Genomic DNA, 53570 nt, shown 5'->3' on the forward strand with positions numbered 1-53570 from the left:
AGGCAGTAGGCGACATCGAAGCCATCCGGCTTGTTGTCGGGTGTTCTGAAGCCGGCGGGCGGTGAATCGAGCATGACGCCGCAGCGCAGCTTCTTCGACTGGATCACCGAATCCAGCGTGGATGCATGGGCCGGGATCAACGCCGCCGCGAGGGCAATCCCGGCGGCAAGACGTACGACTGCATTGAACTTCGACATATCCGTTCCTCTGAGGTTGAACGGGCCGCGATTCCGGCGCGGCCCTGTTGAGTTGATCGATTCCTGCGATCGGGGCTGCTTCCCAGCGCCCCCTTTCTGCATCCATCGGAACAATGGAAAACCCCTACATCTCCATCGTCCAGTCTTGCGCCATGCCCTTCAGAACACCTTCGCCGATTCGCCGGACACACTGCCGAAGCACCGTGATTACGCTGGCGACACGACAAAATTAAGTAGATTGTCTACAATTGTCAACTAGACAAAAAACCTGGCCCGGCATCGTTTCACCCATCCGCAACCGCAAAGGAGACGCCATGCAGTCCGACGAATTCGAAGTTCATGATCCGCGCTTTCGCCGTCTGATCCAGCCGAACGCGCCGCTGCAAAAGCTGACCGGCGATTGCCTGTGGGCGGAAGGTCCTGTGTATTTTCCGGCGGCCGACCTGCTGATCTGGAGCGACATTCCGAACAACCGTATGTTGCGCTGGGCTTCAGGCATGGGCATCGGTGTGTTTCGCGCGCCGTCGAACTACAGCAATGGCAATACGATCGACCGCGAAGGCCGGCTCGTGACCTGCGAGCACGGCGAGAGGCGCGTGACGCGCACCGAGCACGATGGCCGTGTGGTCGTGCTGGCATCGCATTTCGAAGACAAGCGCCTGAATTCGCCGAACGATGTGGTGGTCGATTCGCGCGGCGCAGTCTGGTTCACCGATCCCGACTACGGCATCCTGAGCGACTACGAAGGCTATCGCGGAGACAGTGAGATCGGCCGCTGCAACGTGTACTGTATTTCACCCGACAATACGCGCGTTCGCCTCGTGTGCGATGACTTCGTGAAGCCAAACGGACTCGCGTTTTCACTGGACGAATCGCTCCTCTATATCGCGGATTCGGGTGCGACTCATGACGATGATGCTCCGCGCCATATCCGTGTATTTGATGTCGCGCAGGACGGATCGCTGAGCGGTGGACGTGTGCTCATCCAGATGCAAAGCGGCGTGCCGGATGGATTCCGCATCGATGAACAAGGAAACATCTGGACGAGCGCGGAAGACGGTGTGCATTGCTACGCGCCAGATGGCGTCTTGTTGGGGAAGATCCTGATTCCTGAAGTCGTGTCGAACCTGACCTTTGGCGGTATCAACCGGAACAGGATTTTCGTGACGGCTACCTCCTCGGTTTATGCGTTGTATCTGGGCATTCGCGGCCCAGACCGTTGAAAATCGATCCGGCCATGACGATGCGTGGCTCTGAGATTCGGCCGTCGCGCTGCCGGCAGGACGCAGATCGCTTGCCGAGCGGCAGCTTGCCCGTACGCGATTTTCCGGCACACTAGCGGCATCTTCGCTCAGCCTCACATGCCATGCCCCATTCGTTTAAGCCTACCGTCGAACAGCACGCGGTCGTAGATGCGGTTCTTGGCGGGGGCGACCTGAAGATCAAGGCGTATGCAGGCGCGGGAAAGACTTCGACGCTGCGGCTGATTGCCGACCATCTCGCCGGCAAGCGCGGCAGCTATCTCGCCTTCAACAAGGAAATCGCCGGGCACGCGCGCCGCGGCTTTCCGCCCAACGTCAGCGCGCGCACAGTGCATTCGCTCGCGTATGCATCCGTTGCTCCCGCCCTGACCGCGCGCCTGAGCGTCCCGGCCGAGCCACCGCACGAACTGGCTGCCCGCTATGGGCTCGGACCGGTTCAGGTGCCGACCATCACCGGCAAAACCGTCGAAGTCACGCCGTTTGAAATGGGTCGGATGGTAGCCGACGGCCTGGGCCGTTTCTGCCGCTCGGCGCAGTTGTGTCCCGAGGCTTACCACATCCCCGTTGACGAGAAGGTAGATGAAAAGGCGGCCGACTACCTGCGCGAATCGTTGCTTCCCTGCGTAGTGCGCCTGTGGAATGAAAGCACTGACCCACGCGGGCGCAGTGCGATTGCGCCGGACGTCTATCTAAAAGTCTGGGCGCAGACGGAGCCGCATATCAATGCGGACTTCATCCTGTTCGACGAGGCGCAGGACAGCGATGGCGTCATGCTCTCGGTGCTTCGCCTCCAGCGCCACGCGCAGATCATCTACGTCGGCGACCCCTACCAGCAAATCTATGAATGGCGCGGCGCAGTCAATGCAATGGCCCAGATCGACGCGCCCGAGCGTGCGCTAACCGAATCCTTCCGCTTCGGACCTACGTTCGCCGCGCTCGCCAGTCGTGTTCTCGCCCTGCTTGGCGAGCGCACGCCGATTCGCGGCCAGGAGGCCATTGGTTCGATCATGGTGGAGGATCCGAATATTTCACCGCCCGTCGATGCCATTTTGTGTCGCAAGAATGTGACGGCGATCTGGCAACTGGCCTCAGGTATCGAAGCGGGTCACAAGCCGGCGATCCGTATGAGCCCTACGGAGATCGTGGCGTTTGCAGACGGCGCCGATCAGTTGCTGGCCGGCAAGCGAGCTTTCCGGCCAACGGCATTTTCGTTGTTCGAAACCTGGAAGGATGCTCAGTCGTTTGCCCAGAGCGCGGTCGGGCGCGACTTACTACCGATCGTGCGAATCGTCGACGAGTGCGGCACCGCCTATCTTCGGGAGCTGGCGCGACGGGTTACGCCCGAGGCAGACGCCGACTACGTGATCTCGACCGTGCACCGCGCGAAGGGGCTGCAATGGAAACGGGTGAAGGTAGCCAACGATTTTCGCTTCAAGACTGTTGATGGGCGCCTGACGCTGGACGAGGACGAGATGCGCCTGCTTTACGTGGCTGTGACGCGCGCACAGCATGTGCTGGACATCTCCGAACTACGTGAGGAGCTTTTACGGCTGTTTAACTCGCGTCGGTGATCACGCAGGCTTTCTCCTTATAAGTGCGGCGCTCAACGGGGATGTTTCGTGCGGCCGGGGAGGGGCCACCGTCATACCCGGTGGCTTCCCGTGGAGAACCGACATCTGCTGGCGGTAGCTTCAGGAACCGGCAAACAGACCGCGGTATCGGAAGATATGACTGTTCCTAACCGACCCTGAACTGCCCTTCAGGGTTCTCAAAAGCAGTCGATCGCAATCTGTAACGGCGGGCGCGGCAGCGTCAATCAACCGACGGATTCGTCCGCTATATGACGTGCTCAAAGGGCGTTGGATTTGCAGATCGGGGCGTTCCTGCTTGGATCTCAGCGAGCGCGTTGTTCAACGCGTATATCTCGGCAGGCTTCCCGTCTAACCCTCCACTTCGGGGGATCTTTGTTGCGTGCCGGCTCATCCAGCGCAGCAGCGAAGCCCAAAACCGCCTTGTTGGTTCTGCATTGGAGCCGTTTGAGTACCGTGCTCCACTCCATTCGATGGAGGAAATAGCGATGGCATCTGGCTGTGCTTGCGAGCGTTCATGCACGTTCAACCAGATAATCCCGGGATGCCCCGGACCGAAAAACGGCTGATTCGGATCAGCACCTTGTCGCTGCTCTGTCCACCCCGTCCAAGGATCGTCGATCACGCCAAGAAAGTCGCCGTATGTGGCGGGCATTAGCGGCAGCGGTCCGCTTGGCACGTACCAAAGACAGTTTCGTCCGGTTTGCAAATGCACTGGGCAGTATGCGCGCCATTTCCCCGCGCTCACCGATTGAATCATCGCGACATCGCTCGATTGATTCAGAAAGCTCTCAAGGCGTGACATATCTTCAATGCACGCATAGAAGGGAAGCCAAGGCATCAAACGCTCCGACTTGACAGGTGATCGCCACCGCCTCGCGCTTGCGAGACGCCCCGATTGTCGACGATCTGAGAATGCATGTCGAATGGCATAAACCGGACAGCCGTTCCCGACCAACGCAAGCGGACGCTCGGGCGGCGACGCGGGCTTGTCCGGCATCGAGAGCGTCAGCCGCGTCGAGCCGCTTCGATCGCCGCTATGTCGATCTTTCCCATCCCCATCATGGCTTCGAAAGCGCGCTTGGCTGCCGCTCGATCAGGATCAGCGATCGCGGCCGACAGGGCGCGTGGAGTGATCTGCCACGACAGTCCCCACTTGTCCTTGCACCAGCCGCATGCGCTTTCCTGGCCGCCGTTTCCGACAATCGCGTTCCATAAGCGGTCCGTTTCGGCCTGGTCATCGGTCGCAACCTGAAACGAGAATGACTCGTTGTGCTTGAACGCCGCACCTCCGTTCAGACCGAGACAAGGGATACCCATCACCGTGAACTCGACCGTCAGGACATTGCCCTGCTTGCCCGCAGGATAGTCGCCAGGCGCGTGATGGACGGCTCCCACCGCGCTGTCTGGGAACGTCTCGGCGTAGAACTTCGCGGCGTCCAACGCGGTGCCGTCGTACCAGAGACAAATCGTGTTCTTGCTGACCATCTCGATTCTCCTGAATTTGGACAGATGCGCGCATTCAAGCCGCGCAGGCACTCGGACTGCGGCAACTTGCGTACCGGGGGGCGACGCGCATGAGCGATGGTCCACCACGGCGCTTATTGAGTGGAATCGTATGCGCTAACAATATCAGGCTCATGGCCTATGCGCACTTTCGCGGTGGCAACGACAGAAACCGACCCACAACGGCCGCTCACAGTTCTCGAATGCGGACAGTCACTCGCCGCCGGCCAAGCCAACGCCCCAATATCGCTATCAAGAACGCTATTACAGCAAACAACCCAGATTGCTTGATCCCACGTGAGACGTTTTTTTCTACGTTTTGCTGCGTAAGTTTGTAAAACTCATTGCCGTTCGAACGTAAGCGCACCACTCGTGTGCCGCAGAAGTCAATGTGCAGAGGAGCGCCAGCCGGCAGACCGCCCAGCAGCCTCCTTAAGGCGGGACCTGAGGCGGGATCGCGCGAGCCTTTCCCATCCGCCCATAAAAGGAGGCGTTTCCCACCATTGTCCAAGTATGCGGCACGGCTTCCCAGCACTACCTCTTCGATGTCTAACACTCCGTCATGGCTCACAACGTCGCACGGCAATCCGATCGGTTTTTCGTACCAAAGAGAAAATGCGAGCATCAGTGCAGCTACGCCGGAAAGTATCCCGAACAGATATAGAAAAACACCCAATGCGTTCAAAATACGTCCAAGTGGTTTCCACGGTCTATTCATGGTGCAATTCGCGCTCTTTTAGGTCGGGCGATCGATTGTCGATGAATTGGGCGACGGTGTCGAACGTCTCAAACTGGCCGGCCGCTGCCTCTTGTGGTCGGCATGTCTCGATTGCGGATTCAACCGTTCAATGCAACGGATTGATGAAATCGCTAGGTCGGTGTATCGATCGTCAGCCACTCGGCGGCCGAAGATTTCGTCCGCGTCAATTGCAAGGCCACCGAGCCAGCCCGAAGTCGGCTAAGAAAAGCATTTTAATCCGCGGCTTGAGACCAAGTCCAAAGCGGAATACGTCGAAATCATGAATCCGCTGAACCTGCCGCATTCAAAATTGATGGCTCCCGCGATCCCGGCGAACCTCGCGTGTGGCGAACCGGACCCGTTTCCGAAAGCGCAGATCCGATCGCTCGTCTTTTAGGGCTCAAGATATTCCAAAGACTGCCGTAACCACGGATGAGCGCGTAAAGCGCCGTCTCCTCAAGTACGGTGCCCCAGGGCACCTGGTTCGATCAAGGAATCCGTGATGCTCTTCTCCCGCTTGTCCATCAATGGCCGCATCGGCCTGGCGATGGCCTTTCTTGGCGTTTTGCTGGTCGGCATCGGCGCGTTCGGACTTGCCGGCATGACCACGAGCAATGACGCGAACCGCCGGACCTATTCGGAACAAATGCCGAAGTCGATCGCAGTCGGCGAGATGACGATCTTCGTCGGCCGGCAGCGCACCTCGCTGGACCGGGCCGCGATCAATCCGGGCTCGGAGGACGCGCGCAACATGTACGACAAGGAGAAAGAGGTCCGGGCTGCTGCCGATCAGGCCTGGAAGCGATATCTGGCGTTACCGCGCGATGCCGGTGAAGACCGTCTGGCCGCCGAGGTCACCCGTCAATATGATGCGACCGAGCAAGAGCTGGACAAGTTTCGCGAGGCCACCGTGCAGGGCAACCGCGACGAGATACTGAAGTCTCTATTCAGCGTCGGGAAGATCTACACCACCATGCAGGGTGCCGCGCAATCCCTCACAGCGTACCAGTTCAACCAGGCAAAAAGCGACTATGAGACGACCGAGCGTACCTACCTGCTATTGCGCACGGGTTCTCTCATTGCAATCGTGATTGGCGTGCTGGCTGCTCTTGTCAGTTGGGTCATGTTGCGGCGTGCGATTCTTGTGCCCCTGAACGAGGCGGTCGGCCATTTCGAGCGGATTGCCGGCGGCGATCTGAGCCACGCAATCGAGGTCCGCTCGCTCGACGAGATGGGGCGCATGCTCAACGGTCTGGTGAAGATGCAGGAGAGTCTGACGCGAACCGTGATCTCTCTGCGCGACGGCAGCGTAGCGATTGCCACTTCGACGCGTGAAATTGCTGCGGGCAACGCGGATTTGTCGGCGCGGACCGAGGCGCAGGCCGCGTCGCTCGAAGAAACCGCATCGAGCACCGAGCAATTGTCGAGCACGGTGAGCCAGAACGCCGATAACGCTGAACGCGCCAGCGAGTTGTCGTCGGTGGCGTCGGAAATCGCCCGTAAGGGACATCAGGTCGTCGGGAGCGCCGTGACCACGATGACCGAGATCAGTCAGAGTTCGTCGGCCATTTCTGAAATTACGTCGATGATCGAAGGCATCGCCTTCCAGACCAATATCCTCGCGCTCAATGCGGCGGTCGAGGCGGCACGCGCCGGCGAGCAGGGACGCGGCTTCGCAGTCGTGGCGGGCGAGGTGCGCACGCTGGCGCAGCGCTCTTCCGTGGCGGCCAAGGAGATCAAGGACCTGATCGTCAACTCGACGTCGCGCATCGATGCCGGCGCGACGCTGGTGAACGAAGCCGGCAATACCATGAACGAAATCATCGGGGCTGTGGGCCGCGTGAGCGCCATCATCGGCGAAATCACCTCGGCGTCGAAGGAGCAAAGTCACGGCCTGAGCCAGGTCAGCGCCGCGGTCAACAGCATGGACCATGCGACCCAGCAGAACGCCGCCCTCGTCGAGCAGGCTGCGGCAGCCGCGCGCTCGCTGCAGGACCAGGCACAGGCGCTGGCGGAAACGGCCGGCTCGTTCAAGCTGCGCGCTTGACATGGCATCGCGCTGAAGCGCTGGGTCGATGCGGCTGTGACGTTGTCATGGCCGCATCGCTCGCGCCATGTTGTGCCGATCGCACGATTTCATTCCCTCAATCCAGGAGAAAGCCTTCATGTCCGATGACCAGGTGCCGCGTCGTCGCTTTTTACGGCAGGTGCTGGCGATTGTGCCCGCCGCGACTGTCGCATCCGGCGCCTCGCTCACCCAGACGGCGTGCAGCAACCCGTCCACGCCCGCGTCTGCGAGTGCCGAAACCGCGTACAAGCCCACCTATTTCACGGAGTCCGAATGGCGCTTCATTGGCGCTGCGGTCGATCGGCTTATTCCAGAGGATGCGCACGGTCCCGGCGCGATCCTGGCCGGTGTGCCTGAATTCATCGACCGCCAGATGGAAACGCCGTTCGGTCACGGCAAGCTCTGGTACATGCAGGGCCCGTTCCATCCCGACCAGCCGCCCGAAATGGGCTACCAGTTGAGCCTGACGCCGCGCGATATTTACCGGCATGGCATCAAGGCCTGCGACGACTGGTGCATGAAGCAATACGGCGGCAAGACCTTCGCTGAACTGGACCGGCCTACCCAGGAAAAGGTACTCGGCGACCTCGAACACGCGAAGATCGAATTCGATACCGTCCCGGCCCGCACGTTCTTCGCCTACCTGCTTTCCAACACCAAGGAAGGCTTTTTCGCCGACCCGATTCATGGCGGTAACAAGGGCATGGTGGGTTGGAAGATGGTCGGCTTCCCGGGCGCGCGCGCTGATTTCATGGACTGGATCGATCAGCCTGGCGTCAAGTACCCGTATGGACCAGTTTCGATTGACGGTAAACGGGGTTGATGAATGGCAATCAAAAAGAACAAGGTCGACTGCGTCGTCGTAGGGTTCGGCTGGACTGGGGCTATCCTCGCGCAAGAGTTGACCGAGGCGGGCCTGAACGTCGTCGCGCTCGAACGCGGCGCCATGCGCGATACACCGACTGACGCCGAATATCCAAAGGTCGCCGACGAACTCACGTACTCGGTGCGCGGCAAGCTGTTCCAGGAGCTCGCGCGCGAGACGGTCACGATCCGTCACGGCGTCGACGACCTGGCCGTGCCGTACCGTCAGCACGCTTCATTTCTGCTGGGCAATGGGGTGGGCGGCGCCGGTTTTCACTGGAACGGCATGCATTACCGTGTTCTGCCCGAGGAACTGCAGTTGCGGACGCGCTATGAAGAGCGCTATGGCAAGAAGTTCATTCCTGAAGGCATGAACGTCCAGGACTTCGGCGTCACCTATGACGAACTCGAACCGCACTTCGACTTCGCCGAAAAGGTGTTCGGCACCTCGGGCAAAGCCGGCAACCTGAACGGCACGATCCAGCCGGGCGGCAACCCGCACGAGGGCCGGCGCACGAGCGAGTTCCCAACCCCGGCGCTGCAGAATTCATACGGCGCCCAGCTATTCGGCAAGGCGGCGCAAGAAGTCGGCTTTCATCCGTATCCGGCGCCGGCGGCCAATGCCTCTGCGCCTTACACGAACCCTTATGGCGTGCGACTCGGCCCGTGCAATTTCTGTGGCTTCTGCGAAGACTACGGCTGCTACATGTACTCAAAGGCTTCGCCGCAGAGCACTATTTTGCCGGTGCTGCTCAAGAAGCCGAACTTCGAACTGCGCCCCCATTCGTATGTCACGAAGGTACTGCTCGACTCCGACAGGAAGAAGGCGACCGGCGTCACGTATATCGATGCGCAAGGGCGCGAAGTCGAACAGCCGGCCGATCTGGTGATCGTCGCGGCGTTCCAGATGCACAACGTCCGCCTGCTGCTGCTCTCGGGCATCGGCAAGCCCTATGACCCGAAGACCGGGGAGGGCGTAGTCGGCAGGAATTACGCGTATCAGATGAACGGTGGGGTCAACGTCCTGTTGCCCAAGGGGACGCAGCTCAATCCGTTCATCGGTTCGGGCGCGGGCGGGATCGGCATGGACGACCTCAACGGCGACCAGTTCGACCACGGTCCGCTCGGCTTCGTGGGCGGCGCGAGCATTCGCCACATCCGCACCGGCGGCCGGCCGATCAAGACCACGCCGACCGTTCCGGGCACGCCCACCTGGGGCAGCAAGTGGAAAGAGGGCGTGACCGACGCCTATCAGCGTTATATGACCATTGGCATGGCGGGTTCCGTGATGCCGTATCGGGACGCCTATCTGGACCTCGATCCGACCTACCGGGATGCCTACGGCCTGCCGCTGTTGCGCATGACCTTCGACTGGCACGACAACGAATACGACATGCTCGGTTACATGGGACACCGAATGGAAGAAGTCGCGAAGGCGATGAACCCCGAGAAGTATTTCGTGGCAGTGCGAAAGAAAGGCATGCATTACGACACGCGCCTCTATCAATCCACTCACACGACAGGCGGTGCGGTCATGGGCTCGTCGCCGCAAAACAGTGTGGTCAACAAGTATCTGCAAAGCTGGGACGTCTCGAACGTCTTCGTCATGGGCGCATCCGCCTTTCCGCAAAATATGGGATACAACCCGACCGGACTAGTCGCCGCGCTTGCGTACCACTCGGCCAAAGCGATCCGCGAGCAGTACCTGAAAAACGCGGGTCCGCTGGTGCAGGCCTAAAGGGACGACCATGAAAGCGCAGAAAAATCTTCTCGCAGTGCTGGTGGCGGCGGTTGTCGGCGGTGCGGCATGGACGGCTTATGCATTCGCAGACAATCCCGTTTTCATCTCAACGACCGGTGCAGCTGTGACCACTGCCGTCGCCGGCGTTCCTGCGGACCAACGGCCACTGGTGGAGCGAGGCCGGTACCTGGCAGGCGCCGGCGACTGTATCGCCTGCCACACGGCGAAAGGCGGCAAGCCCTTTGCGGGCGGTCTGGGGATCGCGTCTCCAATCGGCCAGATCTATTCGACGAACATCACGCCGGACAAAGATACGGGCATCGGCAACTACACGCTCGAGGACTTCGACAAGGCGGTGCGCCACGGCGTCGCACAGAACGGGGCGATGCTGTATCCGGCGATGCCGTACGTCTCCTACGCCAAAGTTACGCCGGCGGACGTGAAAGCGCTTTACGCGTACTTCATGTACGGCGTGCAACCGGTCGCACAGCAAAACCGGACGCCAGACATTCCGTGGCCTCTCTCGATGCGCTGGCCGCTGCGGCTCTGGCGCGCGGCGTTCGCGCCGGACGTCGTTACGAACGAAACGCCAGACTCAAACGATCCGCTCCTGCGCGGGAAATATCTGGTGGAAGGTCTCGCCCACTGTAGTGCCTGTCACACGCCACGCGGCATCACGCTGCAGGAGAAGTCGCTGACGGACGACGGTAAATGGTTTCTTTCCGGCGGGGTGGTCGACGGATACCTCGCCAAGAGCCTGCGCGGCGACGTGAACGACGGTCTGGGAAGCTGGAGCGAGGCGGATATCGTCGCGTTCCTGAAGAGCGGGCGCACCAGTCATTCGGCTGCGTTCGGCGGCATGGCCGAGGTGGTCGAGGACAGCACGCAGCATATGAGCGACGCCGACCTCGACGCGATGGCCCGCTACCTGAAGACGCTGGCGCCTGCGGCCGGCGGCGAGAAGGCGCTGGTCAACGAAGACACGGCCGCGAAGGCGCTGCGTGCCGGTTCCGACAGGAGTAACGGCGCACTGACCTTCGTCGACAATTGTGCGGCCTGCCATCGCACAACGGGCAATGGTTATGGCGGAACGTTCCCGAAGCTGGCATTGAGTACGACGATCAATACGGCAGACCCCACGTCGCTGATTCACCTCGTCCTGGTTGGCGGCGAGATGCCATCGACCGAGGCCGCACCGACGCACTACGGCATGCCGGGCTTCGGCGAGCGTCTGACCGATCGGGACGTGGCTGACGTGCTGACCTTCGTGCGTTCAAGCTGGGGTAACCATGCTCCAGCGGTAAGCGCCGAACAGGTCGCGAAGGTTCGCAAGACGGTGGGTGTCGTAGCGGTGCCGAAACGGGCGGAGAACGAGTAGGCCGGGGGGGGAAACAACGGGAATCACATACGGAACCTATACTGATCAATACATGAGCCTGTCGCAAGAGGTGCCGTAGGCCGGAGAATATTGTCAACCAGCAAGGCAACAGAGGTTCGCAATTGAACAACGAACAAACAGATAGTTTGGAAAGGTATCTGCACACTCATATTCCCCTGTCGGCGACAATGCAGGTGTCTGTCTGTTCTGCATCTACCGAATCCGTTGTGCTCTCTGCACCTTTAGAGCCGAACATCAATCATAAAAGTACCGTGTTCGGCGGAAGCGCCTCGGCCGTTGCGATCCTCGCCGCATGGTCGCTTCTCCACCTGCGGCTGGTAAGTGAGGGGTATCGCTGCGAGGTAGTGATTCAATCCAACCACATGGATTACGATCAACCCATCACTGGGGCGTTTACGGCCACATCGTCGCTTACAGATCCTTCGGTTTGGCCTGCATTCCTGAAAATGCTCATCCGCAAAAAACGTGCGCGCATCGAAGTTCAATCTACCCTGACCTATAGCGACGCCGTTGTCGGCCGGCTTAAAGGTAGCTTTGTCGCCTTCCTGCGAGAAATGCCGTGACCCACGGAGAGGCTGCGCCAGGCGATTGCTGGACCCCGTTTTCCCAAGTCGCCAATTGCGCGTGGGAAAGAATGATGTGCGCAAAATGTTGAATCAGATTACTTGATGTCGGTGATGACTTTTACCCCGCTCTCGCCGCCCTCATGAAGCGCTCGACCTTCCCCTTCTCGACGGGATTCCACCACACGCCGCCAGTCTTCAGCGAACTCGCGACGATCACCGCATTGGCCACCGCCAGGATCTGCGCAACATTGTCTTCGGTACAGCCGCTGCCCACCAGCAGCGGCAGCTGGGTCGCCGCACGCATCTGCCGCAGATAGTCGACGCTCGCCGCATCGCCGGTGCGCTGACCCGTCGCAATGATTGCGTCCGCGTCGAAAAACTCGACGTCGCGCACCAGTTCCTCGAGCGAACGGTCTGCGACGATCGCATGCGCACCGTGCTTCACGTGCGCATCCGCGAATACACGAATGCCGTTCGCACGAAGCTGCGCGCGATAGCGCAACGCTCGCGCCGCCTCGCCTTCGATCACACCTTCGTTGGCCACGTACGCGTTGGCCCACTGATTGACCCGTACGAACGCGGCGTTGCTCGCCGCAGCGATGGCGAGCGCGGGAATCGAAGCGTTCGCGAGCACGTTGATGCCGATCGGCAGCCCCGTCTCGCGCGCGATCCGGTCCGCGGTCACCGCCATGAACGCGGAGGTTTCGTGACCGATGTGGTCCGGCTTCGCGAACGGCACGTCGCCGTGATTCTCGACGATCAGGCCGTCGACGCCGCCCGCCGCATAAGCTCGCGCATCGGCGAGCGCCGCCGCATAGAGCGCTTCGCTCGTGCTGCCGTCATAGCGCGGCGCGCCGGGAAACGCTGGGCAGTGAATCACGCCGATCACGACGCCGCCTGCACGCCCGAAGATCTGTTCGAGACTGTCGGTGCGGCCGCGCCCCACCACTGTTTGAGTATTCATCGCACCACCTGCCCACGGGTTGGAACGGCGATCAGCTCGCGCAACCGCTCGCGATCGGGAAAGCTTGCCTGCGTGCCGCGCCGGCCGACGACGAAGGCGGCCACCGCCATCGCGCCCGGCAGCGCATCGCCGATCGACAGGCCGCGCGCGAACCCGGCGACGAGCGTGCCGCAGAGCGCGTCGCCAGCGCCGGCCGTATCGATCGCGTCGACCGACGACGCGCGCCAATGCGCGCACACGCCTTTGCCGTCGCACCAGACGACGCCATCGGCGCCTAGCGTCACGAGCACCTCGCCGGCGCCCGCGCGTTGCAACGACAGCGCGGCCTCGCACGGATCGTGCTGTCGCGTCAGCGTCGCAGCCTCGATCCGGTTTACGACCAGCACATCGACATCGTGCAGCAGCGGGCCGCAATCGAACTGTGTCGGCCCCGGGTTCAGCAGGGTCCGGCAGCCGCGTTGCCGCGCGTGATGCAGCAGCGCGGCGGTGACGGCTTCGCCGAGATTGCCCTGCAACACGACCCAGTCGCCCGCGCGCGCGATCGCGTCGAGCAGCGCCGGCTCGGGTACGTACTGATTCGCCGCGTCGTTGCGCGTCACGATCATGTTTTCGCCGTGCGCGTCGACCGTCACGACCGACAGGTCGGTCGTGCAATCGAGCCGGGCGACATGCGTGGTGTCGATGCATTCGAGCGCGAGCATCGCGACGATCCGCTCGCCATCCAGATCGCGGCCGAGCGCGGCGAGCAGCGTCACATCCGCGCCGGCACGCGCCGCGATCACAGCCTGATTGGCGCCCTTGCCGCCGAAATCCAGCGCGCTTTCGACCGCGAGCGACGTCTCGCCAGGTTGCGGCAGCGCGTTCACGCGCAGGATCAGATCGACCGCGGCATTGCCCACAACGCAGACGCGGGCGTCGCTCAGGAGCGGTCTGTCGTCGTTCACGGGTGCGCCACCCAGTCGGAAAGGATCGAGCGGTACAGGTCCACCGCCGCGCGCAGCCGGTCGATGCGGCAAGACTCGTCGGTCTGGTGCGCGAGTTCGGGCTCGCCGGGACCCAGATGTCGCGTGAGCGCGACCGCGTTCAGTGTCGTCATAGGCCGTCCCTGAACGCCGTGTGCAGTTCGCCTTGGTGCTCGTACCCGCCGCCCGCGGCCGTCCCGTCTTTCGACGTGAGCCAGTCGAGACAGTTGCGCCACAGCCGCGCATAACCTTCCCACGCCGAGAACTCGGGCGGCAGCCAGTGCACGGACATGTCGCTCGTCCACGCCAGCGTGCGGCCCGCGCCATACTGCCCCGCCGCGAGCAGCGGATGGTCCGTGTCCGGCACGGTCGCGATCAGCGTCGCATCGGACTTCAGCTCGACCTCGTTGTAGCCGAGCAGATGCGGCCAGTCCGTGCCGAGCCCCTCGACCACCGGATGCTGGGCGACGACCTTCGGCGTGAAGCCTTCCGGCACTTCGACGCGGTCGTCCCACGGCAGGCAGTGCACCGGCAGCACCGCTTCGACGGGCGTGTTGCGGAACCGCGCGCTGCCGTTGATGCCCTGGAAGCTCAGATAGCCGCCGATCATCATCAGCCCGCCGCCCGCGTGCACGTAGTCGCGCAACAGCTTCAGACGGTTCGGCGTGCGCCGGCTTTGCGCCCACGTGTCGGGATGCAACAGCAGCGTGTTCGCACCGATGTCCGACAGGATGATCGCGTCGTACGCCTGCAGACCTTCGAGCGTCGACGGGAATTGTGTCTGTGCGTCGTGGCTCGGCATGTGTGTGACCGCGTAATCGGAATCGCCGAACAGCGCGAGGAATTGCTGCGAGCCGGTGTGATAGGTCACCGACGCGAACAGGTCGAAGCCTTTCACGTGCGTGGCCGTGCTGGTCCAGGACTCGCCGGCGAGCAGGACGTTTTTCTTCATGCGAATTTCTCCGTGGTTGCATGGCGGCGCGCAAACACCCGCATCGGGTTCTTCACCAGCATCGTTTCGATCTGCCCGTCGGTCACGCCGTGGCGGCGCAGCCGCGGCACGAAGTGCTCGAGGATGTAGCCATAGCCGTAGCCGCCGTAGCAGGTCAGCATCATCTTGAGGAACACGTCCTGCGACATCAGCACGCGATCGACGAAACCCGCGTCGATCAGCGCGCGGATCGCCCGCGCGTTCTCTTCGTCGGAAGGCGACTGCGCGTCCTCGTCGGCGTAGTAGTAGTCCATGCCGATCATGTCGTACTCGAGCCACGCGCCGCGGCGCGCGAGTGCGTGTTGATACTCGACGTCCGCGTGGCTCGGGTTCATGTGGCACAGCACGGTGTGCGCAAGGTCCGCACCCTCTGCTTCGACGATATCGAGCACCCGGTGTCCGTGCCGTACCCAGCCCGGCAGATGCACGGACAACGGCACGCTGGTGGCGGCGCTTGCCCGCGCCGCTGCGCGCAGCGACTTCTCCTCCGCCGCGGTGAAGGCCGCCGACACGCCGATCTCGCCGATCAGGCCGGCCATCACGTCAGGTTTCCGCGGGGCGCCGCCGAGGTCGTAGATCAACTGCGCGGCGAGCTCGTCGATCGAACGTTCGCGCACATAGGCGGGATGCGACGGCTCGAGGTAAAACCCCGTCGACATCACGATGTTGAGGCCCGTACGCCGCGCGATGCGCTGCAGCGCGAGCGGATCGCGGCCGATACCGAGGTTGGTCGGGTCGACCACCGTACGGCCGCCGAGGTCGCGGAACCTGATCAGCTCGTCGGCGGCGAGCTCCGCATCGAACAGTTGACAGTTGTCGCGGTTCATCAGCGGATTCATCCGCAGCGCGCCGAGAATGCCGATGTGCACCTTCTGCTCGCCGATGTGCCGCTGACTGCAGCAGGCGGGCGCGACCCACTTGCCGGCCGCGTCGATCAGGATGTGCTCGTGCATCAGCGTGATGCCCATCTGTTCGACCGGAAGCGGCCCGAGCACCGTCATCACGCAGCCGCTGTCGACACCGATCCGCAGCTCGTCCGCGACCCCAAACCCAGGTTTGGCTTCAGTCATCGCTCACCCCTTGCGCCGGCGCTGCGGCGAGAAGATGCGCGTATTCATCCAGATCGCGAACAGCATGATCGCCCCCTGGATGATCTGCGTGTAGAACGGCGACACGTGCACGAGGATCAGGCCGTTGCCGAGCACGGCGATGGTCAGCGCACCGAGCAGTGTGCCGAGAATCGTGCCGCGGCCGCCGAACAGGTTGGTGCTGCCAAGCACCACCGCCGCGATCACCGCGAGCTCGAAACCGACACCCTGGTTCGACGAGCCGCTGCCGAGCCGCGCCGTCGTGATCAGCCCCGCAAGCCCGGCGGCCGCTCCGCTCAGGATGTAGACCTTGATGATCACGCGGCGCACGTCGACGCCGGCGCGGCGCACGCCTTCCGCATTGGTGCCGATGCCGACGATGTAGCGGCCCAGGCGCGTGTACCGCAACACCACCCAGCCCGCGAATAGCACCGCGATCGCGATCACGGCCGGCAGCGGCAGCCCGAGCAGCCACTCGCGGCCGAGATCGACGAACCAGCCGTTGCTGTCGACCGGCACCGAGTAGCCCTGGGTGATAAGGAGCGCCGCACCGCGTACGATCGACAGCGTGCCGAGCGTCACGATGAAGGCGGGCATGCCGGCGATCGCGATGAAATAGCCGTTGACGAGGCCGATCAGCGCGCCGAGTACGAGCCCGCCGATCAGCACCAGCGTGTCCGGCACGCCGGCATGCAGCGCGATCGCGGCGAGCGCGCCGACGAATGCGAGCGTCGAGCCGACCGACAGATCGATGCCGGCCGTCGTGATCACGAGCGTCATCGAGGTCGCCACGATCAGGAGCGGCGCGCTCTGCCGCAGCACGTTCAGCAGGTTGCCCGCGGTGAGGAAGGTGTCGGTCGCGAGCGCGAACGCGATCATGCAGATCAGGAAGAAGCCCGCGATGCTGGCGACACCCGCATGCCGGCCGAGCCGGTGCGGCAGCCGCGCGCGGCGGGGCGCAGGAGAATCGGACACGGTGGTACCCATCATCAGTTCCCTGCGAGTGGGCGCGCGGAACGCGCGGTGAACTTGTGACCGACGATCAGCTCGACGATTTCCTCGAGACTGGTCTCGCCGATCGGACGGTCTGCCACGGCGCGCCCCTCGTACATGACCGTGATGCGGTCGCAGACCAGAAAGAGGTCCTGCAACCGGTGGCTGATCAGGATCACGCTGACGCCGCGCGCGCTGACCGTGCGCACCAGTTCGAGCACCGCCTCGACTTCGGCGACCGCAAGCGCGGCGGTTGGTTCGTCCATGATCAGCACCTTCGGATCGAACGACACCGCGCGCGAGATTGCGATCGCCTGGCGCTGGCCGCCGGACAGGTTCTCGACGTCGAGCCGCGTATCGGGGATGCGGATCCCGAGGCCGTCGAGCATCGCGCGCGCGTCGCGATGCATCTTCGCGTGATCGAGCATCGGCATGCCGCATACGCGCCGGGTCGGTTCGCGGCCGAGAAACAGGTTGCCGGCGACGTCGACGGTATCGCACAACGAGAGGTCCTGATAGACCATCTCGATGTGGTGCGCGCGCGCATCGCCCGGGTCGCCGAACTGCACCGGTACGCCGTCGATCTCGATCGAGCCGCTGTCGGGCACGACCGCGCCCGACAGCACCTTCGACAGCGTCGACTTGCCCGCGCCGTTGTCGCCGACGAGGCCAAGTACCTCGCCGGGCGCAACCTCGAGATTGACGCCGCGCAGCGACTGGATCGCGCCATACTGCTTGGCGATGTCGCGCATGCGAACACGCAGCGGCGCCGCCATGCCGGAACTGTTCATCTGCACTCCTGCTGCGAACGGTGCGCCCTTCGCGAGGCGCACGCTTACTTGAAGACGCTGCGGTACTGGTCGACGTTGGCCTTCGTGACGATCGTCACCGGCACCGAGATGTTCTTCTGGACCGGCTGCTTCGCGATCAGCTTGAGCGCCGCGCCGACCGCCGCCTTGCCCTCGCCCTCGGGGTCCTGCTGGACGACCGCCGTGACGAAGCCCTGATCGATGCCCTTGATCGCCTGCGCACTCAGGTCCCAGCCGACGATCTTCACGCGGTCGGTGACACCCTGCGCGGAGACGGCCGCGACCAGGCCGATCAGCGCCGGCTCGCCGGTCGCGTAGACCACCTGCACGTTCGGGTTGCCGGAGATCAGGTTCTCCGCCGCGGTCTGCGCCTGATCCTGCACGTTCTGGCCGTCGACGGTTGCGACGATCTGCGCGCCGGGCGCCGCGGCGATGCCTGCCTTGAAGCCGTCGAGACGAACGTTCTGAATGTACGAGTTGAGTGCGCCGACCACCCCGACCTGGGCCTTGCCGCCGAGCGACTTCTTCACGTAGTTCGCCGTGTAGGTGCCGATGTCGGTGCCGACCTTGCGGTTGTCGACGCCGACCTGCACGTCGTTGTCGCCGCCCACGATCGCATCGATCGCGACAACCGGGATACCGGCCTTCTTCGCTTCGGTGATCGCGGGCTTGATGCCGTTCACGTCGATCGCGACGACGAGGATCGCGTCCACCTTCTGCTGGATGTACGTCTCGATCGCGTTGTTTTGCGCATTCGGGTCGTTGTTCGAGTTGAAAATGGCAAGGTCCGCGCCGGCGGCCTTCGCCGCCTTCTGCGCGCCGTCGTCCATCTGCGTGAAGAACAGCGCTTCCTGATTGATCTGCACGAGGGCGATCTTCTTCGGTCCGGCGGCAAGTGCGCCGACAGCAAACAGCGACACGGCGGACGCGACGGCGACCGTCGACAGTATCCGGCTCAACATCCTGGCAGCGCTCATCAACTTCCCCTTGATGACAGGTCGAAGGCACAGGGCGGCCCTACGCAATGGGCGCGGACCCTGCTTCGGCGGGTAGGACTGCGGGAAGGCGCATCGAACTCGCGCCTGCTTGTAAACCGGTTTACACGAACACTACTGCCGAGAGCAAACTGTTGTCAACGACGTCAAAAATAATGAATGGAAAGGTGTTTCCCGGAGCGACGCGGACCGTCAGCCGGATTCGCGGGCACGCGGCGGCGCGACCGACGCGCGCTCGATCAGCTGCACCGGCAGCCGCTGCACAGTGGACGGCGTGTCGCCCGCCAGGCGCGCGAGCAGCATTTCGACGCCCTTGCGGCCGAGGTCGCGTGTCGACTGGCGCAGCGTCGAGATCGGCGGCATCAGCAGGCTGGCGAACTCCATATCGTCGAAGCCGACGATCGACATGGCAGCCGGGACCTCGATGCCCCGGTCGCGCAGCACTTCGAGCATGCCGACCGCGAGGTAGTCGCTCGATGCGAAGATCGCAGTGGGAGGCTCCGGCAACCCGAGCAGTTCGCAGAGCGCGATCGCGCCGAACTCGCGTTCGTAGGAGCCGAAGCGCACCAGCGCTTCGTCAAACGCGATGCCCGCCTGCGCGAGCGCCCGCCGGTAGCCCTCGCAACGCTCCTGCACGGTGAAGAGGCCGTGAGGACCACTTACGTGGCCGATGCGCCGGTGCCCCGCTTCGATCAGATGGCGGGTGGCGAGGTAGCCGCCCTGCACGTTGTCGACGAACACCTTTGGCGCGTCCACGCCCGGCACGTCCTCGTCGATCAGCACGATGTTGCGGCGCCCGCCGATCAGCCGGCTGAGCGAACCGTCGTCGGGACGGTTGGAGACGAGAATCAGGCCATCGAGATGCTGGGTGTCGAGCCAGCCGATATACAGCGACTCGCGCTCGAGCTGGTTGCGCGTGATGCAGAGTGACAGGCCGTATCCGTGCTCCGATGCGGCGAGCTCGACTTCGTCGGCGATTTCAGCGAAAAACGGATTCGCGACGTCGGGCATCACGAGCCCGATCGTTTCGCTGCTGCCGAGGCTCAGGCGGCGCGCGAGGCTGTTCTGCCGGTAGTTGAGTGCGACGATCGCGGCATTGATGCGTTCGGCCGTTTCGGGCGGCAGCGCGAGGCTACCGTTCAGGTAGCGGGAAACGGTGGCTTTCGAAACCTTCGCGTGTTCGGCGACCTCGCGAATCGTAGACACTTTGGGCACTGCCGGATCCTTGGGAACAAAGCGCCAGTGTAGCGCGGGCATCGCGCCAGCAGTCCGGCGGCGGCCCGGGCTTCAGGGTCCAACCGTTCCACGCTTTGCCGACCGGCCGCCGCCACTGTCCAATGTGGCGGCTTATCCAATCCATACCGGCGTTGACCGGATAGCGCTCGGCGAATCCAGCACCTGCAAAAAAATGGCCACGGTAGTCCAGTTCCTTAAGGCGTCGATGAAGATTGGCGCCGCCGTTGGCCGGCCAATAGCCACAACGCGGAGACAAGAAAATAGATCGCGCCCACACCTGCGTAGCCGGCCACTTTGACAATCGCGGGAGGCACTGATTCATGGGCCTGCGCGATGAAAAACGCCCCCGCCAGTGCCGACTGGCCTCCGCTCAAAATCATTGCCCATTGCGCACCAAAGCGCTTCCTGCGGCGGACAGCAGTGGCGAGCTGAAGTAATCCGGACAAAACGGCCCAGACTCCGAATACATCGAGCACCAGGCTCGTGTCGACGCTCAACACAACAATCACCGCAATCGCTATCGCCGCGCTCGCGAAGACATTGAAAGCCTGAGTAAAATTTTCGCGCATTCCACCGCTACGCGACATGTCGACGTAATTGGCCAGCGCATCCCAGACGGGATACACAATGAGCAGTGCGGCTCCGATCGCCGTGACATGCTGCCCGATGGCGAACGCAAGCGCGACCCAGACGACAGAAAACGCGGCACGCGTAAAGTAAAGGTGTTTGAGCCACCGCTCATCCTGCAGGCGAGTGGTATCCGAAAGATGAGTGGCCATTGAAGCTCCCTTAAAATTTTGCCAATCGCGTCGCCTGATGCGACGCGCCAAGCGCTTGCTGCGATGACCTGCCGGCAGAACCGCACGAGCGTCATCGGGACGAAAAGTCTGTATGGATAGAGATCATGGCATTCGGCCTGCGTTGCCGGCATCGGTCAAATGACCGATGCGTTCCAAAAGGTTGGCGTATAGTTGGCGTTCTGTTCGACCTGCACTGATCAATCCATCCCGATGACCGACGACAACGCCACCCTTTCGGCGGTGCGCGTGTTCGATGCTGTGAAAGCACTCGCCTTTATCGGCGATCTAAGCATGGGACAGCCCACTGGCCATTCGCTACGCACTGCATGGCTTGCGACACGCCTCGCCGAGGCATCCCGGATGGACCCGGCTACGAACGATGCGGTTCGCGAGACTGCGCTGCTGCGCTGGTCGGGTTGTACGGCGAACGCGGCGGGTTTCGCCGACGTTTTCGGTGACGACATCGCCATCCGTATTGCGATGCTTGAAGACCGCCAGGGCTGGACCGAGCCGCTCAAGGCACTGGGTGGAGTGAGCGCGGTGCTTTCTCCGCTCGCACAAATTCACTGTGAAGTCTCCGGCGAGGTAGCGCGCATATTGGGCCTTGCGCACTCCACAGAAACGGCGTTGCGGCGCATCTTCGAGACGTGGGATGGGCATGGCCTCCCCGCTAGTCACGCCCGCGAAGCTGTGCCGGTAGTGGTGTACATCGTCGCGCTCGCCGGCGACATGGAAACGTTTAGCCGGACCTATGGCATCGAGCGAACGCTTGATCTGATCGCGCAGCGCGCCGACGCACGGTATCCGGCACAACTCGTCGAGACCGCAGCGCGCAATGCAGCGCGCTGGCTCACGGAACTGGAACATGCGTCGGCCGCCGATCTTGACGCCATGCTGATGACATCCCGCATGCAACAGGACACCGCCGTGGAGTTGATCGCCGACGTCATCGATCTCAAGCTGCCGTGGATGACAGGCTTCTCGCGCGCAGTCGCTGCGACGGCGGCGGAATGTTGCTCCCGGCTCACGTCGGACAAATCGGTATGCGCGCGCGTCTATCGCGCGGGGTTGATTCACGGTATTGGCCGTGCATCCGTGCCCAACCAGATCTGGAATATGAACGAACGTCTGTCCGAAAGCGCATGGGAAAAGGTCAGGCTGGTGCCGTACTGGACGTCTCGCGCCGGCAAGCAGGCCGGCGCACTCGGAGAAGCGGCCGAACTTGCGTCGTATGCGTACGAAAGGTCGGACGGTTCGGGCTATTTCCGTGGGGCGAGCGATCAATCGCTGACGCTGGAAGCGAACGTGCTGGCGGCAGCGGTGACGTTTGTCGCATTGCGCTCGATCCGTCCGTGGCGCGCGGCGCTCTCCGCCGAGGAAGCCGCACGACAGTTGCGTGATGAGGCCACACGCGGCCGGTTGAACGTCGCTGTGGTCAATGCGCTGCTGTCTGACGATGCGCTCGTCGTCAGACAGCCGGTCAGCAGCACGTCGCAGAGCGTGCGATTGACGGCGCGCGAAATCGACGTGCTACGTGTGATTTCGCGAGGGGCCAGCAACAAGGAAGCCGCACGTGAATTGACGCTCAGCCCAAGCACGGTGCGCACCCATGTCGAAAACGTGTTTCGCAAGCTCGAATGCTCGTCGCGCGCAGCGGCAACCCTTAAGGCATCGACGCTGGGCCTGCTTTAACGACCACCCTCGCGCGCCAGAGTCGCGCTGCGACGCCGGAAATCATTACATCGGCGGCGCTACGCCGTCCTTTTCGACCACGACAAATTGCGCGTTAGGGGCTCCGTCGTTGGCCGGGGCAGCGACGACAAACACTTTCTTGCCTGCAATCAGGTCGGCGCGCGTGGCAGGTGCAAGAGTGACGACCGGTACGTTGGTCGGCACAGTGACGGTGTTGCTGCCACCCTTGTACGAAAGTTTTAGATCGCGTCCGCTGGCGCCCTCGACGACCGTGTCCACATTGGCATTCGTCATCGAGCTGTTGGCGCCGAGATCGTATGCATAGTGCCCTTCGCCCGTTCCGCGCGCGACATCGGGGAACACCAGCACTTCCGTGGCGGTCAGCTTGCCGTCGGGACCGGGCATAGCCGCGGCGCCGACATAGGAGCCCTGTTTGATATCGGAGAGCTGGATCGCCTTCACCGCGCTGACCTTTGACGCGTCGCTCAAGGTGATCATCACGGTGTCGCCGCTGCGGCGATGGACGGTCAAGGTATTGCCCGAGAACGACACGATGTCGCCGCGAATGCGCTCAGGCTTTGTCGCTGGAGATTGTGCGAACGCTGCACCAGCAAGCGAAAGTGCAACGAGGGAAGCAGCAAGCTTGATACGGATGGACATATATGCTCCGTTGATATGACGGGATAAAGGCTGTTGGTGGGCTGGCGGGTCAGGATCCGCCGAACCAGTTGTAGCCCTGGTTTTCCCAATAGCCGCCGGGAAATTCGTTTGTCACCGTGATGGCGACGATATGCTTCGGGTTCTTGTAGCCAAGCTTGGTCGGCATGCGCAGCTTCATCGGGAAACCATACTTCGCCGGCAAAGTCTGGCCATCGAAGGTCAGCGTTAGAAGCGTCTGCGGATGCAGAGCCGTCGGCATATCGATGCTCGTCCAGTAGTTGTCGGCGCAATGCAGTGCGACGTACTTCGCCGTGGTATCCGCACCGGCCATCGACAGAAAGTCGGAGAAACGCACTCCGCCCCATTTGCCGATCGCGCTCCAGCCTTCGATGCAAATATGCCGTGTAACCTGACTGCGCTTTGGCAATGCGTTGAGTTCAGCCAGAGTCCAGGTGCGCTTGCCTTTGACGAGCCCTGTGAGTTCTAGCCGATATGTCTGTGCATCGATATCCGGCACTTGATCGATGTCGTAAAAGGCGTTGAACGGGAAAGGCCGCGTGATCATCGATTCCGGATACGTCGGCGCCAGAGTGCGTGGATCAAACAGCAACGCCTGCGCGCCGTCGTTGAACGAGGACATTGTGCGCAACAGGTTGTTCACCGACTTGTCGTTTGTCAGATCGCAGCCGGACAACAGCGCCAGGCCGCCGAGAGTCAGGATGCGCTTGCCGAACAGGCGCCTTGAAGCTGAACCCAGTTCTTTTTGTGCGTCCTTGATGATGGACGCTGCGTCGAGCATCCGCTTATCTTGACTCGAAGTCATCGTCATCGGCCCCGGATCATGGTGAGTAACGATCGCGGCACCAGCGCAACCATGACGATGTGTATCGCGAGAAAACCTACCAGTACGCTCATCGCGGCGAAGTGGACGATGCGCGCATTGTCGAAGCCGCCCAGTAGCGTCCGTAGAACCGGAAACTGCACCGGCTTCCAGATCGTCAGACCGGACACGATCACCAGCGCAATGTCTGCAACGACGACGAGATACGCAAGTTTCTGCACGGCGTTGTACTGACCGAGATTGCTGTGGTTGAGTTTGCCGCGCAGCGCTGCGACGAGATCGGTTGCAACCGCGCGAATCGTGAGGGGAAACATGGTCCGGCGCAGCCGTCCAGTAATGATCCCCAGGACCAGATACGCGACGAAGTTGGCAACGAGTATCCACATGACGGCGAAGTGCCAAAGCAGCGCACCACCTAGCCAGCCACCAAGAGTGATCGATGCGGGAAACCGGACGATCTTGAATATGGGCGATGCCTCGTAGACCTGCCAGCCACTCATGCACATGAGAATGACAGCTGCGGCATTAATCCAGTGAAACGTGCGGACCCATACGGGATGAACGGTTGCGCTGTTCAAAACGATCTCTTTGTGGACGACGTGGAAAACGCACTGCGGCCATCGGCCATCGGCGAGCGCGGCCTGATGCACATTGCCGGTCCAGCCAGATTCCCCGCTGTAGTGCCGGAGCACCATCCAGTCGGGGTTCGCGATTGGTATGAACGCAAGGATCGCAGGGAAGGCGCCGCCAGGGTATCGGTCAAATGACCGATGGGCAGGTCGCCGGAATGCGTGCGAGGGACGCTCAGAAGGTTTTCTGCCGTTGTCACTCGCGAGCGCGGTAAGCTCGCGCTGCGTCGCCAGGCTCGGTGGTCGCTTCGGAGTCCGTGGTCGTTTCGGAAAACAGTTTGGCCGGTCGGCAATCACGCCGGTACAGACATTGCGCCTTCGTTTCCGATTCCGTCCTGGGACTCTTCATCTTTCCACTTCAACACGTCGATCACATGGCGCCCGTGTGCCGAAGTCGGGCGCGTGCTATGGCCAGGCACGTGTGCGGTGGAGTTAGGCTCTCAAAATGGCCAACGTGTGCGCGACGCGGTCGCCTCAGGTCGGCCCATTCGAGCTCCTCGGTTTGCTTCAAAGCGGCCGCTCAGCCGCCGAAAACTCCTGCCTCGTCTAGCATCTCGATTAGCCCTTCCGGATAGATAGTCTCGCTGGTGGTGGACAATTCCTCCCGGCTCCACCATTGGTGATCCGCCATCACTTCCATCTCTTCCGCAGTCCAGCCGTCACGTGAAATGGATTCCGTGTCCGTGTTAACGACGAAATACTGTTCGACCGCGAGTACGCGCTCGCCATCTGGCAACTGCAAGGGCACTTCGCGCCGTCCGACCGGCATGGATACCTGCGCCTCTCGAATGCCTGTTTCTTCACGGAGCTCTCGTATTGCAGCGTCCGCGAACGTCTCGCCATGCTCGACACCGCCACCCGGCGTTGCCCAGTAGACTTTGCCCGCTAGCACACCAGTTTTGTGCACGAACCGGAACAGCAGCACTCGCCGCTTTGGAGTGGTGATCAGCAGCCTGGCCGAAGGACGTTCGCGCATCGGATTCAATTGGAAGTAGATGTCAATGGAAGTAGAGTATGCATCGGGAAGCGATCCTTCACCGACATTCGTCGCGTCAGCTCGACAGCGGCGGCTTTCGATGTGAAGCAGACGTCCATACTTTCTGCGGACAGAAACGCAACCCGTTGCGCTCCGCTTCTCCATCCTCTACTCCGTAGACTTTTATCAAGGGGTGGTCCGCAGAGACGCGGTCCCAAGCCGCCGACCTATTAGGAATTTGCAATTGCAACGAGTTCGCCGAGCTTCGTACTTAACTCCCTGATATGTTGCGTTGGGGAGGCAATAAGCAGTTGCGTGAGCATAACGCCGTGCTTGACCTTGTCGTACTCGACTCGGGTTTCCGTGGCGTCCGAAAAGAGGTCATGCAGAACTTCTGCACCGTGCACGAGTTTCAGCCAATCGTTGCCCGGATACGGCACAGGATCAGACGGGTTGAAGTATTTCTTGTCTATGGCGTGCTGTTGTAGCCACGCGACAACTGTTTCACCTGAAAGAGGAGCCGTGCGTGTCGGGTCTTCTTGGTTGATAACTGTTGCAATGTTATTCGCGTCAAGCAGGTAGTTTTCGTACATGCGAAGCGGCAACCATACAACCCGTCCATTGCTTCTCCTATTAATGTCGTCAACCGCCTTCTGGGTGCGCTGCTCGCGGTCCAGGATGAAAGCTACAGAAGGAGGGAGCAGCGACTCGGTTCCCGACAGTCGCTCGTATATATCAAAGACACGGGTCGTATGTTTGCTGCTGAGTTCGTCGGTACTTATGAGGCCGAGTATTTGGACGCCCTGTAAAGGTACTTTTGCTACGCGCTGCAGTAGCTCAGGGAAGCAGACCTCTTCGGTTTTTCCCTCGACCCAAAGGATCGAGTCAGCACCGTACACGTCGTTGAGACGCACGCCAACATCGGCGAGGGCCATGCGAAGATCGTTCTGCGAGTTGTAGTCAATCGTGACGACACTACTGGCACTATTCTCAGACTCCCTGCGAACCAAGAACAGCCGATCCATCTCTGTCATGCTTATCAGCGAAGACGAATGAGTGGTAATGACATACTGATGCTGAGCGTAAGTCCCCAGTATTTCAAGTAGCTTGCGGATAGCGCCGGGATGAAGAAAGCTCTGCGGCTCGTCTATAAGTATCAGAGAAGGTTCTGAGTTGATGACCACATACAGGATGGCGAGCACCTGACCGATGCCCGTCCCGCTCTCCTGTAAAGGAACGGCGAGGTCGGAGCGCTCGGAGTCGGGAGGAATGGTCCATACGTTCACTTCGATTCGATCGTTTTCGACCGGAACCGCTGTGATGTCAGTGATGTGGGGAAAAATCGTCCTCACATGTGACATAAAGCGCTCATATCGGTGCCGGTTGGACGAACTGAAGACGTTCAGTACGGCAGCGAGGTTACTGGCGTTCGGCTGAAGCACTGGCGTATGGCCGACCTTGCAAGCCCCGAGGTTAAGCCTCTCTGCCCGAAAGGCATACGATTGGTCGCGAAGGGCATTTGCGAAGGCTGCCTCAGGCCCTTGGGCCGCTCCACCGAGTTCGCCGGAGAAATGCAGGGCCACGCCGTGCGGACACGCGACGTTGGTAATACTGGCATATCTGCCTGCAGATACCGGTGGCAAAGGCCGGAAGCCTGACAGTTGCCCTTCGGCTTTGCCGTTCTTCCAAGTTACGACGAGCGTATTGGTGTGAGTTAAGGCTGTCTGCGCGACTTGGAGCGCCTGTTTGCCCCCATTAGCGGGGCAACCTATATTGAATTGCGGCAGTTTGGCGAATAGCTTCTCAACTTCGTCCTTATTTAGCTCATAGGTCGCAGTCACTTCCGATTGCAGCGGCGGGACCGCCGTGGGGATAGGCACCGTGGTTAGGCTGCGATGGGGGAGGTGACCTTGTCGAAGGCCAATCGCTTCGATCAGGGCACTCTTGCCCGCATCATTGCGACCCGTAAAAATGTTAAAGCGCGGTGCGAGGGCAATGTCCCCCGTATCCACAAAGCATTTATAGTTCTTTACCCGTACCTTCTGCATTAGCATTGTCAGTCCACTCCTTTTATTGATTTTCTGCAGCAGTGTACTCTGCGTGATTACTTCCTCTGTAGCTCGCGCACGACGCGTAAGCGGCGCAGCCCATGGCGAGAATCGTGAGTCCAATTACGCCGACGACTCGGACGGCCGAACGACCGCTCCCCGGAGCGAGAGAGACGCTTGAAAGTCTTCTTTGGTGCCGATACGAGCGGCCGAAGGTGGCCGAACCCGGAAGTTCGGCCAGCGCCCGTCAGTCACCTGCCCTACCTCGACGCGAACTCCCCTTGTCGACTGCGGATTCAACCGGTCGAAGCGACACAATAAAAGCCGCGTGGGCGTCAGCATCTCCGTGCGGTTTTTACCAGTTGTCAGTCGGCATTCTCACGAATGATCCTGTCGATTATCTCGGGGTCGTCCACCTCGCCTTCGGAACCCCTAAATACGCAGACCTCCGTGTGTCCGTCGCGGAACACGTCAATCTCAACGCGCATTCCGATAACCACGATGGAAACCAGCACGGTATCGGGTCGATTGCGACTCAGGGAGTAGTGAATCTTCGCTGCATCGAGCCGGTCCAGCAGATCGAATAGTGGTGTTGCTGTCGTCATCACTGTTCAGGCTCTACCTCGAGAAAGTCAAACTCCACGAGCAATTCAGCGCCGAGCGTGGCCTGAACTGACGCGATGTTTTTCAGCGGCTTTCCCTTCCCCCACGAGTACGACTTGTCCAGCGCGGCCAGCACCTGCCTGTACTCATCCGAGTTGAAGTCGGTTAGTACCTTGATCGAGGAAATGATGTTCTGGATCAGGAAGTCGTTGCACCAACATCGCGTCGCGCCTTTAAATAACAGCCGAGCCCGGTCTTTCTTGTTATCGAACATCAAGTGAAGCTCGACGACCTGCTTGTCCATGTCTGCGGCCAGACTGAGGAGATACCAGTCGTGAAACGATTCGTATCTTTCGATAGTTGTCATTGCGCTCATCCGTCAAGGGTGCCACGAGTCTGACTTGAGTTCTGTCGCCATGCATGATCCTTCCGCAGTGGTTCCGGGCAGCCAGTTGCCCCCGGCTGTGTTGGTAACCGAAGCGTTAAAGGCTCATCCTATCGTCCGAAAGACACGCCCGACACAGGTACGACAATTTTTGACATAGCCAGGTTTGCCAAACGCACTGTGGTTGCGTGGAGCCTGGAAGAGGCCGCCGTTCTACGTGCCCGGCTCCCAGTTAGTGATGACCAGTTCGCGGCTGGTCTGAGCTGCATCAGGGCCGCTGGAGGGCCGATCCTCCCCGGACTCGGAAGTTTGCCGGTCGCCGCCGCTCGCCAGCTTCGCAGCAAAGTTGAATTTCCCTGGCCGACACGGAAGCGGCGGCCACGTTGCTCGAAAGGAGAACCTCACCGTGTGGTGAGACCAGGAAACCTGCCCAACTCCCACGCCGGCGATCGAGGAGACGACGGTACATGGCCGCGTTCATACGCATGGACGAGAGATAAGGACTACGCATAACTTGTTTCGACAGTGGTGAGGCATCGGTTGTCGGCAATCTTCCATCTGCTGTCGACCGGTTGAATCCGCAACCAAACCCCGAAATTCCTTTACCGCTGCCTGGCGCCGGTGTCGGAGTAACATCGAATTTCCTTAGCCGACCCAGTGCAGCCACTCGAATTGTCCAGTAGCGGCCATTCAAGAAAAGCGCTGTCGAACTTCGTTTACGGCGATGTTTTCTTCGCCAAGACGAGGTAATGCATCCGACCGTTCATATCTTCGGCATATGTCAGAAGGAAATCGCCAGGCGGGACCGTCATGTCCGGAAACGATTTGATGACGCCGCCATCTTTGACTGTCCGGTCCAAATCCGTTACGGAGCCAAGGCTGTAGAAATTGACCCCATAAGCCGGTGTGTCGCACATTACGGATGCATACGATCGAGCTTGCACAACATAGCCGCGACACTTCTTGCTGCCGTGCAAGACGGCAGCCTGAGAAGCCGCGTTCATCATTGACACGTTCGGACCGTAGGTACCAATTGTTTTCTGAACCACTACGCTCGTGAAGTGGCCGCTGTTCAGCCGGCTGTCGACCACTTCGTAGGTGCCGGCCAATGCGTCTGTTGCGGCTCGCAGATCGGATTGCTGTTGTTCGGCGGGACGGGAATCGTGGAAACTCACGCAACCGAACAAAGGAAAGGCTGCGCAAACCGCAGCGATGTAACGAAGGCACATGATGTTCATTGGGGTGGCTGGCAGTGGCGCGGTCATCCTGAATGTTCCCTTACGCCTCGGCGTTGTTATTGAAGGTGTTGCGAGCAGGAGCATACATAAAGAGATAAAACCTCGCGAGAAAGACGGTCAGCGGCTTCAACAGCATCGGCCGCGGCCATCCGTGCCCCTTGAACAATCAATCCCTCGGAGTACGCCCAGATGGTGCCAAATATCAAGGCAGACCAGTTGAAGCCGCTTTTAACTCTCCGCTCAGGCATTGTCGGGTGGATCATCAGGGACGATGTCATGGTGCATGGAGGACGAGAACGGTGATATATCGTTTATCGTCCTGAAATTGACGTTCTTTAATCGCCCGGTAGCGAGTGGTCCAATACCGGAATATTTATTGGTCGACGATCTTTGCCGGCACGTCCAACGCCCGCTTGCGGCCGAACTCGCTCAGTGCTTCCAGGCAGCGAGAACAGCGCAGAGTCATGAGCTGCGCCGTCGGCCCGCAGCGATCGGGAGCGGCATCCGGCAGAAATCGATCCAGCTCGGCATCAAGGCTTGCGTCGAGCTGGACGAGTTCCTTCGATCCGATGGTCAGCAAGCGACGCAGTATCAGGTTTTTGGCGATCGATCTTCCGTGCCGCGTTCAAGGCGCCGCTGCTACCGGCCGATAACACACTTACGCGTTATTGGACGATCACGATGAGCCACGAAGACAAAGATTTGGCCGGCAGTTCACTTCAGGCCGCATTCCTGCGCCACGAGGACAGCCTTGCACCGCCCGGGCGCCTGCTCGGCGAGGACAACCCCGCCGTTTATCGCACGCTGCTCGAATCCACCCGGGCTATCCCCTGGAAGATCGACTGGGCGACGATGCAGTTCGCCTATATCGGCCCGCAGATCGAAGCGCTGCTCGGCTACGCGCCGTCCACCTGGAAAACGGTCGAGGACTGGGCCGCGCGCATGCATCCGGACGACCGTGAGTCCGTGGTGAATTTTTGCGTCGCGCAGTCGCAGGCGGGCACCGATCATGAAGCGGACTATCGCGCACTTACCGCCGACGGCGGCTACGTATGGATTCGCGACGTTGTCCACGTCGTACGCAAAGAGAACGGCGACGTTGACGCGCTGATCGGTTTCATGTTCGACATCAGCGAACGCAAGCGCACGGAGGAACGGCTTGCGGAGCTCCAGCGCGAACTGGAACGCCTGTCGCTGTCCGACAGCTTGACGGGCGTCGGCAACCGTCGCATGTTCGACACGGTGATCGCGCGCGAATGGGCGAGCGCGGCGGCATCGGGCAAGCCGCTTTCGCTCGTGATGATCGACATCGATTTCTTCAAGTCATACAACGATTATTACGGTCACCTGCAGGGCGACGAATGTCTGAAGCGCATTGCGCGCGTGCTCGGCGAGGCCGCCGGGCCGAACGCGTTCCTGGGCCGGTTTGGCGGCGAGGAATTCATGCTCGTGCTCGCGGAAACCGACGCCGATGACGCCGTGCGCGTCGCGGAGCGTTGTCGCACGCTGATCGCGGATGAAGCCATCGCGCATCTGCGCTCGCCGCACGGTCAGCGAGTCACGGCGAGCTTCGGAGTGGGCACCGTTGTGCCGAACGAAGGCATCGATGTCATGGCGTTCATCAATCTGACGGATGCGCAGCTCTATCAGGCCAAGGACCAGGGACGCAACCGCATTTCGGCGGTGGACCGGGCAGGTATCGGCGGCGAAGGATTCAAGCTGCAGTCGCGCTGATCCTTTCTTTGATAGTGCGACGAACGACCGTTTCTGGCCGAGCAACGCAGACGCCCTGCGCGGAGCTCGTCACGGGCAAGTGAGCGAGGCAAAGGCCATAAAGTGACCCAGCACGGCCTGTGGATATATCGAACGACAGTGTGCCCTCACGCACATAAGTCACAGAAATAGAAAGCTAATGAGGCGCGCGCTCGCCTAGCATCAAGAACGCGCCTCGCAGCCTCGTGGCGATCAGCCAGATACTTCGGAATCCCCTGGCAAGGCCCTCGAATGGAACACACATTGTGAAAACGATCACCAGTCTGGCTTTAGCAGCCATCGCCGTGGGCTTTTTCCTACCTTGTGCCGCACAGGAGTCGGGAGCCGTCAAGCCTCAAATACTGCTTCAGCAAATGGTAGATGGCATGCCGAGAGGCGAAAAGCAGGAACTACGCGTCCTGACAGCGACTTTCAAACCCGGCGATAAAACCGTCTTTCATACACACAGGTTTCCGGTGACGGTCTATGTGCTGGAGGGTGCCTTCACTCTGGAGATGGAAGGCATGGCGCCAGTCACCGTGAGGCAAGGTCAGGCGATGGTAGAGCCACCGCATGTGAAGATGACCGGTTATAACCGCAGCAATAGCGATTCGCTCCGCGTTGTTGTATTTTATGCCAGTGACCCAGACACACCATTTCTCGATCCATTGCATTGATCTGCTCGGCGAACACTATGACATGTGCGGCCCACGGTCATTTAGCGGCGAATTTATCCTCTAGCCGATGACGCGCGGGTATTGGGCGACACGCGACGGTCTGCTGTCTGGGTGCGGACCAGACGTTCGAGTGTCCATGTGAAAGCACGGTCGAGCGACCGTAGCTGGCCGTTCTGCGACAGTTCGGTAGCCCCTTGCATCCCGCCGCCGTCGCTGCGGCGCACAATGACAAATCAACCGCGGAATACGACTACCCAAATCGTTCAAGCTTTGCCATTGCCGCGATGCGTTTCGCCGAGTGACCGGAGCCGACTCAACTGCCGCCCACCTAACGTTTTCAGGACGAGCCGCCCGCCACGGACGCTATGATGACCAGCATCTTTGCGCCCATGCTTTCACGCCGCCTTCGCCACGCCTGTCTACGCCCATGCTGCCCATCTCCATCATCATCCCCTGCTACAACGCAGCAGCAACGCTTCCCCGTACGCTGGAAAGCTGTGTCATCCAACCAGAAGCAGCACAGATCATCGTCGTAGACGACGCCTCGACGGACGCATCGACCGAGGTGGTACGCCACTACGGCGAGCGCGATCCCCGCGTCGGTCTGCTGCAGATGCCGGTGAACGGCGGTGCGGCACGGGCCCGCAACTGGGCGGCGATGCATGCCACGCAGCCGCTCCTCGCCTTCATCGACGCCGACGACGAGTACTTCCCCGGCGCGCTCGCGGCGGCGAGCGGCTATCTCGCGCAAAACCCCACCGAAGCCTCGATCCGCCTCGACGTCGAATACGCCGGCTTTCCAGCCGAGATCGTCGGCCATCCGCTGTTCGAGGACCACGCCGCGACACTAAGCAATACCGTGCCGAGCAGCCTGGTAATTCGCCGCCCGGTCTACGCCGCGTTTGGCGGCTTCCCGATGGACGCTTTTTTCCGCCGCAACGGCGGCGAAGACGGCGCGTTTTCCTGGGCGCTGCGCGAGCTATTCGGCAACCAGCGTCTTACCGATGCCAAGCGGGTGCGCATGCACTACCATCCGCGCATTCACGCCGAGCGCTACTTTCGCATCTGCTTTGGCATGCAGGCGCCGGTTCAGGCGGATCTCGAGGAGTCGTTCCGGCTCTCGGAAAAGTTCGTCGAGACGGCGAAGGTCAACCTCGCGCAACTGCGCTCGCTGAGCGCTGCCACCGGCACGGCGGGCACGGCGTCCTAGCCAGCCCCGGCCCGGTTTGCGCGATTTGCCGCCAGGACAACGCCGCTTTAGCCGCTGCGACACGTTTTTCCACCCGTAACCGAACCGACACCCCGAAGCCATCTCGATTTGCTACAATCGCCGTTCGTCTCCGAGGAGCGTTGCGACGGGTACCGCGAATCTGCATTCGCCGGCCGCCCGCCAGGCTCGGAGGCTTTCAATCGGAGGGCCAGGATGCGCCATGCGCTATCCCATCCACCGCATCGAACGGCGCTCACGTCAAATTTCTAGTCATTTTTAGAAAGGAGGGCGTGATGAACGCCGCAGTCTACGATTCCAAAGATTCTCAAGATTTCCTCGTTGCGGACCTGTCGCTGGCCGACTGGGGCCGCAAGGAACTGAACATTGCCGAGACCGAAATGCCCGGTCTCATGCAAACGCGCGAAGAATACAAGGCGCAGCAGCCGCTGAAGGGCGCGCGCATTGCCGGTTCGCTGCACATGACGATCCAGACCGGCGTGCTGATCGAGACGCTGACCGCGCTCGGCGCCGACGTCCGTTGGGCATCGTGCAACATCTTCTCGACCCAGGACCACGCTGCTGCGGCCATCGCCAAGGCCGGCACGCCCGTGTTCGCGTTCAAGGGCGAGTCGCTCGACGAATACTGGGAATTCTCGCACCGCATTTTCGAATGGCCGAACGGCGAGTTCGCCAACATGATCCTCGACGACGGCGGCGACGCCACGTTGTTGCTGATCCTCGGCTCGAAGGCCGAGAAGGACCGCTCGGTTATCGCCAAGCCGACCAACGAAGAAGAAATCGCGCTGTACAAGTCGATCGAACGTCATCTGGACGCAGACCCGACCTGGTACTCCACGCGCCTCGCGCACATCCAGGGCGTGACCGAAGAAACCACGACCGGCGTGCACCGTCTGTACCAGATGGAAAAAGAAGGCCGCCTGCCGTTCCCGGCCATCAACGTCAACGACTCGGTCACCAAGTCGAAGTTCGACAACCTGTATGGCTGCCGTGAGTCGCTGGTCGACGGCATCAAGCGCGCTACCGATGTGATGATCGCCGGCAAGATCGCCGTGGTCGCAGGTTATGGCGACGTGGGCAAGGGTTGCGCGCAATCGCTGCGCGGTCTGGGCGCCACCGTGTGGGTGACGGAAATCGATCCGATCTGCGCACTGCAGGCGGCGATGGAAGGCTACCGCGTCGTGACGATGGAATATGCGGCTGACAAGGCCGACATCTTCGTGACGGCCACCGGCAACTACCATGTGATCGATCACGACCACATGAAGGCAATGCGCAACAACGCGATTGTCTGCAACATCGGTCACTTCGACTCGGAAATCGACGTCGCGTCGACCCGTCAGTACCAGTGGGAAAACATCAAGCCGCAAGTCGACCACATCATTTTCCCGGACGGCAAGCGCGTCATCCTGCTGGCTGAAGGCCGCCTCGTGAACCTCGGTTGCGCCACCGGCCACCCGTCGTTCGTGATGTCGAACTCGTTCACCAACCAGACGCTCGCACAGATCGAACTGTTCACCCAGGGCGAGAAGTACGAGAACAAGGTGTACGTGCTGCCGAAGCATCTCGACGAGAAGGTGGCGCGCCTGCATCTGGCGCGCATCGGTGCGAACCTGACCGAGCTGTCGGACGCGCAGGCAGGCTACATCGGCGTCGACAAGAACGGTCCGTTCAAGCCGAACCACTACCGTTACTAAGCCGTTGCCAGGCCGGCACCCGGCTGGCCGGCAGGCTCGCTGGTGAAAGACATGGCAGACAGGGCGGCGCGGCTTGCTGCGCCGCCTTTGTCGCCATGCCGGCCCGCTCCATTCAATTCCGGACTCTCAGCCCAAAAGGAGCTTTACATGACCGTGCTGCTGACCTGGGTGATCAACGCGCTCGCGCTCCTGATCATCACGTACCTCGTGCCCTCGATCCACATCCGCAGCTTCGGCACCGCGCTGATCGTCGCCGTCGTGCTCGGCCTGATCAACGCCGTGTTGCGCCCGATTCTGATCCTGCTCACGCTGCCCGTGACGATTCTGACGCTCGGACTCTTCATCCTGGTCGTCAACGCACTGTGCTTCTGGCTGTGCGCGTCGCTGCTGAAGGGCTTCGAAGTATCGGGGTTCTGGTCCGCGTTCTTCGGCTCGATCCTGTACAGCATCGTCTCGTGGCTGCTGTCCGCGCTTATCTTCGGCAACCGCAGTCTCGGCTGAAGTGAGCTTTATTTCTAGAACGGCGATTGAGTCATGAATCCGCTCGAAATTTCATTCGAATTCTTCCCGCCCAAGACGCCGGACGGTGTCGAGAAACTGCGCGCCACGCGTGCGCAGCTCGCGCCGCTCAAGCCGAAGTTCGTCTCCGTCACCTTCGGCGCGGGCGGCTCGACGCAGCAGGGCACGCTCGATACCGTCGTCGAGATGGCGAAGGAAGGGCTGGAAGCGGCGCCGCATCTGTCCTGCATCGGTTCGTCGAAAGAGAGCCTGCGCGCGATCCTCAACGAGTACCGCTCGCACGGCATCCGCCATATCGTCGCGCTGCGCGGCGACCTGCCGTCCGGCATGGGCGAGGTGGGTGAGCTGCGCTATGCGTCGGAACTGGTGAGCTTCATTCGCGCCGAGTTCGGCGACTGGTTCTGGATCGAAGTGGCCGGCTACCCGGAGTACCATCCGCAGTCGCGCTCGCCGCGCCAGGATCTGGAGAACTTCGCCCGCAAGGTGAAGGCCGGCGCCAATTCGGCGATCACGCAGTACTTTTTCAACGCGGACGCCTATTTCCGCTTTGTCGACGACGCGCGCAAGCTCGGCGTCGACGTGCCGATCGTGCCAGGCATCATGCCGATCACGAATTTTTCGCAGTTGATGCGCTTCTCCGAGATGTGCGGCGCGGAAGTGCCACGCTGGGTGGCGCGCCGGCTGGAAAGCTTCGGCGACGACCGCGAAGCGATTCGCGCGTTCGGACTCGATGTGGTCACGGACCTGTGCCAGCGTCTAAGCGACGCACGCGTGCCGGGACTGCATTTCTATACGCTCAACAACGCAGCGGCGACCAAGGCCATCTGCGAGCGGTTGGGCGCTTAAAGCGTCAGCTTCACACCGCGCGGCCGGCCGGCTGCGCGGTTCCTGCCTTTCATCCCATCTCCCGCCGCTTTACCCAGCCTGATTACCCCGCCTGATTTGGTGCGTTGCCGCAAAGCCGCGCTTTTGCCGACCGCGCTCGGGGTACAACTCTGGATTGAACCCGAATATTGTGCTGTCTATGATCGAAGCGCAACCAACCCGGTTGCTGTCCGGAGAACGTCATGACAGTGTCATCCATGCTGTTCGCAGTTCGCCAGTATTGCCTGCCCGCTCTGACAACCCTGGCCGTCGCCACGGCATGCTTCGCACCCGTCACCGCGCCCGCCGCCGCGCTGCCCGATAAAACCCTCGTGTTCTGCTCCGAAGGCAGCCCAGCCGGCTTCGACACCGCCCAGTACACCACCAGCGTCGAGTTCACTGCCGGTTCCTATACGGTCTACAACCGGCTGGTCGAGTTCGCGCACGGCAGCACCGACATCGAGCCAGGCCTTGCCGAGAGCTGGGATGTCTCGCCGGACGGCCTGCAATACACGTTTCATCTGCGCCATGGGGTGAAGTTCCAGACCACCTCGTTCTTCAAGCCGACCCGCGAATTCGACGCGGACGACGTCGTTTTCACCTACGAGCGGATGCTCGATCCGGATCAGCCGTTCCATAAGGCGTATCCGGTGCCGTTTCCTTACTTCAGCGATCTGGGGCTGGCGAAAAATATCAGCAAGATCGAAGCGCTCGACCCGTATACGGTGCGCTTCACGCTCAAACAGGTCGACGCGCCGTTCCTGCAGCAGATCGCCATGCCGTTCGCCTCGATCCTCTCGGCGGAATATGCGGATCAGTTGCTGAAGGCCGGCAAGGCCTCCGACATCAATCTGTTTCCGGTCGGCACCGGACCGTTTATCTTCCGCAGCTACACCAAGGACGACACGATCCGCTTCGACGGCAACCCGGACTACTGGAAGCCGGGCATCGTGAAAGTGAGCAAGCTGATTTTCGCGATTACCGTCGATCCGGCCGTCCGGTTGCAGAAGCTAAAACGCGGCGAATGCCAGGTGATGAGCTATCCGCGTCCTGCGGATATTGCGTCGGTCAAGTCCGACCCGTCGCTGGCGATGCCGAGCGAGGTAGGCTTCAATCTGGGCATCCTCGGCTACAACACGACCAAAAAGCCGCTCGACAACGTGCTGGTGCGCCGGGCGCTGGACATGTCGATCAACAAGAAGGCGATCATCGATTCGGTGTACCAGGGCGCCGGCCAGATTGCGACCAATCCGATGCCGCCGACTCAGTGGGGCTACAACAAGAGCCTGAAAGACGCGCCCTATGATCCCGACAAGGCCCGTGCGCTGCTGAAGGAAGCCGGTTACCCCGACGGCTTCGATCTGACGCTGTGGGCCATGCCGGTGCAGCGGCCCTACAACCCGAACGCCCGGCTGATGGCCGAAATGCTTCAATCCGACTGGGCCAAGATCGGGGTGAAGGTGAATATCGTCACCTACGAGTGGGGCGAATACATCCGCCGGGCCCACGCCGGCGAACACCAGGCCATCCTGATCGGCTGGACCGGCGACTACGGCGACCCCGATAACTGGCTGGGCGTCCTGCTGGGCTGCGCTGCGGTGAACGGCAGCAACTTCTCGAAGTGGTGCTACAAACCCTTCGACGACCTGATCACGGGCGCCCGCAGCACCACCGACCTGGCGCAGCGCACCAAGGACTACATGGACGCGCAGGTGATCTTCAAGGACCAGGTGCCGTTTACGCCGATTGCCCACTCCACCGTCTATCAACCTATCTCAAAAGAGGTCACCGGCTTCAAGATCGATCCGTTCGGCCCGACGCAATTCCTTGGCGTCGGACTGAAATAGGCGGATATGGGCGCTTTTGCTCCTGCTTGACGCTCATAGCGCGTCGTGAGGCCCCGGCAATCCGCTTTGACGGGCCTCAATTTATGCATAACAAGTGTTTCCGATCGTGAACAGAAGGAATTTCCTCTGCTTGTTGCCGCAAGCCATGCTCAAGTAAGATCGCGCTACGCTGGTGCGAGCCGGCATTGAACCTGGAGGAAACATGAAGCAAAACAATCTGTTGCGCGCCGCGCGGATCACGACGCTCGTCGCAGCCGCAGCGGTATCGGCGGTGGGCGCGAGTGTCGCGCGTGCCGAGATTCCGAATAAAACCCTGGTCTACTGCTCAGAAGGCAGTCCCGCGGGTTTCGATCCGGCCCAATACACCACGGGCACGGACTTTACGGCCAACACTTTCACGGTCTATAACCGCCTCGTCGAATTCGAGCGCGGCGGCACCAAGGTCGAGCCGGGCCTTGCCGAAAGCTGGGATGTCTCGCCGGACGGCAAGACCTACACGTTCCACCTGCGCCACGGCGTCAAGTTCCAGACCACGGCGTACTTCAAGCCGACCCGCGAATTCAACGCGGACGACGTCCTGTTCACGTTCAACCGCATGCTCGACCCGAGCATGCCGTTCAACAAGGCGTACCCGGCGCAGTTCCCGTACTTTACGGACATGGGCCTCGACAAGCTGATCACCAAGGTCGAAAAGGTCGATCCGTATACCGTGCGCTTCACGCTGAAGGAAACCAACGCACCGTTCATCCAGAACATGGCGATGGAGTTCGCGTCGATCCAGTCGGCTGAATATGCGGATTCGCTGCTCAAGGCCGGCAAGGCTGCCGACCTCAACCAGAAGCCGGTCGGCACGGGCCCGTTCATTTTCCGCAGCTACACGAAAGACGCGACGATCCGTTTCGACGGCAATCCCGATTACTGGAAGCCGAACGACGTGAAGATCTCGAAGCTGATCTTCGCGATCACTCCGGATGCCGGCGTGCGCGTGCAGAAACTGAAGCGCGACGAGTGCCAGGTGATGAGCTATCCGCGTCCGGCCGATATCGCGCCGCTGAAGACCGAAGCCAATGTCGCGATGCCGTCGCAGCCGGGCTTCAACCTCGGTTACCTGTCGTACAACGTCCAGCACAAGCCGCTCGACAAGCTCGAAGTGCGCCAGGCGCTCGACATGGCGATCAACAAGAAGGCGATCATCGATTCGGTCTACCAGGGCGCAGGCCAGTCGGCCACCAACCCGATGCCGCCGACCCAATGGTCGTATGACAAGAGCCTGCCGAGCCAGTCGTACGATCCGGACAAGGCCCGTGCGCTGCTCGCCAAGGCGGGTCTGGCGAATGGCTTCGACGTCACGCTGTGGGCGATGCCGGTGCAGCGTCCGTACAACCCGAACGCGCGCCTGATGTCGGAAATGATCCAGGCCGACTGGGCCAAGATCGGCGTGCGCGCGAAGATCGTCACGTACGAATGGGGTGAGTACATCAAGCGCGCTCACGCAGGTGAGGACGACACGATGCTGATCGGCTGGACCGGCGACAACGGCGATCCGGACAACTGGCTCGGCACGCTGCTCGGCTGCGAAGCGATGAACGGCAACAACTTCGGCAAGTGGTGCTACAAGCCGTTCGACGACCTGGTCCAGAAGGGCCGCACGACCGTCGATCAGGGCGAACGTACGAAGATCTATACGCAGGCGCAGCAGATTTTCGCGCAGCAACTGCCGTTCTCGCCGATCGCGCACTCGACGGTGTATCAGCCGGTCAGCAAGAAGGTGATCGATATGCGCATCGAGCCGCTCGGTTACGCGCGTTTCGACGGCGTGGGCGTGCAATAAACGCGGCCTTAAGGTGGGTCGTCAGGCCCACCGCGAGGCCTGCTTGCTGTAAAACTGACGCAGTCCGCTTTTCGCACGGTTAGAAAACTGGTCGAAATGGTCCGGCGACCGGGGTCACGAGCCCTCGTCGCCGGTTGTGTTTTCCGTTCATCAAGACCATAGGGACGAACCATGTTCCGCTTTGTTTTGCGCCGCATCGGCATGGTGATTCCGACCTTCATCGGCATCACGATCCTTGCGTTTGCGCTCATCCACCTGATACCCGGCGATCCCATCGAAGTGATGATGGGCGAACGCGGTGTCGATCCGGCCATGCACGCGGCCGCCATGCATCGCCTGGGGCTCGACGAGCCGCTGCCGTTGCAATACATCCACTATCTCGGACGCGCGGTGCACGGCGACCTCGGGATGTCGATCATCACCAACACCAGCGTGATGGGCGAGTTCCTCGCGCGCTTTCCCGCCACCGTGGAGCTGTCGATCTGCGCGATGCTGTTCGCCCTGATCGTCGGGCTGCCGGCCGGCGTGTTCGCCGCGCTGCGGCGCGGCACGGTGGTCGATCACGGCGTGATGGGCACGGCGCTCACCGGCTATTCGATGCCGATCTTCTGGTGGGGCTTGATCCTCATCATGCTGTTCTCGGTGAAGCTCGGCTGGACGCCGGTGTCGGGCCGCATCGCGGTCGAATACGACATTCCGCACATCACCGGTTTCATGTTGATCGACTCGCTGATGTCGACCGATGAAGGCGCGTTCAAGTCGGCCTTGAGCCACCTGATCCTGCCCGCCATCGTGCTCGGCACGATTCCGCTGGCGGTCGTGGCCCGCATGACGCGCTCGTCGATGCTCGAAGTGCTGCGCGAAGACTACATCCGCACGGCGCGCGCCAAGGGCTTGCCGCCGGGACGCGTGATCGTCGTGCACGCGCTGCGTAACGCGCTGATTCCGGTGGTAACCGTGATCGGCCTGCAGGTGGGCACCTTGCTCGCCGGCGCAGTGCTGACCGAGACGCTGTTCTCCTGGCCGGGTATCGGCAAGTGGCTGATCGATGCGATCAGCCGGCGCGACTATCCGGTCGTGCAGGGCGGTATCCTGTTGATTGCCACACTCGTGATCGTCGTGAATCTGATCGTCGATCTGTTGTACGGCGTGTTGAATCCGCGCATTCGCCATACGAGGTAAAGCCGTGGCTGATATACAAAACACAGTCCCTCAGTCAGTGACCCCGCCCAGCGGCCGGGCGCTGGCCGCCCGGGAGTTCTGGGCAAACTTTTCCCGCAACCGCGGCGCGGTAACGGCCGGTGTGGTCGTGCTGGTGCTGATCTTCATCGCGATCTTCGCGCCGTGGATCGCGCCGCACAGCCCGATCGAGCAATACCGCGACTACGTGAAGATCCCGCCCGCGTGGCTCGACGGCGGCAACTGGAAGTTCATCCTCGGCACCGACGAAGCCGGTCGCGACATGTTGTCCCGCTTGATGTATGGCGCGCGTCTGTCGTTCTGGATCGGTTTCGTCTCGGTCGTGCTGGCGTTGATCCCGGGCGTGGTGCTCGGTTTGATCGCCGCCTTCTTCGAGAAGTGGGCCGATACGCCGATCATGCGCATCATGGACGTGCTGCTCGCGCTGCCCTCGCTGCTGCTCGCGGTGGCGGTGGTGGCGATCATCGGTCCGGGCCTCATCAACACGATGTTCGCCATCGCAATCGTGGCGTTGCCCGGTTACGTGCGTCTGACGCGGGCTTCGGCGCTCGGCGAGTTGCAGAAGGAGTACGTGACGGCCTCGCGCGTGGCAGGCGCCGGCACCTTGAGGCTGATGTTCTCGCAAGTGCTGCCGAACTGCACCGCGCCGCTGATCGTGCAGGCCACGCTCGGCTTTTCGTCGGCGATTCTCGATGCGGCCGCGCTCGGCTTCCTCGGTCTCGGCGTGCAACCGCCGGCGGCGGAGTGGGGTGCGATGCTCGCCTCGGCACGCGACTACATCGATAACGCCTGGTGGATCGTCACCTTGCCTGGCCTGTCCATCGTGATCTCGGTGCTGGCGATCAACCTGCTCGGCGACGGGCTGCGCGACGCGCTCGATCCCAAACTGAAACGGATGGCCTGAATGGACAATCTACTGACCATCCGCAACCTGGCGGTGAACTTCAACGGCCTGCCGGCCGTCGACCGCATCAACCTGGACGTGGCGCCGGGCGAAGTGGTTGGCGTCGTGGGCGAATCGGGCTCGGGCAAGAGCGTCACGATGATGGCGCTGATGGGCCTGATCGACGCACCGGGCAAGGTCAGCGCCGACGAGGTCAGCTTCGACGGCAAGGACCTGCTGAAAGCCTCGCCGAAGGAGCGCCGCAAGATCATCGGCAAAGACATCGCGATGGTGTTCCAGGACGCGCTCACGAGTCTGAACCCGAGCTACACCGTCGGCTACCAGATCAAGGAAGTGCTGAAGCTGCACGAAGGGCTGCGCGGCGCCGAGTTGCACAAGCGTGCGATCGAACTGCTCGACCAGGTCGGCATTCCCGATGCGAAAAATCGCATCACGTCGTTTCCGCACCAGATGTCGGGCGGGATGAATCAGCGCGTGATGATCGCCATGGCGGTCGCCTGCAATCCGAAGCTGCTGATTGCCGACGAGCCGACCACCGCGCTCGACGTGACGATCCAGGCACAGATCATGGAACTGCTGGTCAAGCTGCAGAAGGAACGCGGCATGGCGCTCGTGCTGATTTCGCACGATCTCGCCGTGGTTTCCGAAGTCGCGCAGCGCGTGGCCGTGATGTACGCGGGCGAGGTGATCGAAACCAACAAGGTGCCGGATATCTTTGCCGCGCCGCATCACCCGTACACGGAAGCGCTGCTGGCGGCGATTCCCGAGCACAATGTCGGCGCAGTGCGGCTGGCGGCGTTGCCGGGCATGGTGCCGGGCCGCGACGACCGGCCCAAAGGGTGTCTGTTCGCGCCGCGCTGCAAGTACGTGGTGGACGACTGCACCAAGGCGCGCCCGGCGCTCGACCCGCTCGCGGGCCATAGCGAGGCGGCCAGGGTACGCTGTATCAAGCCGCTGAATCTCACCGGCGATGCCAACGTCCACACTCAAGGAGGCGCACGATGAATGCAGTACCCGAAACGCGGCGCCAGGCGAGTCAGACGGGCGACCACGTGCTGGTGGCCGACCAGTTGGCGCGGCACTACTCGGTGAGGCGCGGCATGTTCGGCCACGGCACCGTCAAGGCGCTGAACGGCGTGTCGTTCTCGCTCGACCGCGGCAAGACGCTGGCGGTCGTCGGCGAATCCGGCTGCGGAAAATCGACGCTCGCACGCCAGTTGACGATGATCGAAGGGCCGACGGCCGGCCGTCTGATGATCGACGGCGAAGACGTGGCCGGCGCCGATCACACGCGCATCGCGGCATTGCGGCGGCGCGTGCAGATGGTGTTCCAGAACCCGTTTGCGTCGCTGAATCCGCGCAAGACCGTCGAGCAGACGCTCGGCGAGCCGCTCGCCATCAATACCCCGTTGAGCGCGAGCGAACGCGCCGAGCGGATCGCGCAGATGATGCGCACCGTCGGCCTGCGGCCGGAGCACGCCAAACGCTACCCGCATATGTTCTCGGGCGGTCAGCGGCAGCGCGTGGCGATTGCGCGCGCGATGATTCTCGATCCGCAGATCGTCGTGGCCGACGAACCGGTTTCCGCACTCGATGTGTCGATCCAGGCGCAGATTCTCAATCTGTTCATGGATCTGCAGGAGCAGTTCAAGACCAGCTACGTGTTCATCTCGCACAACCTCTCGGTGGTGGAGCACATTGCCGACGACGTGATGGTGATGTACTTCGGCGGCGTGGTCGAACTCGGCGACAAGAAGCGGATTTTCTCGAACCCGCGCCATCCGTACACGCGGGCGCTGATGTCGGCGACGCCGTCGATCTTCGAGGCGGATCGCAGCATCAAGATCAAGCTGCAAGGCGAGATGCCGTCGCCGCTCAATCCGCCATCGGGCTGCACGTTCCATCAGCGTTGCCCGTACGCGATCGAGCGCTGCCGCAGCGAGGAGCCGAAGCTGCGGGAAGTGGATGGACGTCAGGTGTCGTGTCACCGGGCCGAGGAGGTGGGGGACGTGGATGCCTGAAGCGTCGGCGGCGCGTCGTCCTGCGCGCCGCCTGCGTGAAGGCGGCTGTCACGCCGTTTTCACGCGGCGCTGGCGAGCCTGGCTGTTAGGTTGTGCCACGCTCGCCAGCCTCTCGTTCGGTTCTGTCCGGCCCGTCGCCACGGCGTATGCTGCGGGCGCGGCTGCGAATACCCCGGCGCAAAGCGCCCGGCCGGCACTGCCGGTTCCCGCGGCGCCCCTGCCACAGAGTTCGCCGGGCCGGCCGCGTGCGAGCTTGCCCGGTTTCAATCCGCCGCCGTATTCGTCGAGCACGACGACGGGCGGTCCGGTGCGCACCCAGCCGGCGCGCATGCCGTTCTATGTCGCGACGCGCGGCACGACCACCATCTACATCCTCGGTACGCTGCACGTCGGCGATCCGGCCGACTATCCGCCGAACCAGCCGTTCCGTCCGCAGATTCTCGCTGCGCTGGCCGCTTCCCAGACTCTGGCGCTGGAGCTCTCACCGGACGATCTGCTGGTGTCGCAGGACGATGTGTCGAAATACGGCGTGTGCCGCTACGAGTGCTTGCCGAAGCTCTTGCCGGACGCGTTGTGGCGCAAGCTCGCGCTGCGCTTGCGGGGCAATCCGGCGGCGCTCGATGAGATCAAGAAGATGCGGCCGTGGCTCGCTTCGCTGCTGGTCGAAACCTACGATTCGTTGAGCGCCGGGCTGCAGACCGAGTACGGCACCGAGGCGCAGTTGCAGAACGTCTACCTGCACACGCGCGGCAAGATTGTCGGGCTCGAGACGCTCGGCGAGCAGATGCGCGCGTTCACGAGCCTGTCGCTTGCGCAGCAGCGCGAGATGCTGGCGCAGGATCTGGTGCAGACGCCCGCTGAAAACCTCGCCGATGTGCAGACCTTGCACCGGCTCTGGAAGGTGGGCGACGCCGATGCGATTGCGGCGTGGCAGGCGGCCAAGTCCGAGGTGCTGGCGCGCGACAAGCGGGTGTCGGCTTCGATCGACAACCGGATCGTGTATGAGCGCAACCGGCGTTTCGTTGCGCGGATGCTGCTGATTGCCGGGTCGAACAAGCCGGTGTTCGTGGCAATCGGGGCGCTCCACCTGGGTGGGCCAAAAGGCGTGCTGCAGTTGTTGCGGCAGCACGGGTTTGTGGTGGAGCCGGGGTGAAGAGGCGCGCCCGGACCGCGTTGATCCGGGCGCGGCCATGCGCTACAGGAACATCAGGAAGTTCAGCAGGAAAATATTCACCACCAGCAGTGTCAGCGCCGTGGGCACCTGCACCTTGATCACCGCGTTCTTGTCCGGCAGTTCGAGCAGCGCGACCGGCACCATGTTGAAGTTCGCGGCCATCGGCGTCATCAGCGTGCCGCAGTAGCCCGAGAACATGCCGATCGCCACCATCACCGCCGGATTGCCGTGGAACACGCCGACCAGAATCGGCACGCCCACGCCGCCCGTCATCACCGGGAATGCGGCGAAGCCGTTGCCCATCACCATCGTGAACACCGCCATGCCGATGCAATACACGGCCACCGCAACGAACCGGTAGTCGAGGTTGATATAGGCGGTCGTCACGTGCGCGACGGCCTTGCCGACGCCCGCGTCGGAGAACACGAGGCCGAGCATGCCGAGCATCTGCGGCAGCACCGCGGCCCACGACAGCGCGTCGACGAGGCGGCGCGCTTCCTTCGCCGACTGGCCGACCGTGTCGCGCGTCATGACGCAGGCCACCGCGAGCGCGATCACGCAGCCGATGCCGAAGCCGATCAGCGTGACGTTCTTCTGCTCGATCAGGGGCGTGCCGCCGAAAACCAGATGGCTCGCCGCGAGCGTGATCAGGACGGTGATGACCGGAATCGTCAACGCGGGAATGAACAGCTTGTTGCCAAGGCGCGCCGCGCTCGCCTGGCGGGCCTCCAGCGACAGCACCCTGGGCTTGCCCGCCGTCACGCCGCCGAACCCGGCGATCAGCGCCATCGCGACCACCAGCACGCCGACCACCGAGGGCGGCAGCAGGTCGCCGATCAGGAAGATCAGCGCGTACAGGATCCAGAAGCCGCCGGCGCTTAGACGGCGCGGGTGCTCCTTGTCGGTGAGAATCATGCCGCCGATGATCAGCAGGACGATGCCGAGCAGCCAGAACAGATAGTTGATGGTGAGCGTCATGCCTGGTCTCCTGTCGCGGACGGGTTTGGCGCAGCCGCCTGCGCAGCGGCATCGCCGCGCAGCTCGCGGTCGAGCTTGCGATCGAGCAGATACAGGCGGAAGCCGTGAATCAGGAACGCGCAGATCGCGGTGGGGATGCCCCATACGGCGACGTGGATCGGTTCGACCTCGATGCCCGCTTCGCGCAGGAAGGTGGTCATCAGCACGATCGCGCCGAAGGCGACGAAGATGTCCTCGCCGAAGAACAGGCCGACGTTGTCGGTCGCGGCAGCGAAGGCGCGCAGACGGTGGCGTACCGCGTCGGTGAGCTTGCCGTAGCGGCTTTCGGCGGCGCCCTCGGTCATCGGCGCGATCAGCGGACGCACCATCTGCGGATGGCCGCCGAGGCCGGTCAGGCCGACCGCCGCCGTCAGCTCGCGTACCAGCAGATAGACGATCAGCAGGCGCCCGGCGGTGGCGGCCTTGATGCCGGCGATCCACGTCTGCGCCCGCTCGCGCAGGCCGTGCCGTTCAAGCAGGCCGATCACCGCCAGCGGCAGCAGGATGATCAGCGGGATGTTGCGCGTCTTGATGAAGCCGGTGCCGATGGCGGCGAGGATTTTTTCGGGTGGAAAGTGCGCGGCCAGCGCGGTGACGATCGCGGCGGCGGCCACGATCAGCATCGGATTGAAGCGCAACACAAAACCGACGATGATCACGGCCACGCCGATAAGCGGCCATAGATTGACTGCTGTCTGCATCAGGATCTCCAAACAGGGTTGCTAACCTTGCCGCTGATGGCGGCTAACGTGAGGCGCGGCCTGGGGCTGTGTGCCCTGCGCCGTCTTGCTGTGCGCGGCTCTGAGTGGCCGCGTCAGTGTGCTGCAATTGCCTTTGTCTGTACGTCTAGAGGTTTACGTCTGCTGCTGCCTGCTGTGCTGCGGGTACGGTCTTGCGTACTACTGGAGCGTGCTGCGGGTGCTGCCTTGGTGGGTGCTTATGGTGTTGCTTAGGGACGTGCTGCGGGTCTTGTCCCGGGTCTTGCGATGTACTGCACCTGGCGAACGCCCCGCGCGAAGCGGGGCGTCGCGTACTTCATGGTTGACCGTGGCGCGTGCTGCCCAAGCTCAGGCTCAGGCACGCACGGCGTTGGCCGCATGAACTTCGATGCCGGCGCTTTCGAGCGCGCTGCGGATGCGGCGCGCAAACGCCAGCGCATGCGGACCGTCGCCGTGCAGGCAGATGGTCTGTGCGTTGAGCGGCACCCAGTGCCCATCGACGGCTTGCACGCGTTGCTCGCGCACCATCGCGAGGGTGCGCTCGAGCACCTCGTCTTCGTCGTCGAGCAGCGCGCCCGGCTCCTTGCGCGGCACGAGCGAGCCGTCGGCGCGATAGCCGCGGTCGGCGAACACTTCCTCGATGGCGATCAGGCCGGCTTCGCGGGCGGCCGTCACGAGACCGCTATTGGCGAGCGCGAACACCGCCACCGACGGATCGAAGTCGTGCACCGCGGAGACGATCGCGTCGGCGATCTTCGGGTCGCGCGCGGCCTGGTTGTAAAGCGCGCCGTGCGGCTTGACGTGCGCAATGCGTCCGCCTTCGGCCTGGGCGATCGCCGAGAGCGCGCCGAGCTGGTACAGCACGCCTGCGTAAATCTCGCCGGCGGGCAGGTCCATCTCCTTGCGGCCGAAGTTCTCGGGGTCGTTGAAACTCGGATGCGCACCAATCGAGACGCCTTTGCGCACGGCCCAGCGCACGCAGTCGTGCATCGCATTGGCGCCGCCCGCGTGCCAGCCGCACGCAATATTGGCCGAGCTGACGAGATCGAGCAGGGCCTCGTCGGAGCTATAGCCCTCGCCGAGATCGGCGTTCAAATCGATTTCCATAATTTCCTCTACTGGGTCTTACAACGCTGCCACTGCCGGTTGGCGTGCGCAGCGCTCTTCATGCATCGCGATTGCGGCATCGATCTGCCGCAGATACGTTCTTTCTTCAACTAAAGCCTGACGCGCCTCATGAGGCGTGGTCGGGATAAAACGGACCGCGCCGTTCAGGCGCACCTGGGCGAGCTTCCACAGATCGGCCTGAATCACCGCGCCGATCTTCGGATAACCGCCGGTGGTCTGCGCGTCGCTCAGCAGCACGATGGGCTGGCCGTTAGGCGGCACCTGGATCGTGCCGGGCATGACGGCGTGCGAGAGCAGATTGGTGTTGTGCGTGCGTTTGAGTTCGGTGCCGGCGAGCCGGTAGCCCATGCGGTTGCTGTTCGGCGTGACGAGCCATTCGTCCGACCAGAACGCCTCTTGAGCGGCAGCCGGAAATTGCTCGTACTCGGGCCCTGGCAGCACGCGGATCGGCACCGCCCAGGCGACGCCGGACGGGTGGCGGCCGCGGCGCAGCGGCTCGTGGACCAGCACGAACTTGCACCAGGCCGGCGCTTTCACGCCGAATTCGGGCGCCTGTGGACTAAAACCGCTGCCGGCGCGCGGCGACGGTACGCCAACTGGCAGACGGTCGCCGTCGCGCAGCGCGCGGCCGCCGAGGCCGCCGAACTGCCCGGCGAGGTCGGTGCTGCGCGAGCCGAGCATGGGCAGCACGTCGATCCCGCCGGCGATCGCGACGTAGCCGCGCATGCCGCGCCTCGCCGCTTGCAGTGTCAGTTCCTGGCCGGCTTGCACCGGCAGGCTCCACCATGAATAGACCGGTTTGCCGTCGAGCGTGGCGCCGAATTCGGTGCCGGTGATCGCGATCCGGGTGGCGCGCGGAAAGCGTAGCACGGTCGGCCCGAATGTGATCTCGAGGCCGGCTGCATCCGGCCGGTTGCCGACGAGGCGGTTGCCCACTTCGAGCGACAGCCGGTCGAGCGCGCCGCCCAGTGCCACGCCGAGGTGCCGGTAGCCGTGCCGTCCAAGATCCTGAACCGTGGTCAGAAGACCCGCGCGAATCACGTCGATCATGCGTCTATCCCTGCAACGGTGAAGCGCACCCGGTCGCCCGGCTGCAGCAGGGTGGGCGGCGTGCGGGTGGGGTCGAACAACGGCGCCGCGGTGCGGCCGATCAGTTGCCAGCCGCCCGGCGAGGTGGCCGGATAGATCCCGGTCTGCTCGCCGCCGATGCCCACCGACCCCGCCGGCACCTCGAGCCGGGGCGCGGCCCGGCGCGGCGTGTGCAGCGCTGCTTCGAGGCCGCCCAGATAGGCGAAGCCGGGCTGGAAGCCGAGGAAGAACACCACATATTCACCCGCCGTATGCCGCCGGACCACTTCTTCGGCCGACAGGCCGGTGTGATTGGCCACGACCTGCAGGTCCGGGCCGAACTCGCCGCCGTACTGCACCGGAATCTCGACCTCGCGGCCCACCGCCGGCGCGCTGCCGCTAGCGTCCCACGCGGCCTGCAACTGGCCGGTGAGGGCGGCGCTATCCGCCTCCAGCGGATCGAACACGATGGTCAGGTTGTTCATGCCGGGCACCACCTCCAGCACGTGCGGCCAGTTGCGCGCCGCCGCGGCGGCGGCCCAGACGCGCTGCTGGCAAGCGAGCGTGGCCGGCGCGGGTGCCTCGCAGACGAGCGCGGCATCGCCGAACTGAAAGATTCGTGGTTGGGTCATCGCTGCTTCATTCGGGTCGGAAAACCTTGCAAAGATGCAAAGGGGCAAAAGTACGCAGTGCACCGCGCATGACTGGCTATCGGCACCAGGAACGCTATCCATGATGCATAGGGTACATTCTCAATAAAATATCGACAATTTATCAATAAGAGTTTTTTCCAGGCATCGCTTTCGGGGCGCGCGGCGTACACTGCGCTGTCAAGAAAAATGCTGGACCACCCGAGCGCTTGCCTGTTGTTTGTCTGCGGCGAGGCGGCGGGTTGGGGGACCTCACTTCTATTCGTGTAACGAGAACACCTGTCATGTCGCGCCAACCGACCAAAATCGTCTCCTCGGAGCATCTCGTGTCTGAAACGAGCGCGGAGCTGTCCGAGCTGGAGTACGGGCTCATCATGGCGAGCAACGCGTTCAACCGCTGGATGGTGCGATGCATGTCGGCGGCGGGCGAAAAGGACATGACCGCCATCGAAGTCTCGCTGCTGCATCACGTCAGCCATCGCGAGCGCCGCAAGAAGCTTGCCGATATCTGCTTTGTCCTCAACATCGAGGACACCCACGTTGCGACCTACGCGCTGAAGAAGCTGGTAGCTAGAGGGTATGTAAAAAGCGAAAAGACCGGCAAGGAAGTGTTCTTTTCGGCCACTGAGGCCGGCCGCGCACTTTGTCTCAAGTATCGTGAGGTGCGTGAAAGCTGCCTGATCGCCACGCTCAGGGAAAGCGGCCTGACGAATGAGCAGATCGGCGAGGCCGCGCAACTGATGCGCAACGCCTCCGGGCTCTACGACACGGCGGCGCGGGCGGCAGCCTCGCTTTGATGGCTGGCCGGAGCCGCGGCGTTATGCCGGCTGGGGATAGCAGGCGGCTTCGGTGACGATCAGGTCGAGCGGAATGTCGTGGGCTTCGCGTTCCAGCGCATCGACGCGGCAGGCTTCGTAGGCCACACCGACCGTGACCGGCCGGGTCGCGCCGGGCCATGCCGCCAGCGTGCGATCGTAATAGCCGCCGCCGTAACCGAGCCGGTAGCCGGCGGCGTCGAAGCCGACACACGGCACGAACAGCAGATCGGGCGTGACGGCAATCCCTGTGGCGGGTTCGGGAATCCGGTGGTGGCCGGTTTTCATTGGCGTGTCCGGCGCCCACGCGTGGAACTGCAGCGCCTCGCCGCGCTTCGTGATCACCGGCAGACTGGCTTGCCGGTGCGCGCCGAGCGCGAGCCAGATGGCGATTGCCGCACGTGCGTCGAACTCGCCCGGAAGCGGCCAGTAAAACCCCACGCAAGCAGGTTCGTAAACTTTTAATGCATCGAGCAGGCGGCGGCTCAGCGCCTCCTGGGCGGCGGGCTCGAGAGCCGCATGCAGACGTGCTTTCAGCAGTGTTTTACGGAGCGCGTTTTTCGATTCCGGAAGAGGGTTGCGTGCTATGCTTGGGCTCAATTCGCGCTCCAGAAACAACGATGTCAATACGCCTCTTTCGAGTATATCGCGCGGTCGGTCTTGCGCTCGCCGCTGCGGCACTCGTCGCGTGCAGCACGGCCTCCGCCGGCAAGCCTGTTCCGCCTTCGCAACTCTCCAACAACGACCAGATTTTCGTGCAACTGCGCGAAGCGGCGCGCAATAACGATCCTGCGCGTGCCGCCCAACTGGCGGCGATGATTCCGGACTATCCGGCGCCGTCGTACCTGGAGTACTTCCAGCTCAAGCCGCAGTTGTTCGATTCGAGCGGACATGCGAACGTCGACGCGCCGGATGCGCCGGTGCTGTCGTTCCTGCAGAAGTACGACGGCCAGGCGATTGCCGACCGCCTGCGCAACGACTACCTGGTGGTGCTCGGTGCGCGTCACGACTGGAATAACTTCGACCAGCAATACGCGCGCTTCGTGCTGAACGACGACACGCAGGTCAAGTGCTATGCGCTCGAATCGCGCGCCGCGCACGGCGAAAACGTGGCGGACGCGGCGCGGGCGCTCCTGGTCGAGCCGAAGTGGTATGGCGACGGTTGCGTCGATCTGGTCACGGCGCTCGCCATGAATCAGCAGTTCAGCACGGACGACGTCTGGCAGCAGATCCGCCTTGCCTACGAACAGAACTACACCAGTACCGGCAGCAAGCTGGTCGACGCGCTCGGCAACCAGCGTCCCGACCCGATGCTGTTCGATCAGGCGGCGAGCACGCCGCCGTTGCTGCTGGCGCGCGGCGTCGGGCCCGATACGCAGTCGCATCAACTGGCCTTGCTGGCGATCACGCGGATGGCGCGCAACGATCCGGCAATGGCCGCGGCCACCTTTGCGTCGGTGGCGCCGTCGCTCAGTTCGCCGGAGCGCGCGATCGGCTGGGGCACGATTGCCTACCAGGCCGCTGCCAAGCAGATGCCGACCGCGGTGGACTGGTACCGGTTGTCGGCGAATGCGCCGTTGCTGTCCAATCCGGCTTACGAATGGCGCACGCGTAGCGCGCTGCTGGCGGGCGACTGGACGATGGTGCGCTGGTCGATCGAGCAGATGCCGGCCACGCTGCGCAGCCAGCCGTCCTGGGTCTACTGGCACGCCCGCGCGCTGAAGGAGGCGGGCAACACGGTCCAGGCCAACCAGGAATTCGAAACGATCGCCTCGGGCTTTAACTTCTACGGACAACTCGCCTCCGAGGAACTGGGCCAGAAGATCACGATACCGCCGAAGACGACGGTGTCGGACGCCGAGGTCCAGCAAGCGGCCAATACACCGGGCTTCGCGCTTGCGCAGCGCTTCTATCAGCTCAACCTGCGGCTCGAAGGCAATCGCGAATGGAACTGGCCGCTGCGCACCATGACCGACCGCCAACTGCTCGCCGTCGCCGAGTACGCGCGCCGTATCGAGCTGTATGACCGTACCGTCAACACGGCGGACCGCACGAAGACCGAGCACGATTTCTCGCTGCGCTACCTGTCGCCGTTCCGCGATATCGTCGAGCGCGATGCGCAGTCCAACGGTCTCGATGTCGAATGGGCGTATGGGCTGATTCGCCAGGAGTCGCGCTTCATCATGAATGCGCGCTCGGATGTGGGCGCGAGCGGTCTGATGCAGTTGATGCCGGGCACGGCAGAACTGGTGGCGAAGAAGATCGGCCTGGGTCCGATCTCGCGCGAGCAGATGAACGACATCAACACCAATATCCTGCTTGGCACCAACTACCTTTCGATGATCTACAATCAGTTCGACGGGTCCCCCGTGCTGGCCACCGCCGGCTACAACGCCGGGCCGGGCCGTCCGAAGGCATGGCGCGAAGGGCTGGCACGCCCGGTCGAGGGAGCGGTCTTCGCGGAGACGATTCCGTTCAACGAGACCCGCGACTACGTCAAGAATGTGCTGTCCAATACGGTCTACTACGCGGCACTGTTCGAAGGCCGTCCGCAATCGCTGAAGGCGCGCCTGGGTTATATCGCGCCGTAAGCGTCGTGGGGGGGGGGGGGGGGGGGG

The 53570-nt window shown here is 62.3% G+C and carries 52 protein-coding genes and 1 riboswitch (1 of these 53 running past the window's edge); of the genes, 23 read left to right on the forward strand and 29 right to left on the reverse strand.

The features are described from left to right. On the reverse strand, positions 1-197 hold the 5' portion of the coding sequence (locus AC1ECK_RS04660; RefSeq protein WP_480316342.1) for a transporter substrate-binding domain-containing protein. The gene continues 625 nt to the left of window position 1, outside the view; 197 of the gene's 822 nt are visible here — the first part of the coding sequence; it begins with the start codon at positions 195-197; its stop codon lies off the left edge, out of view. A gap of 314 nt (positions 198-511) precedes the next feature. On the opposite strand from AC1ECK_RS04660, the gene AC1ECK_RS04665 reads away from it, so the two are divergent. After that, positions 512-1420 (forward strand): SMP-30/gluconolactonase/LRE family protein, encoded by a 909-nt coding sequence (locus AC1ECK_RS04665; RefSeq protein WP_480316344.1) that lies wholly within the window; start codon positions 512-514, stop codon positions 1418-1420. Positions 1421-1563: 143 nt separating this feature from the next. Further along, positions 1564-3030, forward strand: coding sequence for a UvrD-helicase domain-containing protein (locus AC1ECK_RS04670; RefSeq protein WP_480316346.1), 1467 nt, complete (start codon positions 1564-1566; stop codon positions 3028-3030). A gap of 265 nt (positions 3031-3295) precedes the next feature. Here AC1ECK_RS04670 and AC1ECK_RS04675 read toward each other — a convergent pair whose 3' ends face one another. The 3 genes from AC1ECK_RS04675 to AC1ECK_RS04685 all read right to left on the reverse strand — a co-directional run bounded on the left by AC1ECK_RS04675 (position 3296) and on the right by AC1ECK_RS04685 (position 5272). Then, entirely contained in the window at positions 3296-3889 is a 594-nt protein-coding gene (locus AC1ECK_RS04675; protein ID WP_480316348.1) for a hypothetical protein, read from the reverse strand. Positions 3890-4056: 167 nt separating this feature from the next. Then, a complete protein-coding gene (locus tag AC1ECK_RS04680) occupies positions 4057-4536 on the reverse strand; it encodes a VOC family protein (protein WP_480316350.1) in 480 nt (159 codons plus the stop codon). Between the two features lie 208 nt (positions 4537-4744). Continuing rightward, a complete protein-coding gene (locus AC1ECK_RS04685) occupies positions 4745-5272 on the reverse strand; it encodes a hypothetical protein (protein WP_480316352.1) in 528 nt (175 codons plus the stop codon). A 523-nt stretch (positions 5273-5795) separates the two neighbouring features. Here AC1ECK_RS04685 and AC1ECK_RS04690 point away from each other — a divergent pair. The 5 genes from AC1ECK_RS04690 (at position 5796) to AC1ECK_RS04710 (ending at position 11928) form a co-directional block, all read left to right on the forward strand. After that, a complete protein-coding gene (locus tag AC1ECK_RS04690; protein ID WP_480316354.1) occupies positions 5796-7340 on the forward strand; it encodes a methyl-accepting chemotaxis protein in 1545 nt (514 codons plus the stop codon). Positions 7341-7458: 118 nt separating this feature from the next. Further along, the gene (locus tag AC1ECK_RS04695) at positions 7459-8184 is read left to right on the forward strand and encodes a gluconate 2-dehydrogenase subunit 3 family protein (protein ID WP_480316356.1); all 726 of its coding nucleotides are present in this window, start codon (positions 7459-7461) and stop codon (positions 8182-8184) included. A 3-nt stretch (positions 8185-8187) separates the two neighbouring features. Further along, positions 8188-9963, forward strand: a complete 1776-nt coding sequence (locus AC1ECK_RS04700; protein ID WP_480316358.1) for a GMC family oxidoreductase — start codon at positions 8188-8190, stop codon at positions 9961-9963. 10 nt (positions 9964-9973) lie between these two features. Continuing rightward, a complete protein-coding gene (locus tag AC1ECK_RS04705; RefSeq protein ID WP_480316360.1) occupies positions 9974-11344 on the forward strand; it encodes a c-type cytochrome in 1371 nt (456 codons plus the stop codon). A gap of 122 nt (positions 11345-11466) precedes the next feature. Then, complete coding sequence (locus tag AC1ECK_RS04710; RefSeq protein WP_480316362.1) at positions 11467-11928, forward strand: YiiD C-terminal domain-containing protein; 462 nt, start codon at positions 11467-11469, stop codon at positions 11926-11928. 121 nt (positions 11929-12049) lie between these two features. Here the strand turns inward: AC1ECK_RS04710 and AC1ECK_RS04715 are convergent, their stop codons facing one another. The 10 genes from AC1ECK_RS04715 to AC1ECK_RS04760 form a co-directional block, all read right to left on the reverse strand. Then, entirely contained in the window at positions 12050-12895 is an 846-nt protein-coding gene (locus AC1ECK_RS04715) for a BtpA family protein (protein WP_480316364.1), read from the reverse strand. Next, complete coding sequence (locus AC1ECK_RS04720) at positions 12892-13839, reverse strand: ribokinase (RefSeq protein ID WP_480316366.1); 948 nt, start codon at positions 13837-13839, stop codon at positions 12892-12894. Before AC1ECK_RS04720 ends, AC1ECK_RS04715 begins: the two co-directional genes overlap by 4 nt. Next, the gene (locus AC1ECK_RS04725) at positions 13836-13991 is read right to left on the reverse strand and encodes a hypothetical protein (protein ID WP_480316368.1); all 156 of its coding nucleotides are present in this window, start codon (positions 13989-13991) and stop codon (positions 13836-13838) included. Before AC1ECK_RS04725 ends, AC1ECK_RS04720 begins: the two co-directional genes overlap by 4 nt. Beyond that, the gene (locus AC1ECK_RS04730) at positions 13988-14809 is read right to left on the reverse strand and encodes a glutamine amidotransferase (RefSeq protein ID WP_480316370.1); all 822 of its coding nucleotides are present in this window, start codon (positions 14807-14809) and stop codon (positions 13988-13990) included. Before AC1ECK_RS04730 ends, AC1ECK_RS04725 begins: the two co-directional genes overlap by 4 nt. After that, positions 14806-15918: a phosphotriesterase family protein gene (locus AC1ECK_RS04735; protein ID WP_480316372.1), complete on the reverse strand. Its 1113-nt coding sequence runs from the start codon at positions 15916-15918 to the stop codon at positions 14806-14808. The genes AC1ECK_RS04730 and AC1ECK_RS04735 overlap by 4 nt, the downstream gene beginning before the upstream one ends. A gap of 3 nt (positions 15919-15921) precedes the next feature. Next, entirely contained in the window at positions 15922-16926 is a 1005-nt protein-coding gene (locus AC1ECK_RS04740; protein ID WP_480316374.1) for an ABC transporter permease, read from the reverse strand. Beyond that, positions 16926-17720: an ATP-binding cassette domain-containing protein gene (locus tag AC1ECK_RS04745; RefSeq protein ID WP_480316376.1), complete on the reverse strand. Its 795-nt coding sequence runs from the start codon at positions 17718-17720 to the stop codon at positions 16926-16928. Before AC1ECK_RS04745 ends, AC1ECK_RS04740 begins: the two co-directional genes overlap by 1 nt. Positions 17721-17764: 44 nt before the next feature. After that, a complete protein-coding gene (locus tag AC1ECK_RS04750; protein WP_480316378.1) occupies positions 17765-18715 on the reverse strand; it encodes a substrate-binding domain-containing protein in 951 nt (316 codons plus the stop codon). Between the two features lie 210 nt (positions 18716-18925). Next, positions 18926-19948 carry a LacI family DNA-binding transcriptional regulator gene (locus AC1ECK_RS04755; protein WP_480316381.1) on the reverse strand — a complete coding sequence of 341 codons (1023 nt, stop codon included), beginning with the start codon at positions 19946-19948 and terminating at the stop codon, positions 18926-18928. 215 nt (positions 19949-20163) lie between these two features. Next, positions 20164-20748: a DUF308 domain-containing protein gene (locus AC1ECK_RS04760; RefSeq protein ID WP_480316383.1), complete on the reverse strand. Its 585-nt coding sequence runs from the start codon at positions 20746-20748 to the stop codon at positions 20164-20166. A 231-nt stretch (positions 20749-20979) separates the two neighbouring features. On the opposite strand from AC1ECK_RS04760, the gene AC1ECK_RS04765 reads away from it, so the two are divergent. After that, positions 20980-22461: an HD domain-containing phosphohydrolase gene (locus AC1ECK_RS04765; protein ID WP_480316385.1), complete on the forward strand. Its 1482-nt coding sequence runs from the start codon at positions 20980-20982 to the stop codon at positions 22459-22461. Positions 22462-22506: 45 nt separating this feature from the next. Here AC1ECK_RS04765 and AC1ECK_RS04770 read toward each other — a convergent pair whose 3' ends face one another. From AC1ECK_RS04770 to AC1ECK_RS04810, 9 genes are all read right to left on the reverse strand, one after another. Then, on the reverse strand, positions 22507-23121 hold the full coding sequence (locus AC1ECK_RS04770; RefSeq protein WP_480316387.1) for a hypothetical protein: 615 nt from the start codon (positions 23119-23121) through the stop codon (positions 22507-22509). A 49-nt stretch (positions 23122-23170) separates the two neighbouring features. Next, positions 23171-23944, reverse strand: coding sequence for a molybdopterin-dependent oxidoreductase (locus AC1ECK_RS04775; RefSeq protein WP_480316389.1), 774 nt, complete (start codon positions 23942-23944; stop codon positions 23171-23173). A gap of 2 nt (positions 23945-23946) precedes the next feature. Further along, on the reverse strand, positions 23947-24540 hold the full coding sequence (locus tag AC1ECK_RS04780; RefSeq protein ID WP_480316481.1) for a cytochrome b/b6 domain-containing protein: 594 nt from the start codon (positions 24538-24540) through the stop codon (positions 23947-23949). 571 nt (positions 24541-25111) lie between these two features. Further along, positions 25112-25732 (reverse strand): NUDIX hydrolase, encoded by a 621-nt coding sequence (locus tag AC1ECK_RS04785; protein ID WP_480316391.1) that lies wholly within the window; start codon positions 25730-25732, stop codon positions 25112-25114. Between the two features lie 65 nt (positions 25733-25797). Further along, on the reverse strand, positions 25798-27621 hold the full coding sequence (locus AC1ECK_RS04790; RefSeq protein ID WP_480316393.1) for an AAA family ATPase: 1824 nt from the start codon (positions 27619-27621) through the stop codon (positions 25798-25800). 359 nt (positions 27622-27980) lie between these two features. Continuing rightward, positions 27981-28220, reverse strand: a complete 240-nt coding sequence (locus AC1ECK_RS04795) for a hypothetical protein (RefSeq protein WP_480316395.1) — start codon at positions 28218-28220, stop codon at positions 27981-27983. Next, positions 28220-28585 (reverse strand): hypothetical protein, encoded by a 366-nt coding sequence (locus tag AC1ECK_RS04800; RefSeq protein ID WP_480316397.1) that lies wholly within the window; start codon positions 28583-28585, stop codon positions 28220-28222. Before AC1ECK_RS04800 ends, AC1ECK_RS04795 begins: the two co-directional genes overlap by 1 nt. Before the next feature lie 734 nt (positions 28586-29319). Further along, positions 29320-29868 (reverse strand): hypothetical protein, encoded by a 549-nt coding sequence (locus AC1ECK_RS04805; RefSeq protein ID WP_480316399.1) that lies wholly within the window; start codon positions 29866-29868, stop codon positions 29320-29322. 346 nt (positions 29869-30214) lie between these two features. After that, on the reverse strand, positions 30215-30421 hold the full coding sequence (locus AC1ECK_RS04810) for a hypothetical protein (protein ID WP_480316401.1): 207 nt from the start codon (positions 30419-30421) through the stop codon (positions 30215-30217). Between the two features lie 101 nt (positions 30422-30522). On the opposite strand from AC1ECK_RS04810, the gene AC1ECK_RS04815 reads away from it, so the two are divergent. The 13 genes from AC1ECK_RS04815 (at position 30523) to AC1ECK_RS04875 (ending at position 45534) form a co-directional block, all read left to right on the forward strand. After that, positions 30523-31575 carry a sensor domain-containing diguanylate cyclase gene (locus AC1ECK_RS04815; protein WP_480316403.1) on the forward strand — a complete coding sequence of 351 codons (1053 nt, stop codon included), beginning with the start codon at positions 30523-30525 and terminating at the stop codon, positions 31573-31575. Positions 31576-31859: 284 nt separating this feature from the next. Continuing rightward, positions 31860-32270 (forward strand): cupin domain-containing protein, encoded by a 411-nt coding sequence (locus AC1ECK_RS04820; RefSeq protein ID WP_480316405.1) that lies wholly within the window; start codon positions 31860-31862, stop codon positions 32268-32270. 427 nt (positions 32271-32697) lie between these two features. Continuing rightward, positions 32698-33480, forward strand: a complete 783-nt coding sequence (locus AC1ECK_RS04825) for a glycosyltransferase family 2 protein (RefSeq protein ID WP_480316407.1) — start codon at positions 32698-32700, stop codon at positions 33478-33480. A 126-nt stretch (positions 33481-33606) separates the two neighbouring features. Next, a riboswitch (S-adenosyl-L-homocysteine riboswitch) is annotated at positions 33607-33742 on the forward strand. Between the two features lie 31 nt (positions 33743-33773). Continuing rightward, entirely contained in the window at positions 33774-35195 is a 1422-nt protein-coding gene (ahcY, locus tag AC1ECK_RS04830) for an adenosylhomocysteinase (RefSeq protein ID WP_480316409.1), read from the forward strand. A 147-nt stretch (positions 35196-35342) separates the two neighbouring features. Then, positions 35343-35696, forward strand: a complete 354-nt coding sequence (locus AC1ECK_RS04835) for a phage holin family protein (RefSeq protein WP_090681481.1) — start codon at positions 35343-35345, stop codon at positions 35694-35696. A gap of 33 nt (positions 35697-35729) precedes the next feature. Further along, the gene (gene metF / locus AC1ECK_RS04840; RefSeq protein WP_480316411.1) at positions 35730-36560 is read left to right on the forward strand and encodes a methylenetetrahydrofolate reductase [NAD(P)H]; all 831 of its coding nucleotides are present in this window, start codon (positions 35730-35732) and stop codon (positions 36558-36560) included. Between the two features lie 221 nt (positions 36561-36781). Then, a complete protein-coding gene (locus AC1ECK_RS04845) occupies positions 36782-38425 on the forward strand; it encodes an ABC transporter substrate-binding protein (RefSeq protein ID WP_480316413.1) in 1644 nt (547 codons plus the stop codon). Between the two features lie 202 nt (positions 38426-38627). Further along, a complete protein-coding gene (locus AC1ECK_RS04850; RefSeq protein ID WP_480316415.1) occupies positions 38628-40256 on the forward strand; it encodes an ABC transporter substrate-binding protein in 1629 nt (542 codons plus the stop codon). 171 nt (positions 40257-40427) lie between these two features. Continuing rightward, positions 40428-41438 (forward strand): ABC transporter permease subunit, encoded by a 1011-nt coding sequence (locus tag AC1ECK_RS04855; protein ID WP_480316417.1) that lies wholly within the window; start codon positions 40428-40430, stop codon positions 41436-41438. A 4-nt stretch (positions 41439-41442) separates the two neighbouring features. Beyond that, the gene (locus AC1ECK_RS04860) at positions 41443-42360 is read left to right on the forward strand and encodes an ABC transporter permease subunit (RefSeq protein WP_480316419.1); all 918 of its coding nucleotides are present in this window, start codon (positions 41443-41445) and stop codon (positions 42358-42360) included. Next, entirely contained in the window at positions 42361-43365 is a 1005-nt protein-coding gene (locus AC1ECK_RS04865; RefSeq protein WP_480316421.1) for an ABC transporter ATP-binding protein, read from the forward strand. Beyond that, positions 43362-44381, forward strand: coding sequence for a peptide ABC transporter ATP-binding protein (locus tag AC1ECK_RS04870; RefSeq protein WP_480316423.1), 1020 nt, complete (start codon positions 43362-43364; stop codon positions 44379-44381). The genes AC1ECK_RS04865 and AC1ECK_RS04870 overlap by 4 nt, the downstream gene beginning before the upstream one ends. Continuing rightward, positions 44374-45534: a TraB/GumN family protein gene (locus AC1ECK_RS04875; protein WP_480316425.1), complete on the forward strand. Its 1161-nt coding sequence runs from the start codon at positions 44374-44376 to the stop codon at positions 45532-45534. The genes AC1ECK_RS04870 and AC1ECK_RS04875 overlap by 8 nt, the downstream gene beginning before the upstream one ends. A gap of 42 nt (positions 45535-45576) precedes the next feature. On the opposite strand, the gene AC1ECK_RS04880 is transcribed toward AC1ECK_RS04875, so the two are convergent. From AC1ECK_RS04880 to pxpB, 5 genes are all read right to left on the reverse strand, one after another. Further along, entirely contained in the window at positions 45577-46533 is a 957-nt protein-coding gene (locus AC1ECK_RS04880; RefSeq protein ID WP_480316427.1) for a DUF979 domain-containing protein, read from the reverse strand. Further along, on the reverse strand, positions 46530-47273 hold the full coding sequence (locus AC1ECK_RS04885) for a DUF969 domain-containing protein (RefSeq protein WP_480316429.1): 744 nt from the start codon (positions 47271-47273) through the stop codon (positions 46530-46532). Before AC1ECK_RS04885 ends, AC1ECK_RS04880 begins: the two co-directional genes overlap by 4 nt. Before the next feature lie 372 nt (positions 47274-47645). Then, a complete protein-coding gene (gene pxpA, locus AC1ECK_RS04890) occupies positions 47646-48398 on the reverse strand; it encodes a 5-oxoprolinase subunit PxpA (protein WP_480316431.1) in 753 nt (250 codons plus the stop codon). Positions 48399-48416: 18 nt separating this feature from the next. Then, positions 48417-49469 carry a 5-oxoprolinase subunit C family protein gene (locus AC1ECK_RS04895; RefSeq protein ID WP_480316433.1) on the reverse strand — a complete coding sequence of 351 codons (1053 nt, stop codon included), beginning with the start codon at positions 49467-49469 and terminating at the stop codon, positions 48417-48419. Further along, entirely contained in the window at positions 49466-50119 is a 654-nt protein-coding gene (gene pxpB, locus AC1ECK_RS04900; protein ID WP_480316435.1) for a 5-oxoprolinase subunit PxpB, read from the reverse strand. Before pxpB ends, AC1ECK_RS04895 begins: the two co-directional genes overlap by 4 nt. 302 nt (positions 50120-50421) lie before the next feature. Between pxpB and AC1ECK_RS04905 the strand changes: the two genes are divergently transcribed. After that, on the forward strand, positions 50422-50934 hold the full coding sequence (locus tag AC1ECK_RS04905; RefSeq protein ID WP_480316483.1) for a winged helix DNA-binding protein: 513 nt from the start codon (positions 50422-50424) through the stop codon (positions 50932-50934). Positions 50935-50955: 21 nt separating this feature from the next. On the opposite strand, the gene AC1ECK_RS04910 is transcribed toward AC1ECK_RS04905, so the two are convergent. Next, the gene (locus AC1ECK_RS04910) at positions 50956-51552 is read right to left on the reverse strand and encodes a 5-formyltetrahydrofolate cyclo-ligase (RefSeq protein WP_480316437.1); all 597 of its coding nucleotides are present in this window, start codon (positions 51550-51552) and stop codon (positions 50956-50958) included. Between the two features lie 20 nt (positions 51553-51572). Between AC1ECK_RS04910 and AC1ECK_RS04915 the strand changes: the two genes are divergently transcribed. Beyond that, positions 51573-53543, forward strand: coding sequence for a lytic transglycosylase domain-containing protein (locus AC1ECK_RS04915; RefSeq protein ID WP_480316439.1), 1971 nt, complete (start codon positions 51573-51575; stop codon positions 53541-53543). Positions 53544-53570: the final 27 nt, after the last annotated feature.

Source organism: Paraburkholderia sp. SSBN10T (genome assembly GCF_056619545.1).

Bases quoted from the DNA above. Each gene is read 5' to 3' on its own strand.
- AC1ECK_RS04665 (WP_480316344.1), top strand. From the start codon at position 512: ATGCAGTCCGACGAATTCGAAGTTCATGATCCGCGCTTTCGCCGTCTG.
- AC1ECK_RS04670 (WP_480316346.1), top strand. From the start codon at position 1,564: ATGCCCCATTCGTTTAAGCCTACCGTCGAACAGCACGCGGTCGTAGAT.
- AC1ECK_RS04675 (WP_480316348.1), bottom strand. From the start codon at position 3,889: ATGCCTTGGCTTCCCTTCTATGCGTGCATTGAAGATATGTCACGCCTT.
- AC1ECK_RS04680 (WP_480316350.1), bottom strand. From the start codon at position 4,536: ATGGTCAGCAAGAACACGATTTGTCTCTGGTACGACGGCACCGCGTTG.
- AC1ECK_RS04685 (WP_480316352.1), bottom strand. From the start codon at position 5,272: ATGAATAGACCGTGGAAACCACTTGGACGTATTTTGAACGCATTGGGT.
- AC1ECK_RS04690 (WP_480316354.1), top strand. From the start codon at position 5,796: ATGCTCTTCTCCCGCTTGTCCATCAATGGCCGCATCGGCCTGGCGATG.
- AC1ECK_RS04695 (WP_480316356.1), top strand. From the start codon at position 7,459: ATGTCCGATGACCAGGTGCCGCGTCGTCGCTTTTTACGGCAGGTGCTG.
- AC1ECK_RS04700 (WP_480316358.1), top strand. From the start codon at position 8,188: ATGGCAATCAAAAAGAACAAGGTCGACTGCGTCGTCGTAGGGTTCGGC.
- AC1ECK_RS04705 (WP_480316360.1), top strand. From the start codon at position 9,974: ATGAAAGCGCAGAAAAATCTTCTCGCAGTGCTGGTGGCGGCGGTTGTC.
- AC1ECK_RS04715 (WP_480316364.1), bottom strand. From the start codon at position 12,895: ATGAATACTCAAACAGTGGTGGGGCGCGGCCGCACCGACAGTCTCGAA.
- AC1ECK_RS04725 (WP_480316368.1), bottom strand. From the start codon at position 13,991: ATGACGACACTGAACGCGGTCGCGCTCACGCGACATCTGGGTCCCGGC.
- AC1ECK_RS04730 (WP_480316370.1), bottom strand. From the start codon at position 14,809: ATGAAGAAAAACGTCCTGCTCGCCGGCGAGTCCTGGACCAGCACGGCC.
- AC1ECK_RS04735 (WP_480316372.1), bottom strand. From the start codon at position 15,918: ATGACTGAAGCCAAACCTGGGTTTGGGGTCGCGGACGAGCTGCGGATC.
- AC1ECK_RS04740 (WP_480316374.1), bottom strand. From the start codon at position 16,926: ATGATGGGTACCACCGTGTCCGATTCTCCTGCGCCCCGCCGCGCGCGG.
- AC1ECK_RS04745 (WP_480316376.1), bottom strand. From the start codon at position 17,720: ATGAACAGTTCCGGCATGGCGGCGCCGCTGCGTGTTCGCATGCGCGAC.
- AC1ECK_RS04750 (WP_480316378.1), bottom strand. From the start codon at position 18,715: ATGAGCGCTGCCAGGATGTTGAGCCGGATACTGTCGACGGTCGCCGTC.
- AC1ECK_RS04760 (WP_480316383.1), bottom strand. From the start codon at position 20,748: ATGGCCACTCATCTTTCGGATACCACTCGCCTGCAGGATGAGCGGTGG.
- AC1ECK_RS04765 (WP_480316385.1), top strand. From the start codon at position 20,980: ATGACCGACGACAACGCCACCCTTTCGGCGGTGCGCGTGTTCGATGCT.
- AC1ECK_RS04770 (WP_480316387.1), bottom strand. From the start codon at position 23,121: ATGTCCATCCGTATCAAGCTTGCTGCTTCCCTCGTTGCACTTTCGCTT.
- AC1ECK_RS04775 (WP_480316389.1), bottom strand. From the start codon at position 23,944: ATGACTTCGAGTCAAGATAAGCGGATGCTCGACGCAGCGTCCATCATC.
- AC1ECK_RS04785 (WP_480316391.1), bottom strand. From the start codon at position 25,732: ATGGAGAAGCGGAGCGCAACGGGTTGCGTTTCTGTCCGCAGAAAGTAT.
- AC1ECK_RS04790 (WP_480316393.1), bottom strand. From the start codon at position 27,621: ATGCTAATGCAGAAGGTACGGGTAAAGAACTATAAATGCTTTGTGGAT.
- AC1ECK_RS04795 (WP_480316395.1), bottom strand. From the start codon at position 28,220: ATGACGACAGCAACACCACTATTCGATCTGCTGGACCGGCTCGATGCA.
- AC1ECK_RS04800 (WP_480316397.1), bottom strand. From the start codon at position 28,585: ATGACAACTATCGAAAGATACGAATCGTTTCACGACTGGTATCTCCTC.
- AC1ECK_RS04805 (WP_480316399.1), bottom strand. From the start codon at position 29,868: ATGACCGCGCCACTGCCAGCCACCCCAATGAACATCATGTGCCTTCGT.
- AC1ECK_RS04815 (WP_480316403.1), top strand. From the start codon at position 30,523: ATGAGCCACGAAGACAAAGATTTGGCCGGCAGTTCACTTCAGGCCGCA.
- AC1ECK_RS04825 (WP_480316407.1), top strand. From the start codon at position 32,698: ATGCTGCCCATCTCCATCATCATCCCCTGCTACAACGCAGCAGCAACG.
- ahcY (WP_480316409.1), top strand. From the start codon at position 33,774: ATGAACGCCGCAGTCTACGATTCCAAAGATTCTCAAGATTTCCTCGTT.
- AC1ECK_RS04835 (WP_090681481.1), top strand. From the start codon at position 35,343: ATGACCGTGCTGCTGACCTGGGTGATCAACGCGCTCGCGCTCCTGATC.
- metF (WP_480316411.1), top strand. From the start codon at position 35,730: ATGAATCCGCTCGAAATTTCATTCGAATTCTTCCCGCCCAAGACGCCG.
- AC1ECK_RS04845 (WP_480316413.1), top strand. From the start codon at position 36,782: ATGACAGTGTCATCCATGCTGTTCGCAGTTCGCCAGTATTGCCTGCCC.
- AC1ECK_RS04850 (WP_480316415.1), top strand. From the start codon at position 38,628: ATGAAGCAAAACAATCTGTTGCGCGCCGCGCGGATCACGACGCTCGTC.
- AC1ECK_RS04855 (WP_480316417.1), top strand. From the start codon at position 40,428: ATGTTCCGCTTTGTTTTGCGCCGCATCGGCATGGTGATTCCGACCTTC.
- AC1ECK_RS04865 (WP_480316421.1), top strand. From the start codon at position 42,361: ATGGACAATCTACTGACCATCCGCAACCTGGCGGTGAACTTCAACGGC.
- AC1ECK_RS04870 (WP_480316423.1), top strand. From the start codon at position 43,362: ATGAATGCAGTACCCGAAACGCGGCGCCAGGCGAGTCAGACGGGCGAC.
- AC1ECK_RS04875 (WP_480316425.1), top strand. From the start codon at position 44,374: ATGCCTGAAGCGTCGGCGGCGCGTCGTCCTGCGCGCCGCCTGCGTGAA.
- AC1ECK_RS04880 (WP_480316427.1), bottom strand. From the start codon at position 46,533: ATGACGCTCACCATCAACTATCTGTTCTGGCTGCTCGGCATCGTCCTG.
- AC1ECK_RS04885 (WP_480316429.1), bottom strand. From the start codon at position 47,273: ATGCAGACAGCAGTCAATCTATGGCCGCTTATCGGCGTGGCCGTGATC.
- pxpA (WP_480316431.1), bottom strand. From the start codon at position 48,398: ATGGAAATCGATTTGAACGCCGATCTCGGCGAGGGCTATAGCTCCGAC.
- AC1ECK_RS04895 (WP_480316433.1), bottom strand. From the start codon at position 49,469: ATGATCGACGTGATTCGCGCGGGTCTTCTGACCACGGTTCAGGATCTT.
- pxpB (WP_480316435.1), bottom strand. From the start codon at position 50,119: ATGACCCAACCACGAATCTTTCAGTTCGGCGATGCCGCGCTCGTCTGC.
- AC1ECK_RS04905 (WP_480316483.1), top strand. From the start codon at position 50,422: ATGTCGCGCCAACCGACCAAAATCGTCTCCTCGGAGCATCTCGTGTCT.
- AC1ECK_RS04915 (WP_480316439.1), top strand. From the start codon at position 51,573: ATGTCAATACGCCTCTTTCGAGTATATCGCGCGGTCGGTCTTGCGCTC.